This is a genomic window from Streptomyces sp. NPDC086777, from assembly GCF_040702065.1.
In the GTDB taxonomy this organism is placed as follows: domain Bacteria; phylum Actinomycetota; class Actinomycetes; order Streptomycetales; family Streptomycetaceae; genus Streptomyces.
Genome location: NZ_JBFBJI010000006.1, coordinates 1 through 56,754 on the forward strand (window position 1 = coordinate 1; position 56,754 = coordinate 56,754).

The following is a 56,754-nucleotide window of genomic DNA, read 5'->3' on the forward strand; positions in this document are numbered from 1 at the left end:
CTTGGTTGGGCGTTCCCGCGGCCCGTTGGGGGGGCGCGGGGAACCGCGCGTCTACCCCAGCTTTGCCGACTGGGCCTTGATCACTGCCGGTGGCACCGTGTACGGCTCGGCGGTCATCATGGCGCCGATGTTCATCGTGAAGTACGTGGCGACCGTGTTGCCGTAGCGGACGACCTCGGCGTGCAGCGGGCCCTTGTCGCCGTCCACGTCGGTGGTGGCGGTGAAGGCGATCGACTCGTCGCCCGATCCGGACGCCTTGGCCGGCGTGACCTTCGTGACCTTCTGTTCGTCGCCGGAGGTGCCGCCCGTGAAGCCCGTGGTGCAGTTCTCCAGGGCGGTCGAGAGGGCCCGCAGGGCCTGCCGCGCGCCGTCGCCGTCGTACGACGACAGGTCGAGGGAGGTGACGTCCAGGTTCAGGGAGTCCTTGAGCGCGCTCTCGAACTTGCCGTCGGCCATGTCGTCGAGGGAGGTCGCGTCGTCGGTGGGGTCCTTCTTTTCCTCGCGCACCGTGCGGCCGATCTCGGACGCCGGGTCGGCCGGGGCGAGGCCGGTGAGGACGTAGGCGAGCGGGCGGCACTTGTCGTCGCTGGACTTGACGGCGCTTCGGGTCGCGGCCTCGCCGATCGCGTTGACCTTGTAGCCGTCCACCTCGCCCTGCGCGAGGATCCGCTGCTTCAACTCCGCGGTGCCCAGCGCCCTGACGGTGGACGCCTTGCGCGCGGTGCCCGAGGTGTCCGTGGAACTCCCGCCGGAGCAGCCCGTGATGAGGGCGAGGGACAGCGCGCCGCCGACGGCGAGGGCGCAGGTCCGCACGCCCGGTGATCTCTTCATGGGAGGACTGTGGGTCCTCGGTCAAAGACTGGTCAAGTCGTTTAGAACTCCAGGCGCTCCCGGCGGACCGAGTAGACCACGAAGCCCGCGCCGACGGCGAGGAAGAGGGTGCCGCCGACGACGTACGGCGTGGTGTCCGGGCTGCCGGTGTCGGCGAGGTGGGTGGCGTCCCCGGTCGCCTCGGACGTGGCCTCCGACAGCGCCCTCGCCTGCTGGGTGACCCGGGTCGCCGTACTCTCCGACGTGCCGGTTCTCGCCGGGGCGTCCTGCGACGCGTGGGCGGACGGGACGAACCACAGCGCGCACAGGAGCGTGCCTGCGGCGGTGGCGGTCAGCAACGGGCGGCGAGCGGATGACACGGAATATCGATCCCCTTGTGGCGCTGGCGAATTGGCCGTGTGGGCAGATGTTAGTGAAAATCGCGGGTCACGGGAAAGTCACGGGAGGTTTCGGTCGTACGCTCCCGCCATGAGCACTCCAGAGACATCACGTTTTGTGCGGCTTCGGGTGGAGCTGGTCCTCGAGGTGGAGGACGGCGACGAGGTCACCAAGGCCGCGCTGCGGCGGATCGCCGGGGATCCCGACCTGCCCGGCGAGGAACGGACCCAGGCCGAGGCCGCTGTGACGGAAGACACCGCCGAGGCACTCGCCTATCTCGTCGATCCGTTCGACCTGGTCAGCGAGGTGCCCGGGGTCGAACTCCAGCAGGCCTCCTGGTCCAGCGAGCGGATTTCCTACGACCCCGATTCACCGGACTGGGATCTCGACGAGGATGATGGCGAGGACGACGAAGAGGGCGGCATCGGCTGAGCGATCCGGGGAACCGGTGACCCCGGGCGGCAACCGCCGTCCGGGGTCTCGTCGTCTCGGGGGGTGTGTGGACCGGTCCCTTCCGCACCGGCCGCCCCCGTGGGCGTGTTGTGCCCCACAGATCCGGAGAATGTGGAACGGGACGACGCGGCCGCAGCGTTGGGACCTCTTGACGGGGACTCCCGGTGTGTTCGCGGACTCGGCAACGATGGAGAAGCGTGTGATGACGGACAGTAAGCGGCGCAAGGGCCTGATGGCCGCGTCCGCACTGCTCGGCGGTGTACTGGTGCTCACGGCGTGTTCCGGCGGCGACGACAGCAAGGCGTCCGGCGGGGGCCAGAGCTCGCAGGCCCAGGCGGACGAGGCCGCGGCCAAGAAGTCGTCGCAGGCCGACATCACCATCACACCCAAGGACGGCTCGGCCAACGCGTCGATCAACAACTCCGCGGCCGTCACCGTCAGCAAGGGCACGCTCACCGGCGTCACCATGACGACCGCCGACGGCACCGCGGTCGCCGGTGCGCTGTCGGCCGACAAGACCAGCTGGAAGCCCTCCGCCCAGCTGGAGCGGTCCACCACCTACAAGGTCGCCGCCGAGGCCAAGGACTCCGCAGGCCTGGTCGCGCACGAGAACGCCTCCTTCACCACGGTCTCCCCGGCCAACAGCTTCATAGGCACCTTCACTCCCGAGGACGGCTCGACCGTCGGTGTCGGCATGCCGGTGTCGATCAACTTCGACAAGCAGATCACCGACAAGGCCGCCGTCCAGAAGGGCGTCACGGTCACCTCCAGCAGCGGCCAGGAGGTCGCCTGCCACTGGTTCTCCACCCAGCGCATGGACTGCCGCCCGGAGGACTACTGGAAGGAGAACTCCACCGTCACGCTGAAGCTGGCGCTCGACGGTGTCGAGGGCGCCTCCGGTGTCTACGGCGTGCAGCAGAAGACGGTCACCTTCCACATCGGCCGCAACCAGGTCTCCTACGTCGACGCCCAGACGAAGGAGATGAAGGTCACCCAGGACGGCAAGACCGTCAAGACCATCCCGATCTCGGCCGGTTCGCCCGAGAACAAGACGTACAACGGCGTCATGGTGATGTCCGAGAAGTTCAAGGAGACGCGCATGAACGGCGCGACCGTGGGCTTCACCGACAGCGACGGCAAGGGCGAATACGACATCAAGGACGTGCCGCACGCCATCCGCCTCACCAGCTCCGGCACCTTCCTGCACGGCAACTACTGGGGCGCCAAGTCGGTCTTCGGCTCGGTGAACACCAGCCACGGCTGCGTGGGCCTGTCCGACACCAAGGGCGCCAACGACACCAGCACGCCGGCCTACTGGATGTACAGCCACTCGATCGTCGGCGACGTGGTGGTCATCTCCCACACCGGCGACAAGACCGTGGCCCCCGACAACGGCCTCAACGGCTGGAACATGAACTGGGCCGACTGGAAGGCCGGTTCGGCCGTCTGAGCCGTCCGGGCAGCGCAGCGAGGGCGGCGTCCCCCCGGGGGACGGCCGCCCTCGGCATTGGCGGGGGTCCGGGACACCCTGCGCTGACAGCCCGGTGCGGGGTCGTTCCTGGCCTCCGTACAGCCTTCTCATGCATCTCTTATTTGGGCCTTATCGAGCCATCACGGTGCGTCCCTACCTTGCGGTCATGTTCTTCACCTACCTGAGGCGCGAACTGCGCCGCCGCAGAAAGGCGGCTCTCGTCGTCGCCTCCGGCCTCGCGCTGGGCATCGCACTGGTCATTGTGGTCAACTCCGTGTCCAACGGCATGGGGAAGGCGCAGGACAAGGTCCTCCAGTCGCTGTACGGCCTGGGTACGGACATGACGGTCACCAAGGCCGCGTCGGCGTCCACGGGCGCCGCCCAGCGGCCCCGCTTCAACTTCGACGCGCAGAAGAACGGTTCGTCGAGCACGCAGAGCAGTGACCGGGTCATGGTGCAGGGCTTCACCACCCTCGCCTCCACCACCGTCACCAAGGTCGGCGACCAGAAGGGCGTCGCGACCGCGGTCGGCGGGCTGAACCTCAACGTGGTCAAGATCAGCGGCCAGTTCACGCGGGGTCAGTTCCAGCAGAACCAGGGCTCCGGCGGCAGCCGCGGCGGCTTCGGCGGCGGCAGCGGCCAGCCGCAGGGCGAGGTCCGCGGCGGCGGCGCCAACTTCGACGTCAACTCGTACTCGGTCTACGGCACCGACGTCACCCAGACCGAGGTCGGCCCGCTGACCTCGTCGAAGATCACCAGCGGCCGTACCTTCAAGACCACCGAGACCGACGCCAAGGTGCTGGTCGCCGACTCGGCGTACGCCAAGGAGAAGAAGTACAAGGTCGGTTCGACCGTCACCATCGACAAGGTCAAGTTCACGATCGTCGGGATCGCGACGGCCGACAGCGGTGACGCGGCGGCCAACCTGTACATGCCGCTGAAGCAGGCGCAGACGCTCGCCGACGAGAAGGACAAGGTCACCACGATCTACGTCAAGGCGACCGACTCCAAGCAGATCTCCTCGGTCAAGAAGACCATCCAGAGCAACGTCTCGGGTACGACGGTCACCACCTCCGCCGACCTTGCGGACACCGTCTCCGGCTCGCTGTCCACGGCGTCCTCGCTCGCCACCAACGTCGGCAAGTGGCTGTCCATCGCGGTGCTCGTGGCCGCGTTCCTGGTCGCCGGCCTGCTCACCTCCTCGGCGGTCTCCCGCCGCGTCCGTGAGTTCGGCACGCTGAAGGCGCTGGGCTGGAAGTCCGGCCGGGTCACCCGGCAGGTCATCGGCGAGGCCATGGTCAACGGCCTGGTCGGCGGTGCGCTCGGGATCGCGCTCGGCCTGGTCGGCGCGTACGTCGTCACCGAGATCAGCCCCACGCTGCAGGCCTCGCTCGGCGGCGGGGGCGGTGGCGCCGGTGGTGGCGGCTTCGGTGGTGTCGGCGGGGGCGGCGGCTTCGGCGGCGGTCCCGGCCGGCAGGCCGCGAAGACCCTGGAGGTCGCCCTCACGGCACCCGTCAGCGTGACGACGATCGTCCTCGCGGTGGGCCTCGCGGTGGCCGGCGGCCTGATCGCGGGTGCGTTCGGCGGCTGGCGGGCGTCGCGGCTGCGGCCGGCGGACGCACTCAGGCGCGTCGAGTAGCCGACGTCCGCTGAGGCTGGGGGCGGGGGTGGGGACGCTTACCCGCGCTTGCAGGGTGCCTCCCCCCAGCCTTCGGCCGGGGGTACCCCAGCGCCCACCTGTGCCGCCCTGCGGCACGCCTGCCCGCGGACATCGCGCCCCGTAAGGGGCGCGGGGAACTGCGCGACCAGCCCCCACCGCCCGCAGCCGACGATCAAGCCGCCCCACCCCGAAAACCCTCCAGGAGCCACCATGTACGAACTCAGAAACGTCACCAAGCTCTACTCACGCGGCAAGGACACCGTCCGCGCCCTCGACGGCATCGACCTCACCATCGCCGACGGCGACCGCCTGGTCATCCAGGGCCCCACCGGGGGTGGCAAGTCCACCCTCCTGCAGATGCTGGGCGGCCTGGACCGGCCGACCTCCGGCGAGGTCGTGCTCGACGGCACCGACCTGGCCAAGCTCTCCGAGACCAAGCTGACCCGGGTCCGCAGCGAGAACATCGGCTTCGTCTTCCAGTCGTTCAACCTGATCCCGACGCTCACCGCCCAGGAGAACGTCGAGACCGCCCTCGTCCCGCTCGGCGTCAAGACCAGGGAACGGCGCGAGCGCGCCGCCGAGGCGCTGACCTCGGTCGGTCTCGGCGAGCGCCTCGGCCACCTGCCCTCCGAGCTGTCCGGCGGCCAGCAGCAGCGCGTCGCCATCGCCCGGGCCCTCGTCAAGCACCCCAAGGTGCTGCTCGCCGACGAGCCCACCGGCAACCTCGACGAGGGCATGCGCGACGAGATCATGGACGTACTGGAGCGCATGTGGAAGGAGCACGGGCTGACCTTCATCATGGTCACCCACGACTCCGCGATCGCGAAGAAGGCCCCGCGTCTCGCGACCATCCGCAAGGGCAAGATCACCGTCAAGGAGAACGCCGGCGCATAACACCGGCGCGACGCGGTCGACCGCGCGGTTGTGTAACGGTGTCCGCCCCGGCGCGTAACAGTTGTCCCGCACTCTTCTTACCGGTCTCTCATCTATTGAGCCCGCTGATCACCCCCCGGCATACTCCGTGTTCCGGGGGGTTGGCGTATGTGCGTACGAGACTTCCCCCGGCCGGGTGAACGGGGAGTTCGCCCGGCACACCGTCTCCTGGGGGAGTCTTGCGCAGACAAGTGAAAAGCGCTGCCGTGGCCACCGTGGCCACGGCAGCGGCCGTCGCGCTCGCCGCGGGCATGACCAGCCCGGCGTCGGCGAAGCCGCAATCGCGCGCCGCCTCGGCAGCGGCCGCCTCTTCGCTCACCGCCAAGCACCACGTCACCCTGATCACCGGCGACCGGGTCGCCCTCGACGCCAAGGGCCGGGTCGTCGGCCTGGAGCGGGCGCAGGGGCGCCGGCACATACCCTTCCGGATCAGCAAGGTCCACGGGCACACCCTCGTCGTCCCCGGTGACGCCGTCCAGCTGGTGGCCTCCGGCAAGCTGGACCAACGGCTCTTCGACGTCACCGAGTTGAACGGGGCCGCGACCCGCAGGGCGCAGCGCAACGGCCTCAAGGTCATCGTCGGCTACCGCGGTGCCGCCACCGCCACCAGGGCCGACGTCCGGGACGCGGGCGCCCTGCGGCACAGCCTCAAGGCGCTCGACGCCGACGCGGTGCAGACCCCGGCCAAGGAGACGCCCGAGCTCTGGGACGCGGTCACCGACGGGGACAAGGCCGCGCCCGGCATCGCGCACGTCTGGCTCGACGGCGTCCGCAAGGCCGCCCTGGACAAGTCCGTGCCGCAGATCGGCGCGCCCACGGCATGGAAGGCCGGCTACAACGGCAAGGGCGTCAGGATCGCCGTCCTGGACACCGGCGTGGACACGAGCCACCCGGACCTCAAGGACCAGGTGATCGAGTCCAAGAACTTCAGCACGGCCGCCGACGCCTCCGACCACTTCGGCCACGGCACGCACGTCGCGTCCATCGCGGCCGGCACCGGCGCCGAGTCGCACGGCACGTACACGGGTGTCGCACCCGGCGCGAAGATCCTCAACGGCAAGGTCCTGGACGACACCGGCTCCGGCGACGACTCCGGGATCCTCGCCGGCATGGAGTGGGCGGCCGCCGAGGGCGCCGACATCGTCAACCTCAGCCTCGGTGGCTTCGACACCCCGGAGATCGACCCGCTCGAGGCCGAGGTGAACAAGCTCTCCGAGCAGAAGGGCATCCTGTTCGCGATCGCCGCGGGCAACGAGGGCCCCGAGTCGATCGGTTCGCCGGGCAGCGCCGCCGACGCGCTCACCGTCGGCGCCGTCGACGGCAAGGACAGGCTGGCCGACTTCTCCTCCACCGGCCCCGCCGCCGACGGGTCCATCAAGCCGGACGTCACCGCGCCCGGCGTCGACATCACCGCGGCCGCGGCCAAGGGCAGCGTCATCGACCAGGAGGTCGGCGAGAACCCGCCCGGCTACCTGACCATCTCCGGTACCTCGATGGCCACCCCGCACGTCGCGGGCGCCGCCGCCATCCTCAAGCAGGAGCACCCCGACTGGGGCTTCCAGGAGCTGAAGGCGGCCCTGACCGGCTCCGCGAAAGGCGGCAACTACACGCCCTTCCAGCAGGGTTCGGGCCGGATCGCCGTCGACAAGGCCATCAAGCAGACCGTGCTCGCCGACCCGGTGTCGGTGAACTTCGGTGTGCAGCAGTGGCCGCACACCGACGACACCCCGCTCACCAGGCAGCTGACGTACCGCAACACCGGCACGTCCGACGTGACGCTCACGCTGACGTCGTCCGCCACCGATCCCAAGGGCGCGGCGGCCCCGGCCGGTCTCTTCAAGCTCGACGCGACCCGGGTCACCGTCCCGGCGGGCGGCACGACCTCCGTCGGCCTCACCGTCGACACCAGGCTGGGCGGCACCCTCGACGGCGCCTACTCGGCGTACGTCACGGCGACCGGCGGCGGCCAGACCGTCCGCACGGCGGCCGCGGTCCAGCGCGAGGTGCAGTCGTACGACGTCACCGTCAAGCACATCGGACGTGACGGCAAGCCGACCGGCGTGTACAACACCGACCTCGCCGGCTACGCGGGCCTCGGCAACGGCCGCGACTACGTCGTGCCGGTCTCCGGCACCGGGACCGCCACCTTCCGGGTGCCGAAGGGCACGTACCTGCTGGACGCCCTGATCGCCAAGGACTTCACCACGTTCGACGGCGGTGTCGACTGGCTGGTGGACCCGAAGGTGAACGTCACCAAGGACCTCACGCTCACCGTCGACGCCCGCACCGCCAAGGCCGCCGACATCACCGTGCCGGACGCCGGCGCCAAGCCGCACACGGCGACGATCGACTACATGTACGACCCGGCGGGCATCGGATTCGGGGTCGGCTTCGACAGCTTCGACAAGATCCGGGTCGCGCCGCTGGGCGGCGAGGTCCCGAACGGTCTGACCCAGACCTGGAGCGGCCAGTTCACCAAGGGCGGCACCGAGGAGTACGACGTCGCCACCAGCGCCCAGGTCAAGAAGGTGCAGGGCGGCAAGGTCCGGCACTTCGGGACGGGCGAACTGGCCACGGTGCGCAACACCGTCGGCGCCTCCGCCCCGCACAAGACCGGCGCGGTCAGCCCGTGGGGTGTCGTCGGCGAGGACTTCGTCAGCGGTGACGCGGTGGAGCAGAAGCTGCCCGGCACCCGCACCTTCCACGTCTCCACGGTGGACGGCGCCCAGTGGGCCTTCGACGCCACCCAGTACTCCGGGCACGACGCCCAGGGCCTGCCGATCGCCGACGCCTTCTACACACTGGGCGACCCGAAGACGTACAGGGCCGGCCGGACCTACGGGAACACCTTCAACACGGCCGTCTTCGGGCCGGAGCTGAGCAGCGGGTTCGGCCTGTACCGGGACGGCAACCAGATCTACGGCATCGTCCCGCTCTTCTCCGACGGTGGCAGGCACGCCGGGTCCTCCGACTTCCTGTCGGTGAAGACCACCCTGTACCGCAACGGCACCAAGGTCGGTTCCAACAAGGACCCGCTCTTCGGCGACGGCATCTTCACGGTGCCGTCCGGTGACGCCGCCTACCGGCTGACCACCTCGGTCGTCCGCTCGGCCAAGGTCGCCGCGGCCTCCACCCGGATCGACGCGAGCTGGACCTTCCGCTCGAAGAGGCCGGGCAGCGGCACCCTGCCGGTCCAGCTGCCGGCCTCCACCGTCCACTTCGGCGCCAGGACCGGCCTGGACAGCCGCGTCGCGGCGGGCGGGAAGGCCACCTTCCCGGTCACCGTCGAGGGCGCGGCCGCCGGCCGGAACCTGAAGTCCCTCACCGTGTACGTGTCCTACGACCACGGCCGGAACTGGCGGAAGGTGACGGTCAGCCACGGCAGCGTCACCGTCAAGAACCCGGCCCGGGGCAAGGCCGTCTCGCTCCGCGCCACGATCGCCGACAAGAAGGGCAACACCTCGGCGGTCTCGATCTACGACGCGTACTACGGCAGGTGAGCCGTGGCCGCTGAGTAGCACCCCAGCGAGCGGCCCGCCGGAAGCGCGGCTTCCGGCGGGCCGTTCTGTGGAGGCCCGCCGGTCAGGGTGCCGGGGCCACCCGGGTGGCGTCCGCGCCCCAGCTGGCCAGCAGCCGCAGCGCCTCGGCCGACGCCGAGCCCGGTTCCGCGTGGTACGTGACCAGGGCCTGGTCCTGGTCGCCGGGCATCCGGAACGACTCGTAGTTCAGGGACAGCTCACCCACCAGCGGATGGTGCATCCGCTTCACCCCGTACGACTTCTCCTTGACGTCGTGGGTCGCCCACAGCCGGCGGAACTCCTCGCTCTTGACGGAGAGCTCGCCCACCAGCGCGGAGAGCCGGGTGTCGTCCGGGTAGCAGCCCGCGTCCATCCGCAGCTGGCAGACGATGTCGATCGCCTTCTGCTCCCACTCGGCGAACAGCTCGCGGTAGTCGGGCCGCAGGAACGTCAGCCGGGCCCAGTTGCGCTCCGCCACCGGCAGCTCCGCCCAGTCACCGAAGAGCGCCGCCGCCATCCGGTTCCACGCCAGGATCTCCGAGCGCCGCCCCACGATGTACGCCGGCACGTTCTCCATCGACTCCAGCAGCTGCCCCAGCGAGGCCCGCACCTGCTGCGGCCGCGCCGACGCCTTCCTCTTGTGCTGCTTGCCCTTGGCGAGGTGGGTGAGATGCGCGTGCTCGGCGTCGGTGAGGCGCAGCGCGCGGGCGATAGAGTCCAGCACCTCCGCCGACACGTTCCGCCCGTTGCCCTGTTCCAGGCGCGTGTAGTACGCCACCGACACCCCGGCCAGCTGCGCCAGCTCCTCGCGCCGCAGCCCCGGCACCCTGCGGTGCCGCCCGAAGTCCGGCAGCCCCACGTCGGAGGGGCGCAGCCGGGCGCGCCGCGTGCGCAGGAATTCGCTGAGCTCGGCACGCCGGTCCAGGGACGGGGAGGCGGAGGCGGAGGCGGGGGCTGCGGCGGCGGGCAGGGACTGGTCTTCCATATCTCCAGTATTCACGGTCGTACGCACCCGAACCTGATCCCGCCGGTGGTAGGCACGGCAGACGTACGCAGAGGCGGGGGCTGGGTGGCGGACGTAGCGTGGAGGAGTCTGGAAACGTGCCCGGGACGGAAGAAGGCGACCGGGTGCGAAGACACCTCTAGGAGAACCCCCCTCATGACCACTGTTGCTGCTTACGCCGCGCCCGCCGCCAAGGCACCGCTGGAGCGGACCACGATCGAGCGGCGCGCGGTCGGCGAACACGACGTCCTCATCGACATCCGGTTCGCCGGTATCTGCCACTCCGACATCCACCAGGCCCGCGAGGGCTGGGGTACGGCCATCTTCCCGATGGTGCCCGGTCACGAGATCGCGGGCGTCGTCTCCGAGGTCGGCCCCGGTGTCACCAAGTACGCGGTGGGGGACCGGGTGGGCGTCGGCTGCATGGTCGACTCCTGCCGCGAGTGCGACAACTGCAAGGCCGGTCTCCAGCAGTACTGCACCGGCGGCGGCCCGACCTGGACGTACAACGCCGTCGGCAAGGACGGGCAGCCCACCTACGGCGGCTACTCGCAGAAGGTCGTCGTCGACGAGAACTACGTCGTCCGCATCCCCGACGGCCTCTCCCTCGACGTGGCGGCCCCCCTCCTGTGCGCCGGCATCACCACGTACTCCCCCCTCAAGCACTGGAACGCCGGTCCCGGCAAGAAGGTCGCGGTCGTCGGCCTCGGCGGCCTGGGCCACATGGGCGTGAAGATCGCCGCCGCCCTCGGCGCGGAGGTCACCGTCCTGTCCCAGTCCCTCCGCAAGAAGGACGACGGCCTGAAGCTGGGCGCCACGCACTACTACGCGACCAGCGACCCGAAGACCTTCGAGAACCTCAAGGGCACCTTCGACATCATCCTGAACACGGTGTCGGCCCCGCTGGACTTCGACGCCTACCTGTCGCTGCTGAAGACCGACGGCGCCATGGTGAACGTCGGCATCCCCGAGGAGCCGGTGCACATCCTGCTCTCCTCCGTCTTCGGCAACCGCCGCAGCCTCAGCAGCTCCGGCATCGGCGGTATCCAGGAGACCCAGGAGATGCTCGACTTCTGTGCCGAGCACAACCTGGGCGCCGAGATCGAGCTCATCGACGCCGACCAGATCAACGAGGCGTACGAGCGGGTCGTGAGCAGCGACGTCCGCTACCGCTTCGTGATCGACACGGCGACGATCTGAGTCACCGTCCCTGCTTCCGGCCGAGGAGCCGGAGCAGACAGGGGCCGCCGACCAGGGAGGTCAGCGCACCCACCGGGATCTCCAGCGGAGGGACCGGGGTGCGGGCCACCAGGTCGGCGGCCACCAGCACGACCGCACCCGTCGGCGCCGAGCAGACCAGCGGCAGCTGGGGGGTGCGGGTGAGCCGCGGTGCCGGCTGGGGTTGTCTTCGCGGGTGCCGGCGGCCGGGGCGATGCCGAGGGTGAGCAGGTTCCAGCTGTCCGGTGCTGAGCACGGCGATCCGCTTCGGCCGCGCCTCGATGGCGGTCGTTCCCTCGACGTGGGTGACCGTGCGCGGGAAGACGCCGTCGGTGCCGGTGTCGGAGCCCGTCCCGGCGGCGGGGGCGCTCGGTGCGGCGGCGGGCTCCTCGGGGGCGCCGGCGGCCCTGTTCACGGTGCCGTCACCGTGGGCGGCGGCACCGGCGTCGCCGTCACCGCCGGACGAAGAGCGGCCGGCCGGCGGGCCGCCCACCACGGACAGGGCGGACACGGCCACGACGGCCCGCAACCTCAACGCGCGCACGACCGACTCTCCCGATCGGCAACTAAGGTGAGCCTTGCCTTGGTTGGTGTCGGAGGTACGTTGGACAGGAGGAGGTCCCACGATGACCGTGAACCTGAACCACACCATCGTCGCCGCGCACGACAAGCACGCCTCGGCGAAGTTCCTCGCCGACATCCTCGGTCTCGAAGTCGGCCCCGACTACGGCCCGTTCGCCCCGGTCGCACTGCCCAACGGCGTCACCCTCGACTACCTGGACACCCCCGGGGACATCCCGCCGCAGCACTACGCCTTCCTGGTCTCCGAGGACGACTTCGACGAGATCTTCACCCGCGTCCAGGAGGCCGGCCTCGACTACTGGGCCGACCCGCACCACAACCGTCCCGGCGAGGTCAACACCAACGACGGCGGCCGCGGCACCTACTTCGACGACCCCGACGGCCATCGTCTGGAGATCCTCACCCGCCCCTACGGCAGCGGCGGCTGACCCTCGGCGCCGGGTCAGCCCCGGAGCCCCTTGACGCCGTCCTGGGCGGCCATGACCAGTTCGAGGCCCCGGTTGTCGGCGGCGGGCTCGCGCATCTGGTTCGTCACGTACGCGATCGCCAGCCGCTCGTCGGGATCGACCCACACCAGCGCGCCGCCCCAGCCGCCCCAGCCGAGGGCGCTGCCGAACAGGCCGTAGCCGAGGCCGTACCGGGCCGGCATGCCGAGGCGCAGGTCCTCGCCCTCGAACTGCACCTCCCGGGCCCGCGCGCCCCCCTCGGGGGACAGCACCCGCACCCCGCCGACGGTTCCGCCACAGGCCAGCAGGGACTGGACGAGGGCGGCCGAACGGGCGTTGCCGTAGCCGCTCGCCGCGGGGATCTGCGCGCGGCGCCAGGCGATGCCGTTGCCGTCCCGGAGGCGGAGGGCGGTGGCGGTGGTGGGGGCGGTCGGGGCCGTGTCGCGGCTCGGCGCACTCGCCGTGTAGTCCTCGTCCCGGCCCGGCGGCGGCACGGTCAGCGCCACCCGGGAGTCGTGCTCGGGTCCGAGGCCGAGGTGGAAGTCCGCGCCGAGCGGCCCGGCCACCTCCGCGGCGAAGAACTCACCCACGCTTTGCCCGGTGATCCGGCGCAGCACCTCGCCCACCAGGAACCCCTGGGTGAGCGAGTGGTACCCGGCCGCCGTCCCCGGCTCCCACTGCGGGGCCTGGCCGGCGAGGCGCGTCGTGGCGGTCGTCCAGTCGTACAGCTCCTCGACCGGTCCCTCCCAGTCGGGCAGTCCGGCGGTGTGCGACAGCAGGTGCCTCACCAGCACGTGCCGCTTGCCGGCCGCCGCGAACTCCGGCCAGTAGCGGGCGACCGGTGCGTCCGGGTCCAGCTTCCCCCGGTCGACCAGCACGAGCGCGCACAGCGCGGTCATCGTCTTGGTCACGGAGAACACGTTGACGATCGTGTCCCGCTCCCACGCCCGGGTCCGTCCGGCGTCGGCGAACCCGGCCCACACGTCCACCACCGGCTGCCCGTCCACGAAGACGGCAACGGCACCGCCCACATCACCGTCGTCGACGAATCCGGCGAGTGTGGAGGGCACGGCGGAGAACAACCCGTCGTACGAGCCCTGGATGTCGGCCATGCCTGCCATTGAGCCCGCGGGGGCGCCGTCCGGCAACCGAATATCGGTGCGGTAGCGCCCCCGAAGGGGCGCGGGGAACTGCGCGACCAGCCACGACGGCGGTGCGGTCGACCGACGGCGCATCGCGGCACTTCCACCGAACTGCTCAGCCCGTCAACCCGACGAACATCGTCCGGTGCAGGGTCTCCACATGGCGGCGGGCGATGTCGGCCGCCCCCGCCGCGTCACCCGCGCGCAGCGCCGCCACCAGCGCCCGGTGCTCGTCGTTGGAGTCGCGCAGGGCGGTGAGGGGGTAGGGGAGGTAGTACGCGTAGAGCCGGCGCAGCACGCTCCCGTAGCTCTCGACGCTCGCGTCGAGGCCGGTGGCGCGGGCCACCGCGAGGTGGAACCGCTCGTCGCAGGAGTGGAACTCCGCCCAGCTCTCCGCCCGGTCCATGGCCGCGACCAGCACGTCGAGCTCGTCGAGGGCCGCGCCGGTCACCCCGCACGCGGCGAGATGGGCGATCCCGCACTCCAGAACGGTCCGCTCGTCGATCAGACGGTGCACCTCGGCGCTCTGCCCGTGGTACGCCTCGGCCGCGCCGACGACCCCCCGGGCCGGCTGTTCGGCGACCAGCGTGCCGCCGTTGCGGCCCCGCCTGCGCTCCAGGACGCCGTCCGCGCACAGGGAGCCGAGCGCCCGGCGCACGGTGATCTCCCCGACGTCGAGCGCCTCGGCTATGGCGCCGGTCGGGGGCAGCCGCTCGCCGGGGGAGAGCAGCCCGAGGTCGACCGCCATGGCGATCCGGGCGCGCACCGTCTCCAGCGCGGTGAGCCGGCGGATCCCGGTCAGCTTGGGCGAGTTGAGGGCGAGGACCGGCCCCTCGGGGTGCGCCGGTGCGGATCCGTCGGGGGTGCCGGTCATGCCTTCAATGTAGCGGCCGGTAAAACTGCTCATAATGAGACCATTGTATAAGGGCTCATATTGAGTTAATTTCCTGGCCATGTCCCGACCCCTCCCCGTCGCCCTGGTCCAGGCCCCTCCCCGCCCGGCCACCGACCCGCTGTCCGGCTTCGCCGAAGACGTCGGGGGCGTACTGGCGCGCTTCCCGCAGACCCGCCTCGTCGTCTACCCCGAGCTGCACCTGTGCGGCACCGAAGGCCCGCCCGCCGAGTCGGACGCCCGCCTGGCGGCCGCCGCGGAGCCGCTCGACGGCCCCCGGGTACGACAGCTCGCCGAGCTCGCGGGCGACCTGGGCGTCTGGCTGTTCCCGGGCACCGTGGCCGAGCGCGGCCCGGCCGGCGAGCTCTTCAACACCGCCCTGGCCTTCTCCCCCGAGGGGCGGCTCGCCGCCCACTACCGCAAGCTCTTCCCGTGGCGGCCCTTCGAGCCGTACACCCCCGGCGACCGCTTCGTCGTCCTGGACCTGCCGGACACCGGCCGCGTCGGCTTCGCCATCTGCTACGACGCCTGGTTCCCTGAGGTGGCCAGGCACCTGGCCTGGATGGGCGCCGAGGTCATCGTCAACCCGGTCATGACCACCTCGGCCGACCGGGCCCAGGAACTCGTCCTCGCCCGGGCCAACGCCATCGTCAACCAGGTCCACGTCGTCAGCGTCAACACCGCGGGCCCCCTCGGCACCGGGCGCAGCCTGGTCGTCGACCCGGAGGGGCGCGTCCGCGTCCAGGCCGCCGACTCCGCGCCCACGGTGCTGACCGACGTCCTCGACCTGGACGACGTCACCCGCGTACGGGCCTTCGGCACCGCGGGCCTGAACCGCATGTGGGACCAGTTCACCGAGGCCGACGCCCCCATCGACCTCCCGCTCTACGACGGCCGCCTGGACCCCCGCCGCTGGCGGCCGGCCGGCGACTGACCCGCTCCGTCCCCTCCTCCCGCAAGGAACGCCATGTCCGCACCCTCCTCCCCGCCCGCCCTCTCCCGCAGCCTGACCCTCAGATCCGTCGTGCTCTTCGGGCTCGCCTACATGACCCCGATCATCGTGCTCGGCACCTTCGGCGTCGTCGCCGACAGCACCCACGGCGCCGTGCCGACCGCCTACCTGCTGGCCCTGGTCGCCATGCTCTTCACCGCGCACAGCTACGGGAAGATGGCCGCGACCCACCCCGTCGCCGGGTCCGCCTACACCTACGTACGGCGCTCCATAGACTCCCGGGTCGGCTTCCTCGTCGGCTGGGCGACCCTGCTGGACTACTTCTTCCTGCCCATGGTCATCTGGCTGATCGGCGGGGCCTACCTCCAGGCGGAGTACCCCTCGGTGCCGTTCTGGGTGTGGATCATCGCGTTCATCGTCGTCACCACCGCGCTCAACATCCGGGGCATCAAGGCCGCGGAGCGCGTCAACGACCTGCTGATGGTCTTCCAGGTCCTGGTCGTCGCGATCTTCGCCCTGCTCTGCCTGCACCACGTCTTCCAGCACCGGGGGGCGGCCGGACTCGTCAGCGCCACCCCGTTCGCGAACCACGCGACCGGCCTCGCGGGCATCTCCGCGGGCGCCGCGATCGCCGCGTACTCCTTCCTCGGCTTCGACGCGGTCACCACGCTGACCGAGGAGACCGTCGAGCCGCAGCGCACCATCCCCCGCGCCATCCTGCTGACCGCGCTGATCGGCGGCGGCATCTTCGTCGTCGTCGCCTACACGACCCAGCTGGCCCACCCCGGGTACGCGTTCACCGACTCCAGCTCCGCCGCCTTCGAGATCGCCAAGGCGGTCGGCGGCGACCTGTTCTCCTCCGTGTTCCTGGCCGGCCTGATCGTCGCCCAGTTCGCCTCCGGTATCGCGGCCCAGGCCAGCACGTCACGGCTGCTCTACGCGATGGGCCGTGACTCCGTGCTGCCGAAGAAGGTCTTCGGCAGCATCCACCCCAAGTACCACACCCCCGCCCTCAACATCCTCCTCGCCGGTGCCGTCGGCCTGATCGCGCTGCGCCTGAACGTCGCCACCTCCACCTCCTTCATCAACTTCGGCGCCTTCACCGCCTTCACCTTCGTCAACCTCTCCGTCATCGCCACCTACGTCCGGGAGCGCCGCGCGGGCCGCCGCCCCGCCGTGTGGTCCTACGTCCTGCTCCCGGCCGTCGGCGCCGTCGTCGACGTGTGGCTGCTGTGCCACCTCGACGACCGGGCCCGCACCCTCGGCCTGATCTGGCTGGCCCTCGGCGTCTGCTACCTCGCCTACCTCACCAGGGGCTTCCGCAAGGCCCCGCCGGAGATGACCTTCGACGAGGACCCGGACCAGGACGCGGCACCCGCCACGGCGACGGCGACGGACCGGGCGGCGGGCACGGAATCCCCGGGACCCCGCACGCGTTGAGGGGGGTGGACATCGGAGGCCGCCGGTGTGCGAGCCGAGGAGCCCGAGTGACCGGGCCGACGAGAACTGGAGGGGTCACGATGACTGTGCAGACGCAGAGGGCCGTGCTGGCGGGCGGATGCTTCTGGGGGATGCAGGACCTGATCCGCAGGCAGCCGGGAGTGACCGCCACCCGGGTCGGCTACACCGGGGGTGACGTGCCGAACGCGACGTACCGCAACCACGGCACGCACGCGGAGGCCATCGAGATCCTCTTCGACCCGGAGAAGACCGACTACCGCGCTCTCCTGGAGTTCTTCTTCCAGATCCACGACCCGAGCACCAGGAACCGCCAGGGCAACGACATCGGCCTCAGCTACCGCTCGGCGATCTACTACGTCGACGACGAGCAGAAGCGGATCGCCGAGGACACGATCGCGGACGTGGACGCCTCCGGGCTGTGGCCGGGCAAGGTCGTCACCGAGGTGGAGCCGGTCGGCCCCTTCTGGGAGGCCGAGCCCGAGCACCAGGACTACCTGGAGCGCTACCCGGACGGCTACACCTGCCACTTCCCGCGTCCCGGCTGGAAGCTGCCGGTCCGCGCGGAGGGCTGACCACGGTACGGCCCGGCACCCGGTGGAAGCCCGCACAGGGCACCGCCGGTGCCGGGCCGCGTCATGGCGCGGCAGCCGACGCCACCGCCGAGCGGATGACGCGGTCGCCGACTCCCTGGCGGAGCAGGGGCGGTCTCCCTGGAGGAGCAGGCGTGGATGGCCGGCGCGGAGAACCGTTCGGTGTGACGCGCGGGACCGCCCCGCCCCGCCCCGCCCCGCAGCGCGGGCCGGGGAGCCCGGACCGGTCGTCAGCACCCGTGGACGGGATCCGCGCCGTTACCGGGCGCCGGGGTGCGGCCGGGACCTCACATGTCCCGGCAGGCCGTGGCTTTGAACTGCGTCAGGGAGACGACGGCCGCGGATTCGTCGCCGTCGTCCGAGATGTCGTCGTACAGGACCTCTCCCGGCGCGAGCCGGTCCCGGTCGGCCCGGGTGAAGGACACGTCCGTCGTCGACCAGGAGTTGTCCTTCGTCCCGCCGTAAAGGATGTAGGTGGTCCCCGCGGTGAGCGGGGAGAGCGCCCGGGTCGTGGTCCAGCCGGCGGCGGGGGATTCCAGGGGCCAGATGACGAGACCGGCCCGGTGCGGGCGGGCGGACGTCCACGAACCGACCGTCACCTCCTTGTCGGCGTCGTCGCTGTCCACGTAGAGGGTCGCACCGTCGATGTGATGCCCGCAGACCATCACCACGCCGAGCAGATGTCCGTCGGCGGTCACGGAGACGCCGGCGACCGCGTCGACGGGAACCGTGCACCCGGACGTCGCGGCCAGGGCGGCGCCGGCCACGACGGCACCGACGAAGCGCCGGATCACCGGCCGTGAAGCGGTCAGCCGCACAACTCCCCCCGTCCGGAGGGCTCCCGACCCCCCTGCCCCGGATGCTAGGGCCGGGCGCCGTCGGGTGGGCGGCGTCGCCACCCACCCGATGCACGCCTGTTGCCGCCCTGTAGTCGCGACGGCCGGGCCGGCCGCGAGCGGCGGCATCGCCGCTCAGGCGCTCAGCCGCTCCCGGTCACCCATCACCACGACCGGGTGAAGACGGGGATCGAGGCTGTGCAGCAGGGTCTTCATGCCGGACTCGGGAACGGTGACACAGGCGGACGTGCCGTCGCCGTGGTCCAGGTGCAGCCATATGCCGCCGCCCTTCTCCACTCCGTCGGGGCGGCTCCAGTCGAACGGGGCAACGCCCTTGAGCCGGTTGTAGTCGATGGCGATGACGTAGTCGAAGTCGTGGACGTGCTCGTCGCCGTCCTCGATCATGGAGGCGAAGGCGTTGTCGTCGTACCAGTAGTGCAGGCGGCTGCCCGGATCCTTCAGCGACCCTCCCGCATCCGTCAGGGAGAACACGCCGACGGGACTGCGCTCGTCGTCCATGCGATGGTCGGTCGTCCAGCCCAGCCTGCCGTTGTGCGCGGGCCAGCTGCCCTCGCGTTTCCAGGCGGTGCCCTGTTTCCCGTAGAGCACGACGGTGCTCTGTGCGGAGTCCGCGTCGTCGCCGTAGACGACCACGGCCTGGCGGGCGTCGGCGGGTACGCGCTTGCCCATGCGGCTTCCGACGCCCGGAAGGCGCGGGCCCGACTCCGGGCCGGGGGAGCCGGACGCGGCCGGGTTGTTGACACCCGGGGCACCGACCTGACTTCTGTGCCCGTCGGTTCCGGCGCACGCCGTGGCGCCGGCCAGCAGCACACCGCAGGCGAGGACCACGGGTATGGCATGACGGGCCGCGCCGCGCCGCGCCGGAGGAGTACAGGGCCGTATCTCAGAAGATGTCCGCATGACCTGGATCCTGTGGCGGGCTGCCCCGGTACGCACCCCGAGGACGCCATCCGGCTTAGCGGCGGGGCGCATCCGGGGGCCGGAGCTCCGCCGGCCAGCGGCTCGCGGCACCGCCCTCGCGCGGTACGACGAGCTCCTGACCGTGCCCCGCCGCCCCGCACCCGGGTGCCGTCGTCGGACAGCCCACCGCCGAGGACCCGTCGACCGGCCTCTGCCCCGACCCCGTCAGCGCCCTGTCTCACGTCCCCTCGAACGACGGGCGAGGCGACTCGTGGCGGCAGGCGCACCTGAGCTGCGGCGCGCCCGCCTCACAGGCCCGCCAGGGCGAGGAGGTGACGCATGTGCCCGGCCGGCAGGACGGGGTTGGCGGCCGCGGCGGCAGCGACCGACTCCGACGGGTCGGCCAGCAGCCGGGTCAGGTCGGGGAGCGGAAGCCGGGGATGGGCCGCGACCGCACGGCGCACCGTCCGATGCGGGTCGCCGGCCAGGAGACGGACGAGTTCCACCGGCAAGTCCTCGTCGCGCGGAACCAGTTGCCGCATCCTGGGGTCGGGATCGGTGGCCAGACGCCGAAGGACGTGCGGGGTAAGGGGGAACTCGTCGGCCGGACGCCAACGGGTCCGCTTCACCGGGCGGTAGCCGCGGTCGACACGTTCGGCCGTGGCGGGGTCGACCCGGTCACGGGCGTGCAGGGCCATCGCCGTACGGACGCTGCTCTCCTCGTCGTTCAGCAACCGCGTCACGACCGGCGCCGGCAGACGGCCGGACAGCGCGGCGGAAGCCCGGAAGCAGGCGTAGGGCGAGTCCACGTAGGGCAGGGGATCAGCGGTCACCCACGGCAGACGCAGTGTCGAAAGCTCCACGGCCGCCAGCGCGTTCAGGAGATGGCGGTCGAGCATGTCGTCGTCCGGGGTCCCGGGATCGGTGAGCGGGTCCGCCGCGGGCACGTCGGGCACGATCCGCGCGTGGATCGCGGTGCGGGTCGGCTCGGGGGTGTCCTGACGGGCGAAGACGCGGACCGCGACCCGCAGGCTGGGATCCCCGGCGAGCATGTCGCGCAGCGACGGTGACAGGTCCGGGTGGTCGGCGAGTTCCCGGCGCACTCCGTCGTCCGGGTCGACGGCAAGCAGGCGGGCCGTCCCGGCATCCAGGGTGCAGTGGCGGATCGCCCCGGCGCGCGTGACCGGATCGGCCAGCAGCGCCGGAAGCAGGTCGGCGGGTGGTACGGGATGGGGGAGCCGTCGGTAGTAGGTCGCGCAGGCTCCTGCGCGCACCGTGTCCTCCGGGTCCGTCAGCAGCAGGCGGCGCACCGGTTCCGGGGCCTGAGTCCACCATTGGGCCAGCGTCGCCCGGACCGCCGGTTCCGGGTCGGCCGCCAGCCGGGTGCGCAGGTCGGCCGGTACGGCATCGCTCTGCGCCAGCTCCTCGCGCACCCGCACGTCGGGGTCGGGGAGCAGCCGCTCGAACAGCTCTCGCGGTGCGTCGTCCGCAGCGGCCACAAGGGCCGTGCGCACACCCGGATCCGGGTGCCCGGCAAGTCGCATCCGGAAGGCAGCGGGCAGACCGCGGTTGAGCGCGAGCGCGTGCGTGAGCCAGTCGTCGTCGATGGCGATGATCTCGGCGATCATGTCGTCGGTGAGGTCCGGGCGCCCGGCAACGTCGCCGAAGCCCCCACGGTAGGGGAAGAGGCGGCGGACGAGCTCGGGCGGCAACGCGGCGTTGCGGGCGAGTCCTTGCACCACTGTGTCGAGGTGCACGGGCACCGGCATGACGTCCGACAAGGCAGGCGGCCCTTCCGGCTCGGCGGACCCGACCGCCCGAGTCTCGCACACACGGCGGTCCCACCGCGCTCCGCGGACGGACGCGGCACGGGAAGCCGGAACAGCGGTCCGTGGAAAGGGAGATGACCCGGCTGAAGGCACCCGGCTGGGCCGCGGATCACGTGGCGGACAGGGGCTGCTCCGTCCAGACGGTCTTGCCGTCGTGGGTGTAGCGCGTGCCCCACCGCTCGGTGAGCTGCGCGACCAGGAAGAGCCCGCGTCCGCCCTCGTCCGTGCTGAGGGCCCGCCGGAGGTGGGGCGAGGTGTGGCTGGTGTCGGACACCTCGCAGATCAGGCAGTGCGTGCGGATGAGGCGCAGGGTGGCGGGGCCGGTCGCGTACCGGTAGGCGTTGGTGACGAGCTCGCTCGCGACCAGTTCGGTGGTGAACGCCAGCTCGGGCAGCTCCCATTCGGTCAGCTGCGCCGCGGTCAGCTCCCTGGCGCGGGCGGCGGCGGTCGCCTCCAGAGGCAGCTCCCAGGAGGCGACGTTCTGCGGCTGCAGCACCCGGGTCCGCGCGATGAGCAGCGCGATGTCGTCGATGGGCCGGTGGTCCTTGGGCAGCAGCGCCTCGATCACGGCGTGGCAGGTCTGCTCCAGAGGTTCGGTGACGTAGCCGAGGCACGTGTGCAGGTCGTTCAGCGCGGCGTCGACGTTGCCGTTGCGCGCCTCCAGCAGACCGTTGGTGTACAGCGTGAGCAGGCTGCCCTCCGGGAGGTCGAGTTCGTACGTCTCGAACGGCAGGCCGCCCAGGCCCAGCGGCGGCCCCGCGGGCAGTTCGAGCACGGTCACCTCGCCGTCCGGGGTGGACACCAACGGCGCCGGATGGCCGGCCCGCGCCAGGGAGCAGCGCTGGGAGACCGGGTCGTAGACGGCGTACAGGCAGGTGGCCCCGACGACCTGCTCGATCGCCGTGTGGTTGCCCTCGGCGTTCGCCTCCAGCTCGGCGGCGAGCAGGCTGACCAGATCGTCCAGCCGCGCCATCACCTCGTCCGGTTCCAGGTCGAGGCTGGCCAGGGTGCGCGCGGAGGCCCGCAGGCGGCCCATCGAGGCCGCGGCGTGGATCCCGTGGCCGACCACGTCCCCCACGACGAGGGCCACCCGGGCCCCCGACAACGGGATCACGTCGAACCAGTCGCCCCCGATCCCCGGCTCACCGCTCGCGGGCAGGTACCGGCAGGCCACCTCCACGGCCGGCAGGTCGGACGCCACGCTCGGCAGCAGACTGCGCTGAAGGGTCAGCGCGGCGCTCTGCTGCTGGGTGAAGCGGCGCGCGTTGTCGATGGACACGGCCGCACGCGAGGACAGTTCCTGGGCCACCGCGGCATCGTCGTCCTCGAAGGGCTCCGCATGGCGCGAGCGCCACAGGCTCACCACGCCCAGGACGAGTCCGCGCGCGACCAGGGGCACCGCGATCAGCGAGTGAACGCCGAGACCGGAGGCGATCTCGATCCGCCGCCGGTCCACGGCGTACCACTCGGGGCGCAGCGACAGCAGGCCTTCCAGGATCGGGCGGCGCTCGGTCAGGCACCGCGCCTGCGGGGACTCCGGAAGCAGCGGGACCACCTCGCCCTCCTGGTACGGCACCCGGGGTTCCGGTGGCGCGAGGGCGGCCCGGAGCAGCGGACCCGCCGTTCCGGCGACGGGTTCGTCACCGAGTGTCACCGATGTGAGCAGGTCCACCGAGCAGTGGTCGGCCAGGCCGCGGACGGCCACCTGGGCCAGTTCCCGAGCGGTCTGTGTCACGTCCAGCGAGGTCCCGATCAGGGTGCTCGCCTCGTTCAGCAGCGCGAGCCTGCGTTGCGCCCGGTGGCGGTCGGTGACGTCCTGGATCGTCTCCGCCACGCCGAGGACCCGGCCCGAGGAGTCCTCCATCCGGAATGCCGAGACGGACACGATCCGTTCCCGGCCGGGGTCGTGGCGTGCCCGGGCCGACTGCTCCGTGAAGATCAACGGTTCGCCGGTCTCCAGGACGTGCCGTACCCGGTCGTCGGTCGGACCCGCGTCCTCGGCGACCATGAACTCGCGGGGGTGATGGCCCACCGGCGCCCCGGCCGGGACGCCGCTCGCCTTCTCGACGGCGCGGTTGACCCGGATCACCTTCCGGTCGGGGCCGTAGGTGACCAGGCCGATCGGGGAACGGCGGTACAGGCCGTCCAGCAGTGCGCGGTCCCGTTGCCAGGCGATGACCTCCGCCGCCGGAGCACCGACCAGGAGCCACTCCTGACCGCCCCCTTCCCGGGTGATCACACGGGCCCGGAAGCCCATCTGCACACGGTGTCCGTCGCGGTGCCGGACGGGCAGGACGCCGAACCAGCCCCCCGCCTGCACGGCGTCCACGACGACGGACCGCACGACATGCAGGTCCTCGGCGTCCACCAGGACGTCCTGCCACGCCCGGCCGAGCACCTTGTCGGCCGGATAACCCAGCAACTCCCGCGCACGTGCGCTCCAGCCGACCACGGTGCCTCGCGCGTCGAGCACGGCCGAGGCACCGCGCCCGAGGGCGAACGGGTCCTCGGGACTCTCGCTGAAGTGCGTCGAGGGCATCCCCATGGCCATCACCTTGCCTCCGTGCCTTCGATGGTCCTCCCCGCGCCCTCCGTCCGCGACTCTCCCGCGCCACCGCCCGGCCCGGACCGTCTCCGGGCCCGGTGGCCCCGACGCCTGCCGGGGCCACCGGGGGAGGGGGACCGAGCTGCCGCGGCACCTCCGGCGCCACCCCGCGCCCCGCCGAGCGGCACGCCCCACCCGCTGCGACCGCCGCCGGAAAGGCGTGGCACGACCGCTCTACCGCCCGTCGGGGCCGTCCGCGCCGTCCGCGCCGTCTGTGCCGTCTGTGCCGTCTGTGCCGTCAATCCCGTAGATGCGTTCCTGAAGCCGTTCACCGGCCCAGTCCAGCCCGACGTTCAGGTCGAACCAGTGCCGGTCCCGGCGGGCTTCGGGCGTCGAGAGGTGCACCGCCGCCCAGGAGAACACCCCCAACAGGACAGAGCGCCCGTGCCGCGCCGTGCGTACCGACAACGCGAACGACGCGGCGAGCGCCGCGCGGGTGACCAACATGACCCGTTCATCCTCGGACCGCCTGCGCGCACCCGTGAGGAACCGGGGCGTTTCGAGGATCTTGACCCACTCGACCACAGCGTCCGCCACTTGGGCGCGCAAGGATTCCTCGATGCCTCTGCGGACGGCGGTCGCGGGGTCGTCGCCGAGCCAGCCGAGCCAGTGATCGGGATCGGTGAGCTTGCCGAAGTCGTCCTGTGGCACCCCGTGACGAGGATTCTCGTGGTACTCACCCGTGAGTTTCCCGCTGTCGTCCACCAGCCACACGCCGCGGATCGCCTCGGGGGGTACGTAGCCGTTCGGGTCGTCGATGTACGCCGGGTCGATCTCGGCGACGCTGCCACCTGGGTTCTCGGCGGCCGCGGCCAGCAGCGCCGGCTCGTTCGGCATGCCCCTGCGCCGGCTTCGCGAGCCGAAAAGTCCCACGTTCCCACCCCGTCGTCGCCTGCCGCCCGGCCGACCGCGAGTGTGCCAGACCGGTCAGGACCGAACCCGGCATCGGTCGGACAGGAGAGACGCACCCTCCATGGGACAAGGCGTTCCCGCGGCAGCAGCCGGGTCGGGGAGGCCAGGCGACCGCCACTGACGAGGGCATGGATCTGGCAGCCGAGCGGGGTCACGTCACGGATGGCGACCGTCCACTTGTCCGCGTAGCGCCGTACGGCCGCCCGGAGAGGCCGAGTTGCAGAGATCGGTACGGCCGGGTCCCGGCCGATCTCGACGGCCGGCCCGGTCTCCCGGCCCTCCCTGGCGCCCAGCCGCAGCGGTGCATCGTCCACCGGAACGACGGCTTGGTCACAGCCGGCTGTACTTGTCGATGTCCTCGGTGAACTCCTCGATCGTGTGCGGGGTGAGAGTCGGCCGGGTGTCGCCGATGGCGGTCATGTAGTCCTCGGTGGTGGCCGCTCGCCCCTCGCGGTGCGTGACCTCGTACTCGAAGGCCGCCTGTGCGCCCTTGCGGGCGGCGAACTCGATGTCGGCGGGGGTGAACAGCTCGCTGGCCCCGACCAGTTGGCCGAGGTCCACCGAGTCGCGCGAGGCCCTGAGGTAGCGGGCCCAGATCGCCGCGCGGGCGGCGGGGTCCGGCGGGCCGATGGGGATGACGTAGTCGAACCGGCCCGGCCGCAGGAACGCCGCGTCGAGGGAGCGCACCGAGTTGGTGGCGCAGGCCAGCAGCCGTGCGTCGCACTCGCGGAAGACGGGGATGAGCTTGAGCAGCTCGTTGGTCACTCCGTGCCCGGGGTCGACCGCCTTCCCGGAGCGCACGCCGGCGATCTCCTCGACCTCGTCGATGAAGAGCAGCACCGAGTCCAGTTCCGCCAAGTCCGCGAAAGCCTCCCGCAGCGCCGCGGCCAGTCCCTCGCTCGTGTCGGCCGCGAGCCGGGAGGGGAAGAGTTCCACGAACGGCCAGCCGAGCCGCGAGGCCACTGCCTTGGCGAAACTGGTCTTCCCGGTGCCGGGCGGGCCGAACAGGATGATCGACTTGGGCGGTACGACACCGTAGCGGTCTGCCAGCGCCGGCTCGGTCAGCGGCAGTACGACACGGCGCTCGACGATCTGCTTCTCCCGCTCCATGCCGGCCATGGCGTCCCAGAGCCCCTCGGGCAGCAAGCGGCCGCCCAGCGCGGCGAGGACGTCGGCGTTGGCGGTGCCGGGCGGTTCGAGCTTCTCGTAGTAGGTCAGGTCGGCGCGGGACTGGTAGCCGGAGTTCTCCAGAGCCTTCGTCCCGGCGGCACCGGCCGGCAGCAGGGCGCTGATGTGGCGCACGCCCAGTGCCCGCAGGCGCCGCTCCAGCTCGGTGAGGAGCGCGCTGCCGATCCCGCGCTCGCGCCATCGTGAGGCGAGTGCCACCAGCAGGATCCAGCCCCGTTTGTCGTGGGCCTGCGCCACGGCCATGCCCACCAGTTGGCCACCCACCACCGCGACCACCGCCGTCTGACCGGCCTTGGCCGCGGCCATCACCTCGGAGACCGGGAACACCCGGTGCTCGTCGGACTGGCGGCTCTGGTCCCAGATCTGGATCGCCTGGTCGAGATCGTCGTCGTGATAGTCACGCAGATGCCAAGCGGGCATCGCCATCACCTCACCCGGCGCGGAATCCCTATTGTCCCTTATCAGGTTCCTTGTGGCGAATGTGTGGCGCTCCGTGGCGAACCCGACCGGCTCCGCGACCGCCCCGACCGGCTCGCGTGGACAGCCGTTCCGGCGCGGGCACGCTCCGGGCCGAGCACTGCGCGTCACGCCCCACCCGACAGGCGGCTACGGCCGACGAGACCCGCGCAGGACCGGCGAGCGCGCGGTCGGAACCAAGGCGGACAGTGCGGTGCGGCGCGCGGTCGGAACCGGCGCAGGCAGTGCGGCGCGCGGTCGGAGCGGAAGAGGGGGTCGGCGAGGGTGGCGGCGCCCGGGTGGTGGGCTTGGGCGTGTCCGGCACGAACGGGCGTGCTCGGGGCGGGCGCCCGCACGGTGACCGTGCCGAAGTGCGGCCTCGTCGACGCTCCCTGATCACCTGGCGGCCATGTGACCCGTCGGCCGGAGCGGCCTGTCGTCCGCGTCGGTGTCCGGAGGGTCCGGTCGCAGGGCGGAGGGGGCGCCCGGCGTGCAACTGTTCTGGGTCGTCGGGAGTCTAGCGACGAGGGATTGTTCACCCGGGGAAAACTGTCCGTTTGGCCGCGTTCCGACAGAGGTTCACCATGCCGATGCCCCCGCACAACCGTCGCGCCCCCCGTGCCGCTGTTGCCGCCCTCGGCGCCGCCGGCCTGATCGCGCTGGCCGCGGCTCCCGCGGCCTTCGCCGATGAACCCGCACCTGAACTGGTCGTCGGAGGCATCGGACCGATCGACGGAGTCAAACCAGGGAGCACCTTCGACCTGCCGGTCACCGTGGCGAACAAGGGCACCCGAGCCGCCGCGAAGGTGTGGGTCCACTACGCCGTCACCCGGGGACTCGACTTCGCGGAGGTGCCCTCCAACTGCCGTGCACAGTACGTCCGTTCCTACGACGAGATGCCCGAGTTGTGGACCGTGGCGTGCGGGTTCGACCAGGCGGTGGAGCCGGGCGCCGTCTACACGCTCGACAGGCCCCTGCGTGCCAAGGTTCTGGACCGCGCGCTGAACGACGAACTGTGGCTGCGTGTCGGGGAGGACGATCCGGGGGTGGACGAGAACGGCACCGCGCCGGTGGCGGGCACCGCACCGGCGGTGAAGCTGGTCGAGAGCCCGGCCGGGGGCGAGGGGTCCGCGCGAGTCGTCCATGTGCCTGTCACCTCCGTCAACACGGCCGACTTCCAGGTGACGGGTGCGGCCTTGAAGGGGCGCGTCGGGGAAACGGTGCCGATGAAGGTGGAGTTCACCAACGCGGGACCCGCCTGGGTCATGGGCAGGCCGGGGAGCACGTCCGTCAGCGTCGTCGTCACGCCGCCCGCGGGAACGTCGGTCGTCAAGGCCGCCACGTTCTGCAGGGCCAAGGGCGGGGCGTACCGGTGCGGCATGCTCGCGGGGGCTCTCAACGAGGGCGGCCGGCAGGCCTACACGTTCAAGCTGAGGATCGACAAGCGCGTGACGCACGCCAAGGGCACGGTGGCGCTGAGCACCGAGGCGCGGCCGTTCGACCCCCACAAGGCCGACGACAGGGCCGACATCACGCTGGACGTCACCGGTGGCGGGCCGACCGGCTCGACGGGCGGGTCGACCAGCGGCTCCGGCGGATCGGTCGGCGGGTCGACGGGCGGGTCGACCAGCGGCTCCGGCGGGTCCGTCGGCGGGTCCGTCGGCGGGTCGGTCGGCGGGTCGTCGTCGACCGGCAACGACGGGACCACGCCGAACGGCGGCCACCTGGCGGCGACCGGGTCCGCGGCGCTGCCGATCACGGGCGTGGCTGCCGCGGCGGTGGTCACGGGCGCGGGCACGCTCGTCATCGTGCGCCGCCGCCGGGCCCAGGGCCAGAGCTGACGACGGTCCGACGCGCGCGGTGAGCGGTATGCACGAACCCCGTCGCCGCCGGCGCAACGGAGCCCGTCAGCTCGGCTCGGCGGCCCGCTCGTCCTTGCGACGACGGGATCCCGGTGGCCGGTCGGCGGGAACCCGTCACCGCGCCCGGGAACCGGACGGCGTTCGGTCGCCGGGCCCTCGACACCGCGCCGGCGCTCGCCCCGACCGGGCACGTCAGAGGAGCTGGAGCACCTCGGCCAGCGCGCCGGGACGCCGGTCGACGGGCAGGGGATCGACCAGGTGGACCCGGCACCCCAGCGTGGCGGCTCCGCGGTCCGCGACAGGCTCGTCTCCCACCATGAGTGCGTCGCCGGGCGCCACTCCGAGCGTGTCGCATGCCATCTGGAAGATCCGGGGGTCGGGCTTCTTCACCCCGCACTCGAAGGACAGGAAGTAGTCGTCCACGAGGTCATCGACACCGTGGTGGCGGAAGACAGGGCGCATGTCCCAGCCGATGTTGCTGACGACAACGACCGGGACACCTCGCACACGCAGGGCGCGGAGGGTTTCCTCGGTGTCGGGATAAGGCAGCCACGCCCCTGGCACTTGGGAACGTTCGTACAGGGCCTCGGCCAGGTCGACCGCAGGCGGCTTCGCTTCGCGGGCCAGGGCCGTGAAGGCGGCCCGGTGCCGTTCGGCTGTCAGGTCACGCTCCCGCCACAGCGCCTCCAGACGGGGCGGCACGGTGCGCGGAGGGACCCCTCCGGGCTGGGCCCCGAACTCCTCCAGTCGGCCGACGCACGCGTCGAGTTCACCCTCGGGTACGTCCAGACCGGCATTCGTTGCCACCGCGCGCAGCCACTGCGCAGCCGACTCGATCCGGAAGAGGGTCCCGGAGAAGTCGAACATCACACCCTTGACCATGCGGCCGATCCTGACGGCACCGACGACCCGGCCACAAGCCCAGGACGATCGAGACCTGCGACCCGAGCAATCCACCGACGTCCCCCTGCGGACGCGTCGTCCGTGGCCCCGAATACCGTGCGGCGCGTTGGGCCGGACGGAGATGGTCGGCCGAGGCCGGAGGCCGCGCATCCCCGTGGCGTGGTGCTTCACCGGACGGCCGAGTGCCGGGTACTCCGCTCGGTCCGGTGTCATGGGCCGCCGAGAAGCACCCTGGCGGCCTTGGTCCAGCCGAGGTTCACCAGTGACACGGAACCACCGGTGCAGTTGCCCCGGGTGGAGGACCTGTAGGTGGCGGTGTACTGGTATCGTCCGCCGCCCTGGGCGTTGGCCGCAGGCTGCGTGAAGTAGGCCACCGACTGCGGAACCCTGTCACAGGCGACGGCATCGCCGAAGTACTCGCTGAAGTTGGACGGTGTGCCCAACAGGATCTGGTCGCGTCGGACTCGAAGGCTTCCGACAGGCGTGTCGACGCCGGTCCGCATGTTCTGGATCCAGGCACCCCACCACTGGCCACCGGAGTCCGCCTGCAGCCGCCATACACGGAACCGGTAATCGGTCTGCGGGGAGATGGCGTACGGGATCCTGCAACTGAGCCCCGTCCCCTCGCCGCTGAATGCTCCGCAGCCGCTTCCCCTGCTGCCGGTGGCGTTCCACAGCGAGAAGATCGCGGTCTCACCGGTGGTGTGGTTGAACCGTTGGCCGTCGGTCTGCAGACCCATGTACCCGCCCTTGCCGGGCGTGGCCGTGAAATCCCAAAGCAGCGCCCAGTAGGAGTGGTTCGCCTTGCGCGTGATCTGTACGCGCTGGTCGATGTTCCAGAAGCCGTTCGCGCCGTGGAAGTCCCACAAGGCGTACTCGTTGGCGTTCTGGTGCTGCGTAGCGTGTGACGGCGCGGTACCGGTCATGAGCGCCATGCAGGCGGCGGCGACCATCGAGAGAAGCCTGATGGTGCCAACCCGTCGCCACCGACGGCGCGTCCCTTCGCCCTTCATTCCAACCCCCGTATCAGACAGCTCTGTTCACGGCTCGAACCCAGCAGTGGCTGTCGCTCCAGATTGGCCGCGAGCGACCAGGCGGAGAAGGGGCGTGAGGAAGCGTCCGCTGGCTCGCGGAGTGGATGCACTCCCCTTCTCCGCCTCGGCCGACGCACACGTCACCGCGAGCCGTCCGGAGTGGACCACAGCTGAACCGCCCTACGCCCGACGAACCGTCGGCGACCGGCGTCATCCCCGGCGGCGCCACCCGGCGGCTCCAGCTTCGCCGTCATGAAACCACTGGCCGGCTTCGGCCAGGTGGCGCCGCCGAGCAACCCAACGGGCCATACCTGCACCCTCGTAGGCGGCGCTTGCCAGTCCCCGAGGGGCGGCAGACCGACGACCTCAGCTCCCGGCTCGCGGCTGATCGTCAGTCGCCACCACCGCGGCTGTGGCCGGCGCGGCGGGTCCAGAGGGACAGATCGCTGCTCGTCGCTACGGCAAGGGTCTGCCCGGAGGGTGAGAATCCAGCGGCACGGAGCTCGGAGTAGTGGGAGTGGAAGACGTGCCACCAGCGCTCCCCGTGCGGACCGGAGTGCGGCAGTCCGCCGTCGCGGGAGAGCAGGACACGTTCGTTCGGCCAGGCCGGAGCGACGACCTCCAGCCTCCAACCGTCTCCGCACGTGGTGTGCAGTCCTCCGCCGAAAAGTCCGGCGATGCGCACCCTGCTTCCGGCGACCGGTCCCAACCCAGGACACCACAGCGCGGGATCCGCGTCGCGGCTACTGCCCTCGGGGTCCGCGTCACGATCCCGCGCGATCCTCTTGCCGCTGACGGCGTCGAAGAGACCGTGCCCGTCGGAGGAGACGACCATCACCAGATCGTGGCCGGTGGCGGGGTCCGTCGCGAAGCCGATCCCGAGCAGTCCGCCGACAGGGACGCCGTACTCGTACTCGAAGACGGGCCGCCAGGGCTCCGGCGCGGGCACCACAGGGGCCGCGAGAATCCTGTCCCGCATCGCCCGCTGGTAGGCCGAGAGTTCCGGCTCATGCTCGGAATGCCCGGCCGGAGGGGTCTCCTTCGTCCACTTCATCACGGGACCATGATCCTCGGCTCGACAGGGAGGTCCCTGCGGGCTGTGAACAGACAGAAACCGCAGACCAGGACAAGGACGCGTGGCGCCCGCAGAGTTGCGTCCATCGGCCAGATCCCCCCGCCGATGGAAACCAACCGAGCTCAAGCGCCGCGAAGGGCCGACGCCGGGCTACCCCCAGCCGAAGGCTGGAGGCTGGGCGAGGATCGGTGCGACAAGCCCCCACGCATCCGCAGCCGGCACTCGACGTGTCTTCCCGTCGGCCCCCCTCAGCTCTGCAGCGTCGCCGGGCTTCCGCCGTTCGCCTCGTAGCCTGCTACCGCCAGCGCGCGGAAGAGGGCGAACTCGGAGGCGGGGTTCGCCGACAGCGTCCAGGGCAGGGCCCCGACGTGTCCGTCGACGTGTATCAGCTCGCCCATGGCCTCGGCCCAGCGCTCCGAGCGGACCAGGAAGAAGACCAGCAGGTGACGGACGTGCGCGAGCATCGGGTCGTCCTGGCGGGCCGAGTGCACCGCGTGCAGGGCGCCGTGCACGGCCTTGGTGACGACCTCGCTCTGGTAGAAGCTCACCACCAGGTTCACCTCGGGCAGGTGCTCGAAGACCGCGAACAGCGGCATCGCGGCCAGCAGCGAGCCCTGCGGGGCGCGGGCCGCGGCGGCCTCGGCGAAGGAGTACGCCAGCTCGCGCGAGCCGTGCCACTTCTCGCACCAGTAGTGCAGTGCCGCGAGGTGCGCCCCCATGTGCGTGGGGGCGCGGTCCAGGATCTTCAGCCACAGCTGCTCGAACTCCGCCTGCGGGTAGTTCAGCCCGCGCGCCACCGACAGCTCGATGATGTACGGCACCGGGTCGCCGGGGGAGAGCAGCGCCGCCTGCCCGCAGGCGTCCCTGGCCTCCTCCATGATGATCCGGAAGTCGTCGGTGCCGGGCACCGACGTCCGCCATGCCTGCTGCACCAGGAACTCCGCGTGCACGGCGGCACCGCCGGCGTCCTTGGGCTGCTCGGCCCGCCAGACCCGCAGCCACTGCCCGCCCGGCGTCTCGCTGACCCCACCCGGCCGCTCCTGGAGCTCCAGCGCCGCCGCGCCCGCGAAGGCCTGCACACGCTGCCAGCGCAGCTCCCCCACGATCTCCGTGCCCGCGAGCAGCTGCGAGGCCGCCCGGTAGTCCTGGGTGCGCTGCACCACGTCGAGGACGTCCAGCAGGTCCTGGTCGGGCCCGGGCATGCGGATGTCCAGGTCCTCCTCGCGCACGAAGCCGTAGTCCGCCGGGTCGGCGGCGTCCGGGTGGCTCGGGTGGACCTGCTCGATCATGCCGCGCCGCCGCCGCAGGACGGGGAGCAGCGCGAAGCTCAGCAGGAGCAGCGCCATCAGGGCCCAGAGAATCGCCATGCGTCAAGCGAACCAGACGGCGCCGACAATTGGCCAACCGGTCCTCCGACCTGTGGACGACCGGCGGCCCGGCCTGTGGACAACGCGTCGGGGCCGCCGGAGCACTAGGCTCGTCCACCATGAGCGACAGGCACCACATCAGTCAGCACTTCGAGACGCTCGCCATCCACGCGGGCAACACGGCGGACCCCCTCACCGGTGCGGTCGTACCGCCGATCTACCAGGTCTCGACCTACAAGCAGGACGGCGTCGGCGGTCTGCGCGGCGGCTACGAGTACAGCCGGAGCGCCAACCCGACCAGGACCGCCCTCGAGGAGAACCTCGCCGCCCTGGAAGGCGGGCGGCGCGGGCTCGCGTTCGCGTCCGGGCTGGCGGCCGAGGACGCCCTGCTGCGCACGCTGCTCAGCCCCGGCGACCACGTGGTCATCCCGAACGACGCCTACGGCGGCACGTTCCGGCTGTTCGCGAAGGTCGTCTCCCGATGGGGCGTGGAGTGGTCCGTCGCCGACACCAGCGACCCGTCCGCGGTGCGGGCCGCGATCACCCCGAAGACCAAGGCGGTCTGGGTGGAGACCCCCTCCAACCCGCTGCTCGGCATCACCGACATCGCCGCCGTCGCGCAGGTCGCCCATGACGCCGGTGCCCGGCTCGTCGTCGACAACACCTTCGCCACGCCCTACCTCCAGCAGCCGCTGGCGCTCGGCGCGGACGTCGTCGTGCACTCGCTGACGAAGTACATGGGCGGTCACTCGGACGTGGTCGGCGGTGCGCTGATCGTGTCCGACCAGACGCTCGGCGAGGAGCTGGCCTACCACCAGAACGCGATGGGCGCGGTCGCCGGGCCGTTCGACTCGTGGCTGGTGCTGCGCGGCACCAAGACGCTCGCGGTGCGCATGGACCGGCACAGCGAGAACGCCACCCGGATCGCCGACATGCTGAGCCGGCACGCGCGCGTGACGCGGGTCTTGTACCCGGGCCTGCCCGAGCACCCGGGGCACGAGACCGCCGCCAAGCAGATGAAGGCGTTCGGCGGCATGGTGTCCTTCCAGGTCACAGGGGGCGAGGAGGCGGCCGTCGAGGTCTGCAACCGCGCGAAGGTGTTCACGCTCGGCGAGTCCCTGGGCGGCGTCGAGTCCCTGATCGAGCACCCGGGCCGCATGACGCACGCCTCGGCGGCCGGCTCCGCCCTGGAGGTACCCGCCGACCTGGTGCGTCTCTCCGTGGGCATCGAGAACGTCGACGACCTGCTGGAAGACCTCCAGCAGGCGCTCGGCTGATCGTTTCACCGGCCGACGACCGGACCGCCGGCCGACGACCGGACCGCCGGCCGAGGACCGGACCGCCGGCCGGTCCGTACCGGTCCGCCGGCCGCCGGCCGGTCCTCGGCGGGCCAGCAGCCGACGACCGGTCCTCGCCGGGCCGCCGGCCGTCGATCGGTCCTACCAGTCGACGATGGGTGGAGTCGTCGTGGACGGCGGCTCCACCCATGGATGCACCGTCGCCGCCCACACCGCGAACGCCACGACGGCCGCGCACAGCAGTAGCCACAGCACACGGCGGACCCTGCGCCGGCGCCGCAGCATGCGGCCGCCCCGGCGCAGCACCTCGCCGTACAGGTCGGGCGGTACCGGCGGCGGTGTCCGCTCCATGACCCGCCGGGCCGCCGCCTCGCGTTCGACACGGTTCACGACGGTGCCACCTTCGCCCCCAGTACCCTCGGCGCCGCTTTTCGCGGCGGATGCAGCAGGGTGGCCGTCGCCCGGTCGCAGAGGGTGCGCACGCGCTCCGCGGGCAGGCCGAGCAGCGCCGCCGTCTGCTCCTCGGCGACCCCCTCGTACAGCCGCAGCACCAGGATCAGGCGCTCCTGGGGCGTGAGCCCGGCGAGAACGCTGCGGGGATGCGGGCGGGTGCGGCTGAGCGGGCCGCCGTACTGGTGCCAGGCGGAGTTCGCGAAGCGCAGGGCGAGGTGCTGGCGGGCGCGGTCGTACGGATCCTCGCCGCGCAGCCGGTCCCAGCCCGCGTACGTGTGCGCGAGCGCGAGGGTCAGCAGGCGCCGCGCGCGGGGGTTGGCGTCCGGCGCCTCGGCGGTCAGCAGGGTCGCGGCATGCAGCAGCCGGCCTGCCGCGCCCGCGACGAACGCCTCGAACTCCCGGGCCTGGCGGGCGTTCTGCAGCGCCTGCCGATCACGCACCGCCCCTCCTCGGCTGTGAGGGCCCGGACACGGTCACACCGGGGCCCGGTCTCATATGAGGCCAGGGCCGGGGTCACGGTCAAGAGCCGCGCGGCACGCGTGCGTGCCGGATGCGTGCGGCACGCACGCGTGGCGCACGTGGCGGCTGCCCGGGGAGACGGGCCGGCGGTCAGGAGGCCGGTGGGGTGTCCGAGCCCGGCGGCACGGCCATCCGCGCCGAGAGCGCGCTGTTGAAGCGGGTGAGCAGCGCGCAGAAGGCCTCGCGCTCCGCCGGCTCCCAGTCCTGCGTCAGCTCCGCCATCAACTGGCGCCGCGACGAACGCACTTCCTCGAGCCGCGACAGCCCGCGCGGGGACAGCTGAAGCACCACGGCCCGGCCGTCCTCGGGGTGCGAGGTGCGCTTGACGAGCCCGGTGTCGACCAGCGGAGCCACCTGCCGGGTGACCGTGGACGAGTCGATCCCCATGCTCGCGGCGAGCGCCTTGACCCCCATGGGGCCTTCCTTGTCGAGGCGGTTGAGCAGCAGATACGCAGCGCGGTCCATGGAGTTGCGCACCTGCCCGACGCCGCCGAGACGGGTCTGTTCGGCACGGCGGGCGAACACCGCCACCTCGTGCTGCAGAGTGTCGAGAAGGCCGGTGTCACCGACGGTCGTCATGTCCATCGACATTTCGGGTGTTGTGGGCATGGCCGGGGGCTCGCTTCATGAAAGGAGTGCTGATGTGGGGGACAGAGTACGCGGACAGGGGGCGAGCCGTACCGGCGCTGCGCAAACCGGTCTCGGAGGTTGGTCACACCCGCGCCCTCGGCCTGTGAACTGCGAGACTGGAGTCATGAGCTACCGCCCGGCTGACTCCTTGCGCCCTGTCACCCTCGACGACGTGCGGGGCGCCCAGAAGATGCTCACGGGCGTGGCGCGGGCGACCGCGATGGAAGGCAGCAGGCACCTGTCCCAGCTGGTCGGCTCGCCGGTGCACCTCAAGTGCGAGAACCTCCAGCGGACCGGTTCGTTCAAACTGCGCGGCGCCTACGTCCGGATCGCCGGGCTGCTGCCCGAGGAGCGTGCCGCCGGGGTGGTCGCCGCAAGCGCCGGGAACCACGCCCAGGGCGTGGCGCTGGCCTCGTCGCTGCTCGGCGTCCACTCGACCGTGTTCATGCCCAACGGCGCCCCCCTGCCCAAGATCAGTGCCACCCGCGAGTACGGCGCGGAGGTGCGGCTGCACGGCCAGGTGGTCGACGAGACGCTGGCCGCCGCCCAGGAGTACGCGGCCGAGACCGGCGCGGTGTTCATCCACCCCTTCGACCACCCGGACGTCATCGCCGGTCAGGGCACGGTGGGACTGGAGATCCTGGACCAGTGCCCGGAGGTCGGCACGATCGTCGTCGGGATCGGCGGCGGCGGGCTCGCGGCCGGGATCGCGGTCGCGGTGAAGGCGGTCCGGCCGGACGTGCGGATCGTCGGCGTCCAGGCGGCGGGCGCGGCCGCGTATCCGCCCTCGCTGGCGGCCGGGCGCCCGGTCACGGTGGCGAACCCGGCGACGATGGCCGACGGCATCAGGGTCGGACGGCCCGGTGACGTGCCGTTCGCGCTCGTCGAGGAGCTGGTCGACGAGGTCCGCACGGTCGGTGAGGACCAGCTGTCCGCCGCGCTGCTGCTCTGCCTGGAGCGGGCCAAGATGGTCGTCGAACCGGCCGGGGCCAGCCCGGTCGCGGCCCTGCTCGCCGACCCCGGCGCCTTCGCCTCGGCCGGACCGGTGGTCGCCGTCCTGTCCGGCGGCAACGTCGACCCGGTGCTGCTGCAGCGGGTGCTGCGGCACGGCATGGCCGCACAGGGCCGCTACCTGGCCGTGCGGCTGCGGCTGACCGACCGGCCGGGCGCGCTCGCCACCCTGCTCGGGGTGCTGTCGGCGGTCGACGCCAACGTCCTCGACGTGAGCCACATCCGCACCGACCCCCGCCTCGGGCTCGCGGAGGCGGAGGTCGAGCTCCACCTGGAGACCAAGGGCCCGGTCCACTGCGCCGAGGTCGGCCAGTCCCTGCGCGAGGCCGGTTACACCGTTATCGACTGAGCACCGCGGCCGATCCCGGCGGTGCGGGACCAGGACGGTATCTGTTCACTCACTCGTTCGGGGAAATCCGTCGACGGACGCGATACATCGCGTTATGGTGTGTCGCGTGGCCACCGCGCCCTCTTCCGCCCGCCGTCGCGCCGGCGGAAAACCATAGGCGGACCGAGGGCCGCATACCTAGCCTTCTCACAGAATCCCCGACGACGTGGAGACCCATATGCCAGGCGCCATCTATGCCGAAGGTCTGGTCAAGACCTTCGGTGACGTAAGGGCTTTGGACGGCGTCGACCTCGACGTCCCCGAAGGCACGGTCCTCGGACTGCTCGGACCGAACGGCGCGGGCAAGACGACAGCCGTCCGCTGCCTGACGACCCTCCTCCGCCCCGACAGCGGCAGGGCCGTCGTCGCGGGCATAGACGTCCTCGCGCAACCGGACGCCGTACGCCGCTCCATCGGACTGTCCGGACAGTTCGCGGCGGTCGACGAATACCTCACCGGCCGCGAGAACCTGCAGATGGTCGGCCAGCTCTACCAGATGCGGGCCAAGCAGGCCAAGGCCCGCGCGGTCGAGCTCCTCGAGCAGTTCAACCTCACCGACGCCGCCGACCGCCCCACCAAGACCTACTCCGGCGGCATGCGCCGCCGCCTCGACCTCGCCGCCGCGCTCGTCGTCTCCCCGCCGGTGATGTTCATGGACGAGCCGACCACCGGCCTCGACCCGCGCAACCGGCAGCAGCTCTGGGAGGTCATCCAGCAACTGGTCTCCGGCGGCACCACCCTGCTGCTCACCACCCAGTACCTGGAAGAGGCCGACCACCTCGCCCACGACATCGCGGTCGTCGACCACGGCAAGGTCATCGCCCAGGGCACCTCCGACGAACTCAAGGCCCGCACCGGCGGCGAGCGCGTCGAGGTCGTGGTGCACGAGCGCGACCACATCCGGACCGCCGCCGAGGTGCTGCGCGGCTTCGGCAAGGGCGACACCACCGTCGAGGAGCACACCCGCAAGCTCACCGTCCCCGTCACCGGCGGCGCCAAGCTGCTCGCCGAGGTCATCCGCGAGCTGGACTCCCGGGGCATCGAGATCGACGACATCGCCCTGCGCCGCCCCACCCTCGACGACGTCTTCCTCTCCCTGACCGGACACGTGGCCGAGGAGAAGCCCGAGGGCAACGGTGGCCCGGGCGACAAGAAGAACACCCGCAAGGACAGCCGCAAGGAGGCCGTGAAGTGAGTGCCGTCAGCGACACCGCACGGGTGCCGGCCGCCCCCGGCAACGCCCTGACCCAGTCGTTCCGCGACTCGATGGTCGTCGCGAAACGCAACCTGATCCGCATGTCCCGGATCCCGGATCCTGTTCGCTCGTGTCGGTCAGGATCCATCTCGCCGCTCCTCCGAGACGGACGGCTCGACGCTCTGAAGGAGCTGGTGAAGTGAGCGCCGTGAACGACTCCATGGTCGTGGCCCGCAGAAACTTGATTCGCATGGGCCGGATTCCCGAGATGCTGATCTTCGGGCTGATCCAGCCCATCATGTTCGTGGTGCTGTTCACCTATGTCTTCGGCGGCTCGATCCAGGTCGGCTCGTCCAGCTCCACCCAGTCCTACCGCGAGTTCCTGATGGCCGGCATCTTCGCCCAGACCGTCACGTTCGCCACGGCGGGCGCCGGCGCGGGCATCGCCGACGACATGCACAAGGGCCTCATCGACCGCTTCCGCTCCCTACCTATGGCCCGCGGCGCGGTCCTGACCGGCCGCACCCTCGCCGACCTGGTCCAGACGGCACTCACCCTCGTCGTCCTGGCGATCGTCGCCGTGATCGTCGGGTGGCGCACCCACGAGAACATCGGCAAGGTGCTCGCCGGCTTCGGCCTGCTCCTGCTGCTCGGCTACGCGTTCTCCTGGATCGGCGCACTCATCGGCCTTACCGTACGGACTCCGGAAGCGGCGACCTCGGGCGGCCTGATCTGGCTGTTCCCGCTGACGTTCATCTCGAATGCGTTCGTGGACGCGAACCACCTGCCGGCCTTCCTGCGCCACATCGCCGAGTGGAACCCCTTCAGCGCCACCGTGCAGGCGTGCCGTGAGCTGTTCGGCAACCTTCCGCCGGGCTTCAACACGTCCGACGCCTGGCCCATGCAGCACCCGGTCTGGGCCTCGCTGATCTGGTCGGTCGTGATCATCCTGGCCTTCCGGACACTGGCGGTCCGCAAGTACCGCCGGGCAGCTGGTTGAGCAACGTATGCCTTTGCCCGGCGCCCAGGGAGTCTCGGGGATTCACACTGCGATGGCGTGGGTGTGAGCCTCAGGTGGCTTCTGAACGTTTGAGCCCCCTCCGTGATTCGGAGGGGGCTCAGCGCGCCTAGGCCGTGTTTTGAAAGGCCGACGGCTTCAGCTCGTTGACCGCGGGCGGCTCCGTCCCTTGAGCCATAGAACGATCTCGTGCGCGATGTCGCTGATGTTCTCGCCCGTGGTGACGTCGTGCTCGCGGCTGCGGGTGTCACGGCGGACTACCTCGTAGCCCTCGCCGGCGTCGAGGACGGCGACGGAGACGTACCAGGCGGGGTCGTCCTCGTCGGGCTGGATGACGACGAAGGTGTTGTCGGTGTCGTTCAGGTCGTCGATCAGCATGTAGATGGCGTCCTCGGACGGGTCGTCGATGTGGTCGCCGTTCTCGCTGTCGGCGCGGTGATAGGTGGCGGCCACGGATCCTCCGAAGGGCACTGGATGCTGTCGCCGGTCAGCATGGCACGCCTGGCCGATCGGGCGGCGGGTCTGGCTCACAGCCACTCGCCGAACGCGGCGACCAGCACGGTCGCCTGGAAGCGGACGGCGAGCTTGTCGTAGTGGCAGGCCACCGCCCGGTGACGCTTGAGGCGGTTGATCCCGCACTCGACGGCGTGGCGGCCCTTGTAGTCCTCGCGGTCGAACGCCGGCGGTCGGCCGCCCGAGCGGCCCCGGCGCTTGCGGACTTGGTCGGCCGGTTCAGGAATGGTGCAGGCGATGCCGCGTCGGCGCAGGTAGTCCCGATTCGCGCGGGAGGAGTAGGCCTTGTCACCGCGCACCCGATCCGGTCGGGTGCGCGGCCGGCCGGGCCCCTTGCAAGGCACGCGTATAGCTTCCAGAACCGCTGTGAAGTGCGGCGAGTCGCCACGCTGGCCTGCCGTGATCAGGATGGCCAACGGTTTCTGCCCCTGTTCGCAGGCCAGGTGGATCTTCGTGGTCAGGCCGCCCCGGGACCGGCCCAGGGCGTGATCGGCGGGCTCGTCGACCAGGCCGCCCGGCGGTTCCTTCTGGGCGTGACCGTCTCGGCGTGCTCCGGCGGCGTGCTGGTGAGCACCTCCCATGGAGGTCACGGGCAGCATCGATCCGAAGTTCGCGGCGCTGGATCTTGAGGCTCTGGAGCTCTGCGAGGGTGCCGGGGACGGCTGCAACCAGAATCACACCCGCGCACACTCTTCCCCGAGATGATCATCTACGGGCTGATCCAGCCCATCATGTTCGTGGTGCTGTTCACCTACGTCTTCGGCGGTTCCATGCAGATCGGCGGCAGTACCAGCGCCGTCGACTACAAGAACTTCCTGATGGCCGGCATCTTCGCGCAGACCGTCACCTTCGCGACCGCCAGCTCCGGAGCCGGCATCGCCGACGACATGCACAAGGGACTCATCGACCGCTTCCGCTCGCTGCCCATGGCGCGCGGTGCGGTGCTGACCGGGCGCACGCTCGCCGACCTGGTCCAGACGGCCCTGACCCTGGTGGTCCTGGCCGTGGTCGCCCTGATCGTCGGCTGGCGCGTCGGGACCGACGGCGACACCAACGTCGGCAAGGTCCTCGCCGCCTTCGCGCTCCTGCTCCTGCTCGGCTACGCGTTCACCTGGATCGGTGCCCTGATCGGCATGTCCGTCCGCACCCCCGAGGCGGCCACCTCCAGCGGACTGATCTGGCTGTTCCCGGTCACCTTCATCTCGAACGCGTTCGTGGACACCAGCCACATGACGCCGTGGCTGCGGCACATCGCCGAGTGGAACCCGTTCAGCGCCACCGTTCAGGCCTGCCGGGTGCTCTTCGGCAATCCCGGCCAGTCCCTGTCGCAGGCCTGGCCGATGCAGCACCCGGTGTCGGCGTCGCTGATCTACTCGATCCTGATCATCGCGATATTCCGGACGCTCGCGGTCCGCAAGTACCGCTCCGCCACCGCCTGACGCCTGGCACGACAAAGGCCCCCGGCGTCACGTGGACGCCGGGGGCCGGATGTCTGTCCGGGTCAGCCCGAGTAGGGCTCGGCCTTCAGGATCCGCACCGAGGCCTTCTTGCCGTTCGGCAGCTCGTACTCCACGTCCTCGCCCACCTTGTGGCCGATCACACCGGTACCCAGGGGGGACTGCGGGGAGTACGTCTCGATCTCTGCGCTGGCGTACTCGCGGGAGGCCAGGAGGAAGGTCATGGTGTCGTCCTCGTCACCGTCGAAGGCGATGGTCACCACCATGCCGGGCGCGACGGCGCCGTCCGCGGACGCCGGGGCCTCGCCGACCTTGGCGTTCTCCAGAAGCTGGGTCAGCTGGCGCACACGGAGCTCCTGCTTGCCCTGCTCCTCCTTGGCCGCGTGGTACCCGCCGTTCTCGCGCAGGTCGCCCTCCTCACGCGCGGCGGCGATCTTGGCGGCGATCTCCGTGCGCGCAGGACCAGACAGGTACTCCAGCTCGGCCTTGAGCTGGTTGTACGCCTCCTGGGTCAGCCAGGTGACGTTCTCGCTGGTCTGGGTCACAGGTGCTCCTCGTCGGTACTGGGAATACAAAGCATCGCCCTACCCGGAAGCATGTTCCTTCTTGGAAGGGCGAAACCACGAGCCTAACAATTCAACGACGGAAGGGGGAGGACATAAGCCATCAGAATTACGTCAACGCAGGTCAGCGCCTACGTATTGCGGCTGACGTCAGTCGGCGTGGCAGCCGAGCAGCTCCGCCGTGGTGCCCCGGGCCGTCGTACGGAGGGTGACCACGCGGTCGATCTCGGTCGCGGAACCGGTGAAGCGGAAGTCCGCGCGGCCCACCTCGGAGCCGTCCGCCGCCTGGGAGCGCAGCGTGCAGTAGCCGGAGGTGCCGGAGTCCTTGTGGACCTCCAGATGCACCTCGACCGCGTCGGCCGACGCGGCGAACGTCACGACCTGGGCACTGATCTTGTTCTGTACGACATAGTGGTAGGCCCAGTAGCCGACCAGGACCAGCAGCAGGGCACCCAGCACCGCGCCGGCGACCTTGAGCTTGCGGTCGGCGCGCGCGTCCGAGGAGCTGCCGTAACGGCCCTCGGGCAGCCGCGTGCTCGCGGTACTCATGATCGTCCTCCTGGCAGGAACCACCCCCGGACCGGTTCGGGAACCGGACCCCGGAATTATTCGCCCCCTGATTCGGTCACTATAGAAGCCTCCCGCCCGCCGCCCGACCACCACCCCTCAACGACGTCCCTGCGGGACGACTCCTCTCCATCGCCTCCGAGCTACCGGGGCGCCGACTTACCAAGGATTGAGTCTTGACTGACCAGTTGCGACTGATGGCCGTCCACGCGCACCCCGACGACGAGTCGAGCAAGGGCGCGGCCACCATGGCGAAGTACGTGTCCGAGGGGGTGGACGTGCTGGTCGTGACCTGCACGGGCGGGGAGCGCGGCTCCATCCTCAATCCCAAGCTGCAGGGCGACAAGTACATCGAGGAGCACATCCACGAGGTACGCAAGAAGGAGATGGACGAGGCCCGCGAGATCCTCGGGGTCAAGCAGGACTGGCTCGGCTTCGTCGACTCCGGACTGCCCGAGGGCGACCCGCTGCCGCCGCTGCCCGAGGGCTGCTTCGCCCTGGAGGACGTCGACAAGGCGGCCGGGGAGCTGGTGCGCAGGATCCGCTCGTTCCGACCGCAGGTGATCACCACCTACGACGAGAACGGCGGCTACCCGCACCCCGACCACATCATGACCCACAAGATCTCGATGGTGGCCTTCGAGGGCGCGGCCGACGCCGAGAAGTACCCCGAGGCCGAGTTCGGGCCGGTCTTCCAGTCCCAGAAGCTCTACTACAACCAGGGCTTCAACCGCCCGCGCACCGAGGCGCTGCACAACGCCATGCTGGAGCGCGGCCTGGAGTCGCCGTACGGGGACTGGCTGAAGCGGTGGAACGAGATGGAGCGCACCGAGCGCACCCTGACCACGCACATCCCGTGCGCGGAGTTCTTCGAGATCCGCGACAAGGCGCTGATCGCGCACGCCACGCAGATCGACCCGGACGGCGGCTGGTTCAAGGTGCCGATGGACCTCCAGAAGGAGGTCTGGCCGACCGAGGAGTACGAGCTGGCGAAGTCACTCGTCGACACCTCCCTCCCCGAGGACGACCTCTTTGCGGGCATCCGCGACAATGCCTGACATGAGCGCAAGCCTGGCACTGACGCACCTCGTCCCCCTCGCCAAGGAGGTCGACGAGAACAAGGTCACCCCCGGAGTCCTCGGCTTCATCGTCTTCGCGGTGATGGCCCTGGCGGTCTGGGGCCTGATGAAGTCCATGAGCAAGCACATGCAGAAGGTCGACTTCAAGGAGTCCGCCCAGACCGGGGCGGACTCCAAGACGCCGTCGGCCGACCCCGGGAACTGACCGGCGTCAGATCGCGGCCGGTACCGGCACGCCCATCACCTCACGGGCGTGCCGGCCCGGCACCATGCCCAGACGCCAGGCCTGCCAGCCCGCCTCCAGCTGCACTCCGCGTTCCAGCAGCAGGCCGTACGCCGTGACGTACTCGGCCAGCTTCCCGTCGCGCAGCGGGTGCGCGGCGCGGGCGAGCTGGGCGAGGTCCTCCTGGGCGACGGCGGTGCCCACCTCCACGCCGCCGGGGGCGGCGTACGGCAGCAGGGTGCAGCGCAGGAAGCGGGCCCAGTCCTCGCCGCGCCGGTCGCCGTACGACGTGAACAGGGCGACCGCCTCGTCGCACAGGGTGAGGGCCTGCTGGGTGCGGGTGTTGCCGGCGTCGACGACGGCCAGCTCCAGGCAGGTCCAGGCCTCGCCGTGGACCACGCCGATGCGCTGGAAGTCGGCGCGGGCGTCGACGAGGAGCTGGCGGGCGAAGCCCGAGTTGCGCAGCGAGCCGGTCTGGGCTGCCCGCTGGTCCCGGGTGACCCGGGCCGAGTGGTGGCGGGCGCAGGCCAGGCCGTAGACGTCCCGGATCCGGGAGAACATCGACCGCGAGCGCTCCAGCTCGCGGACCGCCTGGTCCAGGGTGCCGGTCTCCTCGAGGGCCAGGCCCAGGTAGAACACCGTCCAGGCCTCGCCGCGCGCGTCCTCGTTGTCCCGGTGCCGGGCCGCCGCCGCGCGCAGTCCGTCGACCGCCGGGGACGCGTCGCCGCCCACCAGCCGGGCCCGCGCCAGCTGGGTCAGCGCCCACGCCTCGCCCCGCGCGTCCCGGGTACGGCCGTACCGGTCCAGCGCGGCCCCCAGCTCCCGCTCCGCCCGCGGCACGTCTCCCATGCGCAGCGCCAGCTGGCCGAGCTGGAAGTGCGCCCAGGCCTCGCCGTGCACCGAGCCACCCTCCCGGTGCAGGACGAGCGAGCGGGTGAGCAGGTCGAGGGACTCCGGCAACCGGGCCCGGTCGCGCTGCACCGCCGCCAGCGCGTGCATCGTCCACGCCCGGTCGGTGGCCAGCTCGGGGGCCGCCTGGAGGTCCAGGGCCTCCTGGAGCTTGGCCGCCGCCTCGGCGAGGTTGCCCTGGTGGTGCAGGGTGATCCCGAGCGAGCACAGCGCGCGGGCCGCGCCGGCGTCGTGATGCGCCTCCAGGTAGAGGTCGACGACGGAGGTGAGAGTGGTGCGGGCCTTGTCCAGCTCGCCCAGCTGACGGGCCGCGATACCGGTACGCCACTGCACCGACCGCACCAGGAGACCCTGGTCGACGGTCTGGGCGAGCTCGCTGATCTCACCGAGCCGGTAGAGGTCGCCGCGCAGCAGGCAGTAGTCGCACAGCGCGCCCAGCAGGTTCTGCACGGCCGCCTGGTCGACGCCCTCCGCGTGCCGCAGCGCCGCCGTGATGAAGCTCGACTCGTCGTCCAGCCAGCGCAGTGCCTCGTCGAGCGAGGTGAAGCCGTGCGGGCTGAACCGGTCCGAGCGGGTCGACATGTTGCCGTCGACCAGCCGCAGCACCGAGTCGGCCAGCTCCGCGTAGTTCACGATCAGCCGTTCCTGCGCGGCCGTGCGGTCGGCCGGGGACTCCTCGTCCAGGAGACGGGCCTGGGCGAACGAGCGGACCAGGTCGTGCAGGCGGTAGCGGCTGCCCCGGACATGGTCGATCAGGCCGGCCCGGGCGAGCGTGACCAGGTGCCGGGTGGCCTCGGCCTCGTCGGTGCCCAGCAGGGCGGCGGCGGCCGCCGCGCCCATCGAGGCCCGGCCCGCCAGCGCCAGCCTGCGCAGCAGCCGCCGAACGGTCTCCGGTTGGTCGGTGTACCGCAGCCACAGCACCCGCTCCACCGGCCCGACCGGGCCGTACGCGCCCAGGTCCGTGGCCAGCTGGAGCGGCGAACGCGAACCCAGCGACGACCCCGCCACCCGCAACGCCAGCGGCAGCCCGCCGCACAGCTCCCGGATCCGTTCCGCGGACTGCGCGTCGTACGGCCCCGACGCGTCCTCGGCCGCCGCGTCCAGCAACTCCTCCGCACCGGCCGCGTCCAGCGCCGTGACCGGCAGCCGGTGCACCCACGCCGACAGGTCGGCGGGCAGGTCGAGCTGGTCCTGGGCGGTGACCAGCACCAGGCTGTCGGACCGTTCCGGCACCAGCGCGCGCACCTGCTCCGGATCCGAGGCGTCGTCCAGCACGATCGTCACCGGGAGCCCCGTCAGGTGCTGGTGGTACAGCTCGCTCAGCCGCTTGACCTGCTGATCGGCGGAGGAACGCTCACGGAACAGCAACTGCTCGCGCGGCGCGCCCAGCCGGTTCAGCAGATGCAGGAGGGCGTCCCGGGTGGGCAGCGGCGGTTCCTCCCGGCTGCCGCCGCGCAGATCCACGACGACCGCACCCCGGAAGAGGTCCTTCAGCTCCTGGGTGGCCCGGACCGCGAGGGCGGTACGGCCGGAGCCGGGCTCCCCCTGCAGGACGACGACGGTCGGCCGGGTCTCGGTGGCCGCCCGGGCCGCCTGCGCCCACTGCCGGATCCGGGCCAGCTCCTGCTGCCGGCCGGTGAACGGGCCGTCCGCGTCGGGGAGCTGACCGAAGGACTGCTGCAGCACCGTACGCCTGCGGGCCGCCGCGCTCTTGTCCGCGCCGCGCAGCCCCGGGCCCTGCCTCTTCGGCCCCGTGGAGGCGCTGAGCACCCGCTGCTGATCGAGGAACGGCCGGATGCCCCGCACCTCCAGCGCGGTCAGCCACTGCAGCCGCAGCTGCTCGGCGCCGCCGGGCTGGCCGGCCGCGCCGGCGTGGTGATGAGCCGCGGGCAGGTGGGAGGCGGCGGCCTTGACGACCGTGGCGGCCGCCCCGATCACCCCGACGGCCACGCCCGCGCCGAGCGCCGTGGCCGCCCCGGTGCCCAGGGAGAGGTCGGCGACGGTGGCCGCGACCGCCGCGACGGCCGCGACCAGCAGGGGAGTTCCGGAACCCTCCTTGGCGTAACGCCGGCCGAAGCTCGGCCGGTCGGCCTCCGTCTCGTCGAGGGCGTGGGTGTACGCCGCGTACTCCTCGGCGGCCGTCCGTTCCATCTCCGCCAGCCCGCCGCGCGCCCGGGACAGCAGCACCTGTCCGTCGACGCGGCCGCCCGAACGGCGGACCTCCTCCTCCACGGCCCGTACCAGCAGCCGGTCGGCTTCCGCCCGATGGGCGTCCCGCATGTTCCGTCCCCCTCCACCGGCAACTCCTTTGTCCACAAGTGTCCTTGCGGAGGGTCGCGATGGCGAGGGGGCGGCGATCAGGGGGTGGGTGAGGGTTCGGTGATGGTCGCGGTCAACCGGGTGGCCGGCTCGGGCTACCGGGCGCCGGTCCCGGCTACCGGGTGGCCGGCTCGGGCTGGGCGGCCACCCGGCCCCACCCCTTGGACAGGGCCAGGTACACGCAGGCCGCCGCCAGCCCCGCCTCGGCCACCGCGCTCGCCAGCGCCTCCAGCAACTCGGTGCCCACCGCCGACGTCGTTATGTCGAACCACGCGTCCAGCACCGCGACCGACGCCGTCGCCGACGCGGTGAGCCGGGCCCGGGCGTCGCCCCGCAGCCCCAGGACGGCGGTCGCGGCGCACCCCGCGGCCATCAGGACGTCCAGCCCGATCCAGGCGATCGCCCAGTTGTGCACCTCGGTCTTGGTGGGCAGCGTCAGCGCCAGCACCACCATCCACGGCACGAGCAGCACGGCGGACGACCCGAGAAGGATCAGTGCCCACCGCTTCAGCCGCCTCATCCGCTTCGTCCTTCGGGTCAACGCCACCGTCGCCCCGTTGAACATCTGATCCCCCTCGCCTTGTTCCGGATCCGGGCCTGTGGAACCTGTGAATTTGTCCGTGGCCGTCCGGCTCCTCCGCCATTGCCCTCACGGTAGACTGCAGAGGAAATTCTGCAAAGAAAATTCGGCAGACATGGGGGGCGGCTCAGGGATGACTCAGGGACGGCTGAGGGAGACCCGGGGATGTCTCAGGGTTCTCAGGGGGATGGGGGCTCCCGGCGCGCTCGGGCCCCGCGGGCTCGGGGATACGGTGGCCGCATGACCGACGGCACGCCACGGACGGCCGGACCACCCGAGCCGGCCGCACCCGCCGAGAAGCCCGCCGCCCGCGGCGGAGCGCCCGCCGAGCTGACCAGCCTCGAACGCACCGCCCTCTACAAGTCCCTCGGCAACCCCCTGCGCCGCCGGATCCTCGACTACCTCGGCCGGCACGGCGAGGCCAACTCCACCGTGCTCGCCCGCGAGCTCGGCGAGAGTTCCGGCACCACCAGCTACCACCTGCGCAAACTGGCCGAACAGAAGCTCATCGAGGAGATCCCCGAGAAGTCGGGCGGCCGGGAACGCTGGTGGCGGAGCCTGCCCTTCAGCCACACCACACCCGACCCGGCCACCATGACGACCGAGGAGTACGCGGCGGCCGAGCACCTCGCCCTCCTGAAGATCGAGGTCGACACCCGGCTCTTCCGCCGCGCCCACGAGGAGTACCGCGGCCCGCAGGGCTGGGCCCAGGTGCAGCGCACCGGCACCTGGATGACGAAGACCGACCTCCACGACTTCGTCCGCGCCTACCGGGAACTCCTCGACCGCTACAGCCACCCCGACGACGCCGTCCCCGAGGGGGCACGCCGGGTGAATCTGCGCTTCTACGCGGCTCCCGACCCCGTGGGAGAGTGGGAGGGTGAACCGACTGGCCCATGAGACGTCCCCGTACCTCCTCCAGCACGCCGACAACCCCGTGGACTGGTGGCCCTGGTCGGCCGAGGCCTTCGAGGCCGCGCGGACCGCGAACAGACCCGTACTGCTGAGCGTGGGGTACAGCTCCTGCCACTGGTGCCATGTCATGGCTCACGAGTCCTTCGAGGACCAGGCGACCGCAGACTTCATGAACGAGCACTTCGTCAGTGTGAAGGTCGATCGTGAGGAGCGTCCCGACGTCGACGCCGTCTACATGGAGGCCGTGCAGGCCGCCACCGGGCAGGGGGGCTGGCCGATGACGGTGTTTCTCACGCCGGATGCCGAACCGTTCTACTTCGGCACGTACTTCCCGCCGGCGCCCCGGCACGGCATGCCCTCGTTCCGGCAGGTGCTGGAGGGGGTGCGGGCCGCGTGGGCGGATCGGCGGGACGAGGTGGCCGAGGTGGCCGGGAAGATCGTCCGGGATCTCGCCCAGCGGGAGCTCGGGCACCAGGGCGGGCGGCCGCCCGGCGAGCAGGAGCTGGCGCAGGCGCTGCTCGGCCTCACCCGGGAGTACGACCCGCAGCGCGGCGGATTCGGCGGTGCGCCCAAGTTCCCGCCGTCCATGGTCGTCGAGTTCCTGCTGCGGCACCACGCCCGGACCGGTTCCGAGGGCGCGCTGCAGATGGCCGTGGACACCTGCGAGCGGATGGCCCGGGGCGGCCTCTACGACCAGCTCGGTGGCGGGTTCGCCCGTTACTCCGTCGACCGTGACTGGGTCGTGCCGCACTTCGAGAAGATGCTGTACGACAACGCCCTGCTCTGCCGGGTCTACGCCCACCTGTGGCGGGCCACCGGGTCCGAGTCGGCCCGCCGGGTCGCGCTGGAGACCGCCGACTTCATGGTCCGTGAACTGCGCACCGTCGAGGGCGGGTTCGCCTCCGCGCTGGACGCCGACAGCGACGACGGGAGCGGGCGGCACGTCGAGGGCGCGTACTACGTGTGGACGCCCGCCGAGCTCCGCAAGGTCCTGGGCGAGGACGACGCGGACCTGGCCGCCCGCTACTTCGGGGTCACCGTGGAGGGCACCTTCGAGGAGGGGCGGTCCGTGCTGCAACTCCCGCAGCAGGAGGAGGTGTTCGACGCCGGGCGGATCGAGTCCGTCCGGCGCCGGCTGCTGGCCGCACGGGCCGGACGCCCGGCCCCGGGCCGGGACGACAAGGTCGTCGCCGCCTGGAACGGCCTCGCCGTCGCCGCGCTCGCCGAGACCGGCGCCTACTTCGACCGCCCCGACCTGGTCGAGGCCGCCGTCGGCGCCGCCGACCTCCTCGTACGGCTCCATCTCGACGACCGCGCCCGGCTCGCCCGCACCAGCCGGGGCGGCAGGGTCGGCGCCAACGCGGGCGTGCTGGAGGACTACGGCGACGTCGCCGAGGGCTTCCTCGCGCTCGCGTCCGTGACCGGCGAGGGCGTCTGGCTGGAGTTCGCGGGCCTCCTCCTCGACCATGTGCTGGTCCGCTTCACCGACCAGGAGAGCCCGAAGTCCGGTGCCCTGTACGACACCGCCGCCGACGCCGAGCAGTTGATCCGCCGGCCGCAGGACCCGACCGACAACGCCGTGCCCTCCGGGTGGACCGCTGCCGCCGGTGCGCTGCTCGGCTACGCGGCGCACACCGGTTCCGAACCCCACCGGATCGCGGCGGAGCGGGCGTTGGGGATCGTCAGGACCCTCGGGCCGCGGGTGCCGCGCTTCGTCGGGTGGGGGCTCGCCGTCGCCGAGGCGCTGCTGGACGGTCCGCGCGAGGTCGCGGTCGTCGGGCCGGACGCGACGGATCCCCGCACGGCCGATCTGCACCGTACGGCTCTGCTGGGCACCGCGCCCGGCGCGGTGGTGGCCGTGGGGACGGTGGAGAGCGACGAGTTCCCGCTGCTCGCGGGGCGGCCGCTCGTCGGTGGGGAGGCGGCCGCGTACGTGTGCCGCAACTTCACGTGTGATGCGCCGACGGTCGAGCCGGAGCGGTTGCGGGTGGCACTGGGGGGTTGAGGTCCGCCGAAGTCCCCCGTCTCCGTGATGCGTTGTCCGCGTGGGGGCGTGGGGGCGTGGGGGCGTGGGGGCGTGGGGGCGTGGGGGTGCTCGCGCCGTTCCCCGCGCCCCTTCGGCGCGCTCCAGCCCGGGCGCATCTTCCAACGCGGCGCGCTTTCCGGCCGTCCGGCCGAAACATGCCATTTATCAACCGAGTTCACGCTCTTCACATCATCCCCATAGGATCCACCCCGTGCCGTGACAGGCGTGACCTGCCGTCACGGTTGGGGCGCACGAGTGTGAAGACTCTGTGAGTGAAGTTCGTGTTTTATGTGATCGCTGTTCACTCGAGCGCCCCTAGCATCGCTGGAGCAGTGCCCGGTTCTGTCGTATTTCGGACCGTGGCAGTCGTGTCATGTGGGGGGAGAGCGCAACATTGTCCGAGTTCTTCGACCAGGTCTGGTCGTGGATCGTCGAGGCTGTGGGGGAGACTTCGTGGCGAGAGCTGATGCCGCTGGGGCTGGCCGGACTGTTCGTCTGGGCCCTGTGGTTGTACCGGGCGGTGCTCTCGCGGTTCGCCAAGCCGGTCGTCAACGACTTCCGTACCAGCGTCTCCGTGGTGGTCCCGGCCTACCGGGAGGACCCGGAGATCCTGCTGGAGTGCCTGGAGACCTGGCTCGCCCAGGATCCGGCCGAGATCATCATCGTTCCTGACGTCGAGGACCACGAGGTACTGCACCGGCTGTCGCTGGTGGAGGACCCCCGGGTCCGGGTGCTCGCCTTCGAGCACAGAGGGAAACGTTCCGCCCTGGGCGTCGGCATACGGGCCGCCACCAGCGAGCTCCTCGTCCTGGTGGACTCCGACACCCGCTGGGAACCGGGGCTGCTCGACGCCGTGCAGATGCCGTTCGAGGACCCGGCGGTCGGCGGCGTGGGCACCCAGCAGAACGTCTACCAGCGCACCACCAGCGTCTGGCGTCGTGTCGCCGACTGGCTGGTCAACCTCCGCTACTACGACTACGTTCCGGCCATGGGCCGGGCCGGTGCGGTGGCCTGTCTGTCCGGCCGTACCGCCGCCTACCGCCGCGCGGCGGTCCTGCCGGTGCTCGAGAACCTGGAGAACGAGTTCTTCCTCGGCCGCCGGTGCGTGGCGGGCGACGACGGCCGGCTGACCTGGCTGGTGCTCGCCTCGGGCTACAAGACGGTGCACCAGTCCTCGGCGCGTGCCGTCTCCATGTTCCCGTCGTCCTTCCGGGCCTTCGTGAAGCAGCGCGTCCGGTGGAGCCGCAACTCCTACCGGTGCTACCTGACCGCGCTGTACAAGGGCTGGCTGTGGCGGGTCCCGCTGGTCACCAAGATCACGGTGCTGCAGATCCTGCTGACCCCGGTGACCATGGGCATGGCCCTCGGCTACCTGCTGACGAGCCGGCTGGACCTCAGCGGCCGCGGGATCGTCCTCACCCTGATCTGGCTGCTCCTGGGCCGCGCCGTACGCGGCTACTCGCACCTGCGCAGGCACCCGCAGGAGATCCTCCTGCTGCCGCTGACGGCCCTCGTGGTCATCATGATCTCGCTGCCGATCAAGCTCTACGCATTCGTCACCATGAACAAGCAGGGCTGGCTCACCCGCACCAGCAGCAGTGTCGGAGGCGAGGGCCAGAGCGCGGCCACGCTCTCCGGATCCGCCGGCGGCGGCCAGAGCCACACCGCCCTCCAGCCCGAGGTGATCTGACGCCATGACCACCCCCCACATGACGCACCCCACGACGAAGAGAAGACCCGGCCCCGGCACCCGGCTGCGCCGGGCCGGTGCCGGCACCGCGGCCCTGTTGGGCGCCTTCGCGGTGGCGGCGACGCTCCTGCTGGGCGCCTCGGCCACGGCCCACGCCGACGGCGACGGCGCAACGAAGCAGAAGCCGGCCGCCGAGGACGCGGAGACCGAGGCCGCGCTGGTGGCCGACGAGGACCACCGGCTCAACCAGGTACGGGCGTTCAGCTCGGTGGCGCCCCTGCAGAGCGCCAAGTGGACCGTGCCCTACCGACTGGACACCGACAACGGGTACACCCTGGTCCTCACCCAGCGCAGCAACGCCTACACCATCGCCGACCTGCTGAAACTCGCCCCGCAGACCTTCGTGCGGCGCAAGGACGGCTCGTACCTGCTGACCGAGAACATCTACCTCAACGTCGGCGCCAAGCTGAAGCTGTCCAACCCCGGGGGCCTCACCCTGCGGATGGCCAGCAACCGCAGCGGCTTCGTCTCCATCGTCTCCTTCGGCGGCGAACTGGCCCTCCAGGGCACCGCCCAGGCGCCGCTGACCATCACGAGCTGGGACCCGCAGGCCAACAAGGCCGACAGCGACGTCAGGGACGGCCGCGCCTATATCCGCACCATCGGCGGGCAGTTCGAGATGACGCACGCCAAGCTCGCGAACCTCGGGTTCTGGAGCGGCCGTACCGGCGGGCTCAGCCTCACCGGCACCGACCGGCCGAACACCGGGTCGCTGGAGGACACCGGGCAGGTGCACGGCAAGACCGCGCGCGAACGGGCCGACGCCCGCAACGACCAGGAGGACCGGGACTCCGGCAGCGGTGACGTCACGGCCATGCCCTCGGGCGAACTGACCACGCCCGACGCCCGGTTCTCGACCGGCGGCATGTCCTACGTCTCCGGGTCGATCACGCACTCGACCATCACCGGCAACGACTTCGGGATCTTCATCTCCAGCGCCACCGGGATCGAGATCAGCGACACGACCGTGGAGGACAGCCTGGAGGACGGGGTGGTCATGCACCGGTTCGTCTCCAGCTCGCTCGTGCAGCGCACCGTCGCCAAGGACAACGGCGGCGACGGCTTCATCCTCTCCCGGGCCACCCAGCAGGTTCGGGTCAGCGGCTCCACCGCCGAGGGCAACGGCGGCAACGGCTACACCCTCAGCGGCAAGCCCCTCGCCGACGGCCCCTCCGCCTCCGGGCAGGCCGTCGACAGCTACGGCTCCAACTCGGTCGCCAACAGCGTGGCCAAGGACAACGGCCGCTACGGCGTCGAGGTGCTGGGCGGCTTCGACGTCGGCGTGCAGAACAACCGCATCGAGGGCGGCGACATGGGCATCGTGGCCCGCCTGGCGGCGGACAAGGTGTCCATCACCGGCAACCGCCTCAGCGGCCAGAACCGGCAGGGCATCTCGGTCCGCGACGGCGTCACCGACGCCACGGTCACCGGCAACATCATCGACGGGCCCCAGACGGGCGTCTACGTCCGCGACTCGGCCGCCGAGATACGCGGCAACACCGTCCAGGACGCCACCAACCACGGGGTCAGCCTGGTCGGCGGCGTGGACGGCACCACGGTCTCCTACAACGTGATCGGCGGGGTCGGACCCAGCGCGCTGGACTCCAGCCGGTCGCACGGCGGCGCCGACATCAAGGAGAACCAGACCTTCGCCTGGTACGACACCAGTTCCTTCTGGGTCAGGGTCAAGCACTACGCCAGCCCGATGACCCTGCTGTGGACGGGCATGCTGCTCCTCATCCTGTTCTCGGCCGCCATGGGCCGGCGCAGGCGGCGAGCGGCCGGGCCGGGTGCGGACATCGTGCACCCCTACTCCGACAAGGCGCCGCTGCCCGCCCCGCCGCCGAGCGAGATCGCCGTGGCCGGCCGCCGCCGGGAGCCGGTGATGAGCGAATGAGCGAGGAGGACACCCCTGCGCTGCCGCCCGACGGCGGCGGTCCGGGCGGCGGCGGTCCCGCCGACGGCAGTGTGCCGGGTGACAGCGGCGTGCTGGGCGACGGTGGCGCTCCGCGTGACGATGGCGTTCCGCGTGACGGTGGTGGTCCGGTCGGCGTCAGCGTGCCGGGTGTCGGCGGCGTGCCGGGCGGCGGTGGTTCCGCGGCGGCCGAGTCCGCCGTGGCGCGGGCGCGCCGGATCTGGCTCGCGGGCGGGCCGCCGCTCTGGGTGGCCTCGGCCGCCCTGCTGATCTCGGTGGTGGCGCTGATCGTGGCGGGTGTCTCGGCCGGCGACGACCGGCCCGTCGTGTACGGCGCCGGCCCCACCGCCGGTCCCACCATCCCGGTCGCCGAACCCGGCGAGGACACCGGGGACGCCGGGGACACGGGCGAGCCCGGCGACCCCGGCGCCACGGACGCCGGTCCGGCACCGGGTGACACGGCGGCCGGCGGCGGACCGGCCTCGCCCACCGCGACCGGACCGGTCGCCGCCTCCGGACCGGTGAAGTGCCCGGCCGCCACCGTGACCGTCAGCGACGCCAAGTCCCTGAAGGACGCCCTGGACCAGGCCCGGCCCGGAGACGTCATCGAGATGCAGGACGGGGTCTACGCGGACCGCTTCACCGCCGGCACCCCCGGCACGGCGGACCGTCCGATCTTCCTGTGCGGCGGTCCCGGCGCGGTGATCGACGCCGGTGGTGTCGACGGCGGCTACGCCTTCCACCTCGACGGCGCCAGCCACTGGCGGCTGATCGGCTTCACCGTGCGCAACGGCCAGAAGGGGGTCATGGCCGACCGGGTCCAGGGCACCGTCATCCAGGGCCTGACCGTCGAGAACATCGGCGACGAGGGCATCCACCTGCGCGACTTCAGCTCCGGCAACGTGGTCGAGAACAACACCGTCCGCGCCACGGGCAAGCGCAAGGAGCAGTTCGGCGAGGGCATCTACGTCGGTTCGGCGGAGTCCAACTGGTGCACCGTCACCGACTGCAAGCCCGACAAGAGCGACGACAACGTGATCCGCGGCAACCACGTCGGCGACACCACCGCGGAGTCCGTCGACATCAAGGAGGGCACCACCGGGGGCTCCCTCATCGGCAACACCTTCGACGGCGCCGGTCTCAGCGGGGGGCACGACGACTCCTGGGTCGACGTCAAGGGCAACGACTGGCTGATCACGGGCAACGTCGGCCGGCACTCCAACGAGGACGGCTTCCAGACCCACCGGATCCTCGACGGCTGGGGCACCGGAAACGTGTTCCGGGCCAACACCGCGCAGGTGGACGGCCCCGGCTACGGCTTCCACCTCGCGCCCGTCGAGAACAACAAGGTCACCTGCGACAACAAGGTCACCGACGCGGCGAAGGGCCTCGCCAACGTCGCCTGCTCCTCCTGACGGCGGGGGGCCCGGTCCGCACCCGGGCCCCCGCGGTCGCCGCTCCCGCTCCTTCACCCGCTTCTCGGCCACGCGCGTCCTCGGCATGCGCGCATGCGGCTCGGACACCCCCTCGGAGGCATCATGGACACCCTTCCCGTCACCACCCACGGCACCGGATCCACCGTCGGCGCGGGCGCGCCCCGTCTCACGGTCATCGGCACCGGCTACCTCGGTGCCACGCACGCCGTGTGCATGGCGGCGCTCGGCTACGAGGTGCTCGGCGTCGACGTCGACCCGCGCAAGATCGAGCTGCTCAGAGCCGGGCAGGTGCCGTTCTTCGAGCCAGGACTGCCCGAACTCCTGGTCAAGGCCCAGGAATCCGGCCGGCTGCACTTCACCACCAGCCTCGCCGAGGCCGCCGAGTTCGGCGACATCCACTTCGTCTGCGTGGGCACTCCGCAGCAGTCCGGCTCCTACGCCGCGGACCTGAGTCACGTGGAGGGCGCGGTGACCGAGCTGGCCCGGCACCTGCACCGCCGCGCCCTGGTGGTCGGGAAGTCGACGGTGCCGGTGGGCACCGCGGCCCGGCTCGCGGAGCTGGTCCGCGCCACCGCACCGGCCGGGGACGCCGTGGAGCTGGCCTGGAACCCGGAGTTCCTGCGGGAGGGTTTCGCGGTGGAGGACACCCTGCACCCGGACCGGCTGGTGTTCGGCACCGAGTCCGCGTGGGCGGAGGCGCAGCTGCGTGCCGCGTTCGCCCCGGTCATCGCCCAGGGCACCCCGGTGGTGGTCGCCGACCTGCCGACCGCCGAACTGGTCAAGGTCGCCGCCAACTCCTTCCTCGCCACGAAGATCTCGTACATCAACGCCATGGCGGAGGTCTGCGAGGCCACCGGCGCCGACGTGCACCGGCTGGCCGAGGCGCTGGCCTACGACGACCGGATCGGCGGCCGGTTCCTGAAGCCGGGTCTCGGCTTCGGCGGCGGCTGCCTGCCCAAGGACATCAGGGCGTTCATCCACCGCGCCGAGGAACTGGACGTCGCCCAGGCCGTCGCCTTCCTGCGCGAGGTGGACGCGATCAACCAGCGCCGCCGGGCCCGCACCGTGGACCTGGTCCGCGAGCTGGTCGGCGGCGATCTCGCCGGCACGAGGGTGGCCGCGCTCGGGGCGGCCTTCAAGCCCGACTCCGACGACATCCGCGACGCCCCGGCGCTGGACGTCGCCGCCACCCTGCACCGGGCCGGCGCCCGGGTGACGGTCTACGACCCGGTGGCGATGGACAACGCCCGCCGCGTCCACCCCGAGCTGGCGTACGGGACCGACGCGCTGCAGGCCGCCACGGGCGCCGACGTCGTGGTGCTGCTCACCGAGTGGACGCAGTTCCGGGAGATCGACCCGGAGGCCATGGGCGCGGTGGTGAACCGGCGCCGGGTCGTGGACGGCCGGCACGCCCTCGACCCCGCCCGGTGGCGCGCGGCCGGCTGGGAGTACCGGGCGCTGGGCCGCAACTG

The 56,754-nt window shown here is 71.5% G+C and carries 48 protein-coding genes and 4 pseudogenes (1 of these 52 only partly in view); 25 read left to right on the plus strand and 27 right to left on the minus strand.

All coding sequences use genetic code 11. The features are described from left to right. Positions 1 to 51: 51 nt before the first annotated feature. Together AB0472_RS10500 and AB0472_RS10505 are read right to left on the minus strand one after the other, a co-directional pair. Positions 52 to 831, minus strand: a complete 780-nt coding sequence (locus AB0472_RS10500; RefSeq protein ID WP_366355207.1) for a hypothetical protein — start codon at positions 829 to 831, stop codon at positions 52 to 54. A 41-nt stretch (positions 832 to 872) separates the two neighbouring features. Next, entirely contained in the window at positions 873 to 1,190 is a 318-nt protein-coding gene (locus tag AB0472_RS10505) for an LAETG motif-containing sortase-dependent surface protein (RefSeq protein WP_093499425.1), read from the minus strand. 109 nt (positions 1,191 to 1,299) lie between these two features. On the opposite strand from AB0472_RS10505, the gene AB0472_RS10510 reads away from it, so the two are divergent. The 5 genes from AB0472_RS10510 (at position 1,300) to AB0472_RS10530 (ending at position 9,226) form a co-directional block, all read left to right on the plus strand. Next, a complete protein-coding gene (locus tag AB0472_RS10510; protein WP_366355209.1) occupies positions 1,300 to 1,641 on the plus strand; it encodes a hypothetical protein in 342 nt (113 codons plus the stop codon). A 208-nt stretch (positions 1,642 to 1,849) separates the two neighbouring features. Then, on the plus strand, positions 1,850 to 3,112 hold the full coding sequence (locus AB0472_RS10515; protein WP_366355211.1) for an Ig-like domain-containing protein: 1,263 nt from the start codon (positions 1,850 to 1,852) through the stop codon (positions 3,110 to 3,112). 187 nt (positions 3,113 to 3,299) lie between these two features. Beyond that, positions 3,300 to 4,772: an ABC transporter permease gene (locus AB0472_RS10520; RefSeq protein ID WP_366355213.1), complete on the plus strand. Its 1,473-nt coding sequence runs from the start codon at positions 3,300 to 3,302 to the stop codon at positions 4,770 to 4,772. Positions 4,773 to 5,003: 231 nt separating this feature from the next. After that, complete coding sequence (locus AB0472_RS10525) at positions 5,004 to 5,687, plus strand: ABC transporter ATP-binding protein (protein ID WP_366355215.1); 684 nt, start codon at positions 5,004 to 5,006, stop codon at positions 5,685 to 5,687. 290 nt (positions 5,688 to 5,977) lie between these two features. Next, complete coding sequence (locus tag AB0472_RS10530) at positions 5,978 to 9,226, plus strand: S8 family serine peptidase (RefSeq protein ID WP_366355688.1); 3,249 nt, start codon at positions 5,978 to 5,980, stop codon at positions 9,224 to 9,226. 82 nt (positions 9,227 to 9,308) lie between these two features. Here AB0472_RS10530 and AB0472_RS10535 read toward each other — a convergent pair whose 3' ends face one another. Beyond that, a complete protein-coding gene (locus tag AB0472_RS10535; RefSeq protein ID WP_366355217.1) occupies positions 9,309 to 10,229 on the minus strand; it encodes a helix-turn-helix transcriptional regulator in 921 nt (306 codons plus the stop codon). Positions 10,230 to 10,403: 174 nt separating this feature from the next. Here AB0472_RS10535 and AB0472_RS10540 point away from each other — a divergent pair, with 174 nt between their 5' ends. Next, on the plus strand, positions 10,404 to 11,447 hold the full coding sequence (locus AB0472_RS10540) for an NAD(P)-dependent alcohol dehydrogenase (RefSeq protein WP_366355219.1): 1,044 nt from the start codon (positions 10,404 to 10,406) through the stop codon (positions 11,445 to 11,447). Position 11,448: 1 nt separating this feature from the next. Here the strand turns inward: AB0472_RS10540 and AB0472_RS10545 are convergent, their stop codons facing one another. Beyond that, positions 11,449 to 12,009 (minus strand): iron chelate uptake ABC transporter family permease subunit, encoded by a 561-nt coding sequence (locus tag AB0472_RS10545; RefSeq protein WP_366355221.1) that lies wholly within the window; start codon positions 12,007 to 12,009, stop codon positions 11,449 to 11,451. An 82-nt stretch (positions 12,010 to 12,091) separates the two neighbouring features. On the opposite strand from AB0472_RS10545, the gene AB0472_RS10550 reads away from it, so the two are divergent. Beyond that, entirely contained in the window at positions 12,092 to 12,475 is a 384-nt protein-coding gene (locus tag AB0472_RS10550) for a VOC family protein (protein ID WP_366355222.1), read from the plus strand. 14 nt (positions 12,476 to 12,489) lie between these two features. Here the strand turns inward: AB0472_RS10550 and AB0472_RS10555 are convergent, their stop codons facing one another. After that, positions 12,490 to 13,605, minus strand: a complete 1,116-nt coding sequence (locus AB0472_RS10555) for a serine hydrolase domain-containing protein (RefSeq protein ID WP_366355224.1) — start codon at positions 13,603 to 13,605, stop codon at positions 12,490 to 12,492. 145 nt (positions 13,606 to 13,750) lie between these two features. Beyond that, on the minus strand, positions 13,751 to 14,509 hold the full coding sequence (locus AB0472_RS10560) for an FCD domain-containing protein (RefSeq protein ID WP_366355226.1): 759 nt from the start codon (positions 14,507 to 14,509) through the stop codon (positions 13,751 to 13,753). 79 nt (positions 14,510 to 14,588) lie between these two features. Between AB0472_RS10560 and AB0472_RS10565 the strand changes: the two genes are divergently transcribed. The 3 genes from AB0472_RS10565 (at position 14,589) to msrA (ending at position 17,512) form a co-directional block, all read left to right on the plus strand. Beyond that, on the plus strand, positions 14,589 to 15,461 hold the full coding sequence (locus AB0472_RS10565; protein ID WP_366355228.1) for a carbon-nitrogen hydrolase family protein: 873 nt from the start codon (positions 14,589 to 14,591) through the stop codon (positions 15,459 to 15,461). A gap of 33 nt (positions 15,462 to 15,494) precedes the next feature. Continuing rightward, a complete protein-coding gene (locus AB0472_RS10570) occupies positions 15,495 to 16,919 on the plus strand; it encodes an APC family permease (RefSeq protein ID WP_366355230.1) in 1,425 nt (474 codons plus the stop codon). Positions 16,920 to 16,999: 80 nt separating this feature from the next. After that, positions 17,000 to 17,512 carry a peptide-methionine (S)-S-oxide reductase MsrA gene (gene msrA, locus AB0472_RS10575; RefSeq protein WP_351959435.1) on the plus strand — a complete coding sequence of 171 codons (513 nt, stop codon included), beginning with the start codon at positions 17,000 to 17,002 and terminating at the stop codon, positions 17,510 to 17,512. A 305-nt stretch (positions 17,513 to 17,817) separates the two neighbouring features. Here the strand turns inward: msrA and AB0472_RS10580 are convergent, their stop codons facing one another. The 8 genes and pseudogenes from AB0472_RS10580 to AB0472_RS10615 all read right to left on the minus strand — a co-directional run. Beyond that, positions 17,818 to 18,348 carry a hypothetical protein gene (locus tag AB0472_RS10580; RefSeq protein WP_366355232.1) on the minus strand — a complete coding sequence of 177 codons (531 nt, stop codon included), beginning with the start codon at positions 18,346 to 18,348 and terminating at the stop codon, positions 17,818 to 17,820. A 153-nt stretch (positions 18,349 to 18,501) separates the two neighbouring features. Further along, positions 18,502 to 19,287, minus strand: a complete 786-nt coding sequence (locus tag AB0472_RS10585) for a hypothetical protein (RefSeq protein WP_366355233.1) — start codon at positions 19,285 to 19,287, stop codon at positions 18,502 to 18,504. A gap of 308 nt (positions 19,288 to 19,595) precedes the next feature. Then, the gene (locus AB0472_RS10590; protein ID WP_366355235.1) at positions 19,596 to 21,044 is read right to left on the minus strand and encodes a hypothetical protein; all 1,449 of its coding nucleotides are present in this window, start codon (positions 21,042 to 21,044) and stop codon (positions 19,596 to 19,598) included. A 181-nt stretch (positions 21,045 to 21,225) separates the two neighbouring features. Further along, entirely contained in the window at positions 21,226 to 23,661 is a 2,436-nt protein-coding gene (locus tag AB0472_RS10595; RefSeq protein ID WP_366355236.1) for a SpoIIE family protein phosphatase, read from the minus strand. Positions 23,662 to 23,895: 234 nt separating this feature from the next. After that, positions 23,896 to 24,558, minus strand: coding sequence for a hypothetical protein (locus AB0472_RS10600; protein WP_366355238.1), 663 nt, complete (start codon positions 24,556 to 24,558; stop codon positions 23,896 to 23,898). Between the two features lie 146 nt (positions 24,559 to 24,704). Next, positions 24,705 to 24,868, minus strand: a pseudogene (locus AB0472_RS10605) (DUF4291 family protein); the annotation flags it as partial. A 95-nt stretch (positions 24,869 to 24,963) separates the two neighbouring features. After that, positions 24,964 to 26,247, minus strand: coding sequence for a bifunctional GNAT family N-acetyltransferase/ATP-binding protein (locus AB0472_RS10610; RefSeq protein ID WP_366355240.1), 1,284 nt, complete (start codon positions 26,245 to 26,247; stop codon positions 24,964 to 24,966). A 260-nt stretch (positions 26,248 to 26,507) separates the two neighbouring features. Beyond that, positions 26,508 to 26,645 (minus strand): annotated as a pseudogene (locus tag AB0472_RS10615) (GNAT family N-acetyltransferase); the annotation flags it as partial. 216 nt (positions 26,646 to 26,861) lie between these two features. On the opposite strand from AB0472_RS10615, the gene AB0472_RS10620 reads away from it, so the two are divergent. Beyond that, the gene (locus tag AB0472_RS10620; protein ID WP_366355241.1) at positions 26,862 to 28,118 is read left to right on the plus strand and encodes a hypothetical protein; all 1,257 of its coding nucleotides are present in this window, start codon (positions 26,862 to 26,864) and stop codon (positions 28,116 to 28,118) included. 213 nt (positions 28,119 to 28,331) lie between these two features. Here AB0472_RS10620 and AB0472_RS10625 read toward each other — a convergent pair whose 3' ends face one another. The 4 genes from AB0472_RS10625 to AB0472_RS10640 form a co-directional block, all read right to left on the minus strand. Continuing rightward, on the minus strand, positions 28,332 to 29,021 hold the full coding sequence (locus tag AB0472_RS10625; RefSeq protein ID WP_366355243.1) for an HAD-IA family hydrolase: 690 nt from the start codon (positions 29,019 to 29,021) through the stop codon (positions 28,332 to 28,334). A 230-nt stretch (positions 29,022 to 29,251) separates the two neighbouring features. After that, positions 29,252 to 29,995, minus strand: a complete 744-nt coding sequence (locus tag AB0472_RS10630) for a DUF3472 domain-containing protein (RefSeq protein WP_366355244.1) — start codon at positions 29,993 to 29,995, stop codon at positions 29,252 to 29,254. 472 nt (positions 29,996 to 30,467) lie between these two features. Beyond that, on the minus strand, positions 30,468 to 31,130 hold the full coding sequence (locus AB0472_RS10635; RefSeq protein ID WP_366355246.1) for a hypothetical protein: 663 nt from the start codon (positions 31,128 to 31,130) through the stop codon (positions 30,468 to 30,470). 269 nt (positions 31,131 to 31,399) lie between these two features. Continuing rightward, positions 31,400 to 32,518, minus strand: coding sequence for a hypothetical protein (locus AB0472_RS10640; RefSeq protein ID WP_366355247.1), 1,119 nt, complete (start codon positions 32,516 to 32,518; stop codon positions 31,400 to 31,402). Positions 32,519 to 32,637: 119 nt separating this feature from the next. On the opposite strand from AB0472_RS10640, the gene AB0472_RS10645 reads away from it, so the two are divergent. Then, on the plus strand, positions 32,638 to 33,795 hold the full coding sequence (locus AB0472_RS10645; RefSeq protein ID WP_351959446.1) for a cystathionine gamma-synthase: 1,158 nt from the start codon (positions 32,638 to 32,640) through the stop codon (positions 33,793 to 33,795). A 162-nt stretch (positions 33,796 to 33,957) separates the two neighbouring features. On the opposite strand, the gene AB0472_RS10650 is transcribed toward AB0472_RS10645, so the two are convergent. From AB0472_RS10650 to AB0472_RS10660, 3 genes are all read right to left on the minus strand, one after another. Further along, positions 33,958 to 34,206 (minus strand): hypothetical protein, encoded by a 249-nt coding sequence (locus AB0472_RS10650; RefSeq protein WP_366355249.1) that lies wholly within the window; start codon positions 34,204 to 34,206, stop codon positions 33,958 to 33,960. Next, positions 34,203 to 34,709 carry a sigma factor-like helix-turn-helix DNA-binding protein gene (locus AB0472_RS10655; RefSeq protein ID WP_366355251.1) on the minus strand — a complete coding sequence of 169 codons (507 nt, stop codon included), beginning with the start codon at positions 34,707 to 34,709 and terminating at the stop codon, positions 34,203 to 34,205. Before AB0472_RS10655 ends, AB0472_RS10650 begins: the two co-directional genes overlap by 4 nt. A gap of 169 nt (positions 34,710 to 34,878) precedes the next feature. Beyond that, entirely contained in the window at positions 34,879 to 35,379 is a 501-nt protein-coding gene (locus AB0472_RS10660; RefSeq protein ID WP_366355253.1) for a MarR family transcriptional regulator, read from the minus strand. Positions 35,380 to 35,542: 163 nt separating this feature from the next. Between AB0472_RS10660 and ilvA the strand changes: the two genes are divergently transcribed. The 4 genes from ilvA to AB0472_RS10680 all read left to right on the plus strand — a co-directional run bounded on the left by ilvA (position 35,543) and on the right by AB0472_RS10680 (position 39,012). Further along, complete coding sequence (gene ilvA, locus AB0472_RS10665) at positions 35,543 to 36,778, plus strand: threonine ammonia-lyase (RefSeq protein WP_366355255.1); 1,236 nt, start codon at positions 35,543 to 35,545, stop codon at positions 36,776 to 36,778. 217 nt (positions 36,779 to 36,995) lie between these two features. After that, positions 36,996 to 38,012, plus strand: a complete 1,017-nt coding sequence (locus AB0472_RS10670) for an ATP-binding cassette domain-containing protein (protein WP_366355257.1) — start codon at positions 36,996 to 36,998, stop codon at positions 38,010 to 38,012. Further along, entirely contained in the window at positions 38,009 to 38,215 is a 207-nt protein-coding gene (locus tag AB0472_RS10675) for an integral membrane transport protein (protein ID WP_366355259.1), read from the plus strand. The genes AB0472_RS10670 and AB0472_RS10675 overlap by 4 nt, the downstream gene beginning before the upstream one ends. Before the next feature lie 17 nt (positions 38,216 to 38,232). After that, positions 38,233 to 39,012 carry an ABC transporter permease gene (locus AB0472_RS10680; RefSeq protein ID WP_366355690.1) on the plus strand — a complete coding sequence of 260 codons (780 nt, stop codon included), beginning with the start codon at positions 38,233 to 38,235 and terminating at the stop codon, positions 39,010 to 39,012. 156 nt (positions 39,013 to 39,168) lie between these two features. On the opposite strand, the gene AB0472_RS10685 is transcribed toward AB0472_RS10680, so the two are convergent. Further along, complete coding sequence (locus tag AB0472_RS10685; RefSeq protein ID WP_366355261.1) at positions 39,169 to 39,483, minus strand: hypothetical protein; 315 nt, start codon at positions 39,481 to 39,483, stop codon at positions 39,169 to 39,171. Positions 39,484 to 39,557: 74 nt separating this feature from the next. Beyond that, positions 39,558 to 40,115: pseudogene (locus tag AB0472_RS10690) on the minus strand (IS5 family transposase); the annotation flags it as partial. 123 nt (positions 40,116 to 40,238) lie between these two features. Here AB0472_RS10690 and AB0472_RS10695 point away from each other — a divergent pair. Next, positions 40,239 to 40,982: pseudogene (locus tag AB0472_RS10695) on the plus strand (ABC transporter permease); the annotation flags it as partial. A 62-nt stretch (positions 40,983 to 41,044) separates the two neighbouring features. Here the strand turns inward: AB0472_RS10695 and greA are convergent. Both greA and AB0472_RS10705 read right to left on the minus strand, forming a co-directional pair. Continuing rightward, complete coding sequence (gene greA / locus AB0472_RS10700) at positions 41,045 to 41,545, minus strand: transcription elongation factor GreA (RefSeq protein ID WP_366355263.1); 501 nt, start codon at positions 41,543 to 41,545, stop codon at positions 41,045 to 41,047. 168 nt (positions 41,546 to 41,713) lie between these two features. Then, positions 41,714 to 42,112, minus strand: a complete 399-nt coding sequence (locus AB0472_RS10705) for a DUF4307 domain-containing protein (RefSeq protein ID WP_366355265.1) — start codon at positions 42,110 to 42,112, stop codon at positions 41,714 to 41,716. Between the two features lie 194 nt (positions 42,113 to 42,306). On the opposite strand from AB0472_RS10705, the gene mca reads away from it, so the two are divergent. Together mca and AB0472_RS10715 are read left to right on the plus strand one after the other, a co-directional pair. Next, the gene (gene mca / locus AB0472_RS10710; protein ID WP_366355267.1) at positions 42,307 to 43,188 is read left to right on the plus strand and encodes a mycothiol conjugate amidase Mca; all 882 of its coding nucleotides are present in this window, start codon (positions 42,307 to 42,309) and stop codon (positions 43,186 to 43,188) included. Beyond that, positions 43,181 to 43,414, plus strand: a complete 234-nt coding sequence (locus AB0472_RS10715; RefSeq protein ID WP_366355269.1) for a hypothetical protein — start codon at positions 43,181 to 43,183, stop codon at positions 43,412 to 43,414. The genes mca and AB0472_RS10715 overlap by 8 nt, the downstream gene beginning before the upstream one ends. Before the next feature lie 6 nt (positions 43,415 to 43,420). Here the strand turns inward: AB0472_RS10715 and AB0472_RS10720 are convergent, their stop codons facing one another. Together AB0472_RS10720 and AB0472_RS10725 are read right to left on the minus strand one after the other, a co-directional pair. Next, the gene (locus AB0472_RS10720) at positions 43,421 to 46,621 is read right to left on the minus strand and encodes a tetratricopeptide repeat protein (protein ID WP_366355270.1); all 3,201 of its coding nucleotides are present in this window, start codon (positions 46,619 to 46,621) and stop codon (positions 43,421 to 43,423) included. Positions 46,622 to 46,775: 154 nt separating this feature from the next. Further along, the gene (locus tag AB0472_RS10725; protein ID WP_366355272.1) at positions 46,776 to 47,180 is read right to left on the minus strand and encodes a hypothetical protein; all 405 of its coding nucleotides are present in this window, start codon (positions 47,178 to 47,180) and stop codon (positions 46,776 to 46,778) included. 300 nt (positions 47,181 to 47,480) lie between these two features. Between AB0472_RS10725 and AB0472_RS10730 the strand changes: the two genes are divergently transcribed. The 6 genes from AB0472_RS10730 to AB0472_RS10755 form a co-directional block, all read left to right on the plus strand. Then, on the plus strand, positions 47,481 to 48,140 hold the full coding sequence (locus AB0472_RS10730; protein WP_366355274.1) for a helix-turn-helix domain-containing protein: 660 nt from the start codon (positions 47,481 to 47,483) through the stop codon (positions 48,138 to 48,140). Further along, complete coding sequence (locus AB0472_RS10735) at positions 48,121 to 50,160, plus strand: thioredoxin domain-containing protein (RefSeq protein WP_366355275.1); 2,040 nt, start codon at positions 48,121 to 48,123, stop codon at positions 50,158 to 50,160. Before AB0472_RS10730 ends, AB0472_RS10735 begins: the two co-directional genes overlap by 20 nt. A 415-nt stretch (positions 50,161 to 50,575) precedes the next feature. After that, on the plus strand, positions 50,576 to 51,871 hold the full coding sequence (locus tag AB0472_RS10740; protein ID WP_366355277.1) for a glycosyltransferase family 2 protein: 1,296 nt from the start codon (positions 50,576 to 50,578) through the stop codon (positions 51,869 to 51,871). A 4-nt stretch (positions 51,872 to 51,875) separates the two neighbouring features. Beyond that, positions 51,876 to 53,828 carry a right-handed parallel beta-helix repeat-containing protein gene (locus AB0472_RS10745; protein ID WP_366355279.1) on the plus strand — a complete coding sequence of 651 codons (1,953 nt, stop codon included), beginning with the start codon at positions 51,876 to 51,878 and terminating at the stop codon, positions 53,826 to 53,828. Next, on the plus strand, positions 53,825 to 55,261 hold the full coding sequence (locus tag AB0472_RS10750; RefSeq protein WP_366355280.1) for a right-handed parallel beta-helix repeat-containing protein: 1,437 nt from the start codon (positions 53,825 to 53,827) through the stop codon (positions 55,259 to 55,261). Before AB0472_RS10745 ends, AB0472_RS10750 begins: the two co-directional genes overlap by 4 nt. A 123-nt stretch (positions 55,262 to 55,384) precedes the next feature. After that, positions 55,385 to 56,754, plus strand: the 5' portion of a protein-coding gene (locus AB0472_RS10755; RefSeq protein ID WP_366355282.1) for a UDP-glucose/GDP-mannose dehydrogenase family protein. Its footprint extends 1 nt past the window's final position; only the first 1,370 of its 1,371 coding nucleotides appear in the window; it begins with the start codon at positions 55,385 to 55,387; the stop codon is cut by the window's right edge — 2 of its three bases fall inside, at positions 56,753 to 56,754.

Coding starts and splice junctions, on each gene's coding strand:
- AB0472_RS10535 (WP_366355217.1), bottom strand. CDS start 10,229: ATGGAAGACCAGTCCCTGCCCGCCGCCGCAGCCCCCGCCTCCGCCTCC.
- AB0472_RS10680 (WP_366355690.1), top strand. CDS start 38,233: ATGGTCGTGGCCCGCAGAAACTTGATTCGCATGGGCCGGATTCCCGAG.
- AB0472_RS10610 (WP_366355240.1), bottom strand. CDS start 26,247: ATGGCGATGCCCGCTTGGCATCTGCGTGACTATCACGACGACGATCTC.
- AB0472_RS10560 (WP_366355226.1), bottom strand. CDS start 14,509: ATGACCGGCACCCCCGACGGATCCGCACCGGCGCACCCCGAGGGGCCG.
- AB0472_RS10745 (WP_366355279.1), top strand. CDS start 51,876: ATGACCACCCCCCACATGACGCACCCCACGACGAAGAGAAGACCCGGC.
- AB0472_RS10520 (WP_366355213.1), top strand. CDS start 3,300: ATGTTCTTCACCTACCTGAGGCGCGAACTGCGCCGCCGCAGAAAGGCG.
- AB0472_RS10660 (WP_366355253.1), bottom strand. CDS start 35,379: ATGTCGATGGACATGACGACCGTCGGTGACACCGGCCTTCTCGACACT.
- AB0472_RS10570 (WP_366355230.1), top strand. CDS start 15,495: ATGTCCGCACCCTCCTCCCCGCCCGCCCTCTCCCGCAGCCTGACCCTC.
- AB0472_RS10630 (WP_366355244.1), bottom strand. CDS start 29,995: ATGGTCGCCGCCGCCTGCATGGCGCTCATGACCGGTACCGCGCCGTCA.
- AB0472_RS10555 (WP_366355224.1), bottom strand. CDS start 13,605: ATGGCCGACATCCAGGGCTCGTACGACGGGTTGTTCTCCGCCGTGCCC.
- AB0472_RS10620 (WP_366355241.1), top strand. CDS start 26,862: ATGCCGATGCCCCCGCACAACCGTCGCGCCCCCCGTGCCGCTGTTGCC.
- AB0472_RS10500 (WP_366355207.1), bottom strand. CDS start 831: ATGAAGAGATCACCGGGCGTGCGGACCTGCGCCCTCGCCGTCGGCGGC.
- AB0472_RS10550 (WP_366355222.1), top strand. CDS start 12,092: ATGACCGTGAACCTGAACCACACCATCGTCGCCGCGCACGACAAGCAC.
- ilvA (WP_366355255.1), top strand. CDS start 35,543: ATGAGCTACCGCCCGGCTGACTCCTTGCGCCCTGTCACCCTCGACGAC.
- AB0472_RS10715 (WP_366355269.1), top strand. CDS start 43,181: ATGCCTGACATGAGCGCAAGCCTGGCACTGACGCACCTCGTCCCCCTC.
- AB0472_RS10540 (WP_366355219.1), top strand. CDS start 10,404: ATGACCACTGTTGCTGCTTACGCCGCGCCCGCCGCCAAGGCACCGCTG.
- msrA (WP_351959435.1), top strand. CDS start 17,000: ATGACTGTGCAGACGCAGAGGGCCGTGCTGGCGGGCGGATGCTTCTGG.
- AB0472_RS10750 (WP_366355280.1), top strand. CDS start 53,825: ATGAGCGAGGAGGACACCCCTGCGCTGCCGCCCGACGGCGGCGGTCCG.
- AB0472_RS10720 (WP_366355270.1), bottom strand. CDS start 46,621: ATGCGGGACGCCCATCGGGCGGAAGCCGACCGGCTGCTGGTACGGGCC.
- AB0472_RS10640 (WP_366355247.1), bottom strand. CDS start 32,518: ATGGCGATTCTCTGGGCCCTGATGGCGCTGCTCCTGCTGAGCTTCGCG.
- AB0472_RS10565 (WP_366355228.1), top strand. CDS start 14,589: ATGTCCCGACCCCTCCCCGTCGCCCTGGTCCAGGCCCCTCCCCGCCCG.
- AB0472_RS10530 (WP_366355688.1), top strand. CDS start 5,978: ATGACCAGCCCGGCGTCGGCGAAGCCGCAATCGCGCGCCGCCTCGGCA.
- AB0472_RS10625 (WP_366355243.1), bottom strand. CDS start 29,021: ATGGTCAAGGGTGTGATGTTCGACTTCTCCGGGACCCTCTTCCGGATC.
- AB0472_RS10645 (WP_351959446.1), top strand. CDS start 32,638: ATGAGCGACAGGCACCACATCAGTCAGCACTTCGAGACGCTCGCCATC.
- AB0472_RS10595 (WP_366355236.1), bottom strand. CDS start 23,661: ATGGGGATGCCCTCGACGCACTTCAGCGAGAGTCCCGAGGACCCGTTC.
- AB0472_RS10600 (WP_366355238.1), bottom strand. CDS start 24,558: ATGCCGAACGAGCCGGCGCTGCTGGCCGCGGCCGCCGAGAACCCAGGT.
- AB0472_RS10670 (WP_366355257.1), top strand. CDS start 36,996: ATGCCAGGCGCCATCTATGCCGAAGGTCTGGTCAAGACCTTCGGTGAC.
- AB0472_RS10585 (WP_366355233.1), bottom strand. CDS start 19,287: ATGCGGACATCTTCTGAGATACGGCCCTGTACTCCTCCGGCGCGGCGC.
- AB0472_RS10525 (WP_366355215.1), top strand. CDS start 5,004: ATGTACGAACTCAGAAACGTCACCAAGCTCTACTCACGCGGCAAGGAC.
- AB0472_RS10635 (WP_366355246.1), bottom strand. CDS start 31,130: ATGAAGTGGACGAAGGAGACCCCTCCGGCCGGGCATTCCGAGCATGAG.
- AB0472_RS10510 (WP_366355209.1), top strand. CDS start 1,300: ATGAGCACTCCAGAGACATCACGTTTTGTGCGGCTTCGGGTGGAGCTG.
- AB0472_RS10730 (WP_366355274.1), top strand. CDS start 47,481: ATGACCGACGGCACGCCACGGACGGCCGGACCACCCGAGCCGGCCGCA.
- AB0472_RS10515 (WP_366355211.1), top strand. CDS start 1,850: ATGGAGAAGCGTGTGATGACGGACAGTAAGCGGCGCAAGGGCCTGATG.
- AB0472_RS10725 (WP_366355272.1), bottom strand. CDS start 47,180: ATGAGGCGGCTGAAGCGGTGGGCACTGATCCTTCTCGGGTCGTCCGCC.
- AB0472_RS10705 (WP_366355265.1), bottom strand. CDS start 42,112: ATGAGTACCGCGAGCACGCGGCTGCCCGAGGGCCGTTACGGCAGCTCC.